Annotated in this window: 52 protein-coding genes and 2 riboswitches (2 of these 54 only partly in view); all 52 genes read right to left on the bottom strand. The window is 28.0% G+C overall.

The genetic code is table 11. The features are described from left to right. Positions 1–620: the 5' portion of a hypothetical protein gene (locus tag D3Z33_RS03705; protein ID WP_160196431.1), read on the bottom strand. It extends 133 nt beyond the left edge of the window; the window shows 620 of its 753 coding nt (coding positions 1–620); its start codon is at positions 618–620; its stop codon lies beyond the left edge, outside the window. 198 nt (positions 621–818) lie between these two features. After that, positions 819–1,316 (bottom strand): hypothetical protein, encoded by a 498-nt coding sequence (locus D3Z33_RS03710; RefSeq protein ID WP_160196432.1) that lies wholly within the window; start codon positions 1,314–1,316, stop codon positions 819–821. Position 1,317: 1 nt separating this feature from the next. Beyond that, positions 1,318–1,716 (bottom strand): DUF4430 domain-containing protein, encoded by a 399-nt coding sequence (locus D3Z33_RS17090; protein WP_160196433.1) that lies wholly within the window; start codon positions 1,714–1,716, stop codon positions 1,318–1,320. Positions 1,717–1,804: 88 nt separating this feature from the next. Beyond that, positions 1,805–1,950: riboswitch (adenosylcobalamin (AdoCbl) riboswitch) on the bottom strand. Positions 1,951–1,991: 41 nt separating this feature from the next. After that, positions 1,992–5,009: an efflux RND transporter permease subunit gene (locus D3Z33_RS03720; RefSeq protein ID WP_160196434.1), complete on the bottom strand. Its 3,018-nt coding sequence runs from the start codon at positions 5,007–5,009 to the stop codon at positions 1,992–1,994. 127 nt (positions 5,010–5,136) lie between these two features. Next, on the bottom strand, positions 5,137–5,814 hold the full coding sequence (locus tag D3Z33_RS03725) for a hypothetical protein (protein ID WP_160196435.1): 678 nt from the start codon (positions 5,812–5,814) through the stop codon (positions 5,137–5,139). Between the two features lie 85 nt (positions 5,815–5,899). Then, a complete protein-coding gene (locus D3Z33_RS03730) occupies positions 5,900–6,439 on the bottom strand; it encodes a BsaA family SipW-dependent biofilm matrix protein (RefSeq protein WP_160196436.1) in 540 nt (179 codons plus the stop codon). Positions 6,440–6,468: 29 nt separating this feature from the next. After that, a riboswitch (cyclic di-GMP riboswitch) is annotated at positions 6,469–6,546 on the bottom strand. Positions 6,547–6,594: 48 nt separating this feature from the next. Continuing rightward, the gene (locus D3Z33_RS03735; RefSeq protein WP_160196437.1) at positions 6,595–7,134 is read right to left on the bottom strand and encodes a signal peptidase I; all 540 of its coding nucleotides are present in this window, start codon (positions 7,132–7,134) and stop codon (positions 6,595–6,597) included. 31 nt (positions 7,135–7,165) lie between these two features. Further along, complete coding sequence (locus D3Z33_RS03740) at positions 7,166–9,550, bottom strand: vWA domain-containing protein (protein ID WP_160196438.1); 2,385 nt, start codon at positions 9,548–9,550, stop codon at positions 7,166–7,168. A 188-nt stretch (positions 9,551–9,738) separates the two neighbouring features. Next, positions 9,739–10,971 carry a BTAD domain-containing putative transcriptional regulator gene (locus D3Z33_RS03745; protein WP_160196439.1) on the bottom strand — a complete coding sequence of 411 codons (1,233 nt, stop codon included), beginning with the start codon at positions 10,969–10,971 and terminating at the stop codon, positions 9,739–9,741. 131 nt (positions 10,972–11,102) lie between these two features. Then, the gene (locus tag D3Z33_RS03750; RefSeq protein ID WP_160196440.1) at positions 11,103–14,681 is read right to left on the bottom strand and encodes an NAD(P)-binding protein; all 3,579 of its coding nucleotides are present in this window, start codon (positions 14,679–14,681) and stop codon (positions 11,103–11,105) included. 21 nt (positions 14,682–14,702) lie between these two features. Then, positions 14,703–16,451, bottom strand: a complete 1,749-nt coding sequence (locus tag D3Z33_RS03755; protein WP_160196441.1) for an NADH-ubiquinone oxidoreductase-F iron-sulfur binding region domain-containing protein — start codon at positions 16,449–16,451, stop codon at positions 14,703–14,705. A 2-nt stretch (positions 16,452–16,453) separates the two neighbouring features. Further along, on the bottom strand, positions 16,454–16,978 hold the full coding sequence (gene nuoE / locus D3Z33_RS03760; RefSeq protein WP_160196442.1) for an NADH-quinone oxidoreductase subunit NuoE: 525 nt from the start codon (positions 16,976–16,978) through the stop codon (positions 16,454–16,456). A gap of 24 nt (positions 16,979–17,002) precedes the next feature. After that, positions 17,003–17,884, bottom strand: coding sequence for an L-serine ammonia-lyase, iron-sulfur-dependent, subunit alpha (gene sdaAA, locus D3Z33_RS03765; RefSeq protein WP_160196443.1), 882 nt, complete (start codon positions 17,882–17,884; stop codon positions 17,003–17,005). A 15-nt stretch (positions 17,885–17,899) separates the two neighbouring features. Continuing rightward, positions 17,900–18,571: an L-serine ammonia-lyase, iron-sulfur-dependent subunit beta gene (sdaAB, locus tag D3Z33_RS03770; RefSeq protein WP_160196444.1), complete on the bottom strand. Its 672-nt coding sequence runs from the start codon at positions 18,569–18,571 to the stop codon at positions 17,900–17,902. Between the two features lie 215 nt (positions 18,572–18,786). Beyond that, positions 18,787–19,272, bottom strand: a complete 486-nt coding sequence (locus D3Z33_RS03775) for a CD3072 family TudS-related putative desulfidase (RefSeq protein WP_160196445.1) — start codon at positions 19,270–19,272, stop codon at positions 18,787–18,789. Next, positions 19,265–19,843 (bottom strand): CD3073 family putative ECF transporter S component, encoded by a 579-nt coding sequence (locus tag D3Z33_RS03780; protein WP_160196446.1) that lies wholly within the window; start codon positions 19,841–19,843, stop codon positions 19,265–19,267. Before D3Z33_RS03780 ends, D3Z33_RS03775 begins: the two co-directional genes overlap by 8 nt. Before the next feature lie 117 nt (positions 19,844–19,960). After that, positions 19,961–20,812 carry an SDR family oxidoreductase gene (locus D3Z33_RS03785; protein WP_160196447.1) on the bottom strand — a complete coding sequence of 284 codons (852 nt, stop codon included), beginning with the start codon at positions 20,810–20,812 and terminating at the stop codon, positions 19,961–19,963. Positions 20,813–21,008: 196 nt separating this feature from the next. After that, positions 21,009–22,094 (bottom strand): GerAB/ArcD/ProY family transporter, encoded by a 1,086-nt coding sequence (locus tag D3Z33_RS03790; RefSeq protein ID WP_160196448.1) that lies wholly within the window; start codon positions 22,092–22,094, stop codon positions 21,009–21,011. A 23-nt stretch (positions 22,095–22,117) separates the two neighbouring features. Next, a complete protein-coding gene (locus D3Z33_RS03795; RefSeq protein WP_160196449.1) occupies positions 22,118–22,339 on the bottom strand; it encodes a hypothetical protein in 222 nt (73 codons plus the stop codon). Continuing rightward, a complete protein-coding gene (locus D3Z33_RS03800) occupies positions 22,329–23,540 on the bottom strand; it encodes a Ger(x)C family spore germination protein (RefSeq protein ID WP_160196450.1) in 1,212 nt (403 codons plus the stop codon). Before D3Z33_RS03800 ends, D3Z33_RS03795 begins: the two co-directional genes overlap by 11 nt. A gap of 16 nt (positions 23,541–23,556) precedes the next feature. Continuing rightward, complete coding sequence (locus D3Z33_RS03805; RefSeq protein WP_160196451.1) at positions 23,557–25,146, bottom strand: spore germination protein; 1,590 nt, start codon at positions 25,144–25,146, stop codon at positions 23,557–23,559. A gap of 113 nt (positions 25,147–25,259) precedes the next feature. Next, the gene (locus D3Z33_RS03810; protein WP_160196452.1) at positions 25,260–25,697 is read right to left on the bottom strand and encodes an MOSC domain-containing protein; all 438 of its coding nucleotides are present in this window, start codon (positions 25,695–25,697) and stop codon (positions 25,260–25,262) included. Beyond that, the gene (moaC, locus tag D3Z33_RS03815) at positions 25,694–26,170 is read right to left on the bottom strand and encodes a cyclic pyranopterin monophosphate synthase MoaC (protein WP_160196453.1); all 477 of its coding nucleotides are present in this window, start codon (positions 26,168–26,170) and stop codon (positions 25,694–25,696) included. The genes D3Z33_RS03810 and moaC overlap by 4 nt, the downstream gene beginning before the upstream one ends. Before the next feature lies 1 nt (position 26,171). Continuing rightward, entirely contained in the window at positions 26,172–27,128 is a 957-nt protein-coding gene (moaA, locus tag D3Z33_RS03820) for a GTP 3',8-cyclase MoaA (RefSeq protein ID WP_160196454.1), read from the bottom strand. Between the two features lie 26 nt (positions 27,129–27,154). Next, complete coding sequence (locus D3Z33_RS03825; protein ID WP_160196455.1) at positions 27,155–28,354, bottom strand: molybdopterin molybdotransferase MoeA; 1,200 nt, start codon at positions 28,352–28,354, stop codon at positions 27,155–27,157. Further along, complete coding sequence (locus D3Z33_RS03830) at positions 28,341–28,985, bottom strand: ATP-binding cassette domain-containing protein (protein WP_160196456.1); 645 nt, start codon at positions 28,983–28,985, stop codon at positions 28,341–28,343. Before D3Z33_RS03830 ends, D3Z33_RS03825 begins: the two co-directional genes overlap by 14 nt. A 1-nt stretch (position 28,986) precedes the next feature. Further along, positions 28,987–29,676 (bottom strand): ABC transporter permease, encoded by a 690-nt coding sequence (locus D3Z33_RS03835; protein WP_160196457.1) that lies wholly within the window; start codon positions 29,674–29,676, stop codon positions 28,987–28,989. Between the two features lie 14 nt (positions 29,677–29,690). Continuing rightward, a complete protein-coding gene (locus tag D3Z33_RS03840; protein WP_160196458.1) occupies positions 29,691–30,530 on the bottom strand; it encodes a substrate-binding domain-containing protein in 840 nt (279 codons plus the stop codon). A 13-nt stretch (positions 30,531–30,543) separates the two neighbouring features. After that, complete coding sequence (locus D3Z33_RS03845; protein ID WP_160196459.1) at positions 30,544–31,032, bottom strand: MogA/MoaB family molybdenum cofactor biosynthesis protein; 489 nt, start codon at positions 31,030–31,032, stop codon at positions 30,544–30,546. 101 nt (positions 31,033–31,133) lie between these two features. Further along, positions 31,134–32,882, bottom strand: coding sequence for a DUF4153 domain-containing protein (locus tag D3Z33_RS03850; RefSeq protein ID WP_160196460.1), 1,749 nt, complete (start codon positions 32,880–32,882; stop codon positions 31,134–31,136). A gap of 74 nt (positions 32,883–32,956) precedes the next feature. Then, positions 32,957–33,853, bottom strand: coding sequence for a vanadium-dependent haloperoxidase (locus tag D3Z33_RS03855; RefSeq protein ID WP_160196461.1), 897 nt, complete (start codon positions 33,851–33,853; stop codon positions 32,957–32,959). Positions 33,854–33,941: 88 nt separating this feature from the next. After that, complete coding sequence (locus D3Z33_RS03860) at positions 33,942–34,808, bottom strand: fumarylacetoacetate hydrolase family protein (RefSeq protein ID WP_160196462.1); 867 nt, start codon at positions 34,806–34,808, stop codon at positions 33,942–33,944. Positions 34,809–34,842: 34 nt separating this feature from the next. After that, a complete protein-coding gene (gene pepF / locus D3Z33_RS03865; protein ID WP_160196463.1) occupies positions 34,843–36,651 on the bottom strand; it encodes an oligoendopeptidase F in 1,809 nt (602 codons plus the stop codon). A gap of 81 nt (positions 36,652–36,732) precedes the next feature. Further along, the gene (locus tag D3Z33_RS03870; protein ID WP_160196464.1) at positions 36,733–37,629 is read right to left on the bottom strand and encodes a metallophosphoesterase; all 897 of its coding nucleotides are present in this window, start codon (positions 37,627–37,629) and stop codon (positions 36,733–36,735) included. Position 37,630: 1 nt separating this feature from the next. Then, positions 37,631–38,587, bottom strand: a complete 957-nt coding sequence (locus D3Z33_RS03875; RefSeq protein WP_243153403.1) for a DUF4474 domain-containing protein — start codon at positions 38,585–38,587, stop codon at positions 37,631–37,633. Positions 38,588–38,683: 96 nt separating this feature from the next. Further along, a complete protein-coding gene (gene galT, locus D3Z33_RS03880) occupies positions 38,684–40,228 on the bottom strand; it encodes a UDP-glucose--hexose-1-phosphate uridylyltransferase (protein WP_160196465.1) in 1,545 nt (514 codons plus the stop codon). A 105-nt stretch (positions 40,229–40,333) separates the two neighbouring features. Beyond that, the gene (locus D3Z33_RS03885) at positions 40,334–41,287 is read right to left on the bottom strand and encodes an AEC family transporter (RefSeq protein WP_160196466.1); all 954 of its coding nucleotides are present in this window, start codon (positions 41,285–41,287) and stop codon (positions 40,334–40,336) included. A gap of 80 nt (positions 41,288–41,367) precedes the next feature. After that, positions 41,368–42,174, bottom strand: a complete 807-nt coding sequence (locus D3Z33_RS03890; protein WP_160196467.1) for an XdhC family protein — start codon at positions 42,172–42,174, stop codon at positions 41,368–41,370. A 3-nt stretch (positions 42,175–42,177) separates the two neighbouring features. After that, positions 42,178–42,759 (bottom strand): molybdenum cofactor cytidylyltransferase, encoded by a 582-nt coding sequence (mocA, locus tag D3Z33_RS03895; protein ID WP_160196468.1) that lies wholly within the window; start codon positions 42,757–42,759, stop codon positions 42,178–42,180. After that, complete coding sequence (gene yqeC, locus D3Z33_RS03900; RefSeq protein WP_160196469.1) at positions 42,756–43,505, bottom strand: selenium cofactor biosynthesis protein YqeC; 750 nt, start codon at positions 43,503–43,505, stop codon at positions 42,756–42,758. The genes mocA and yqeC overlap by 4 nt, the downstream gene beginning before the upstream one ends. Beyond that, positions 43,492–44,298: a selenium-dependent molybdenum cofactor biosynthesis protein YqeB gene (yqeB, locus tag D3Z33_RS03905; protein WP_160196470.1), complete on the bottom strand. Its 807-nt coding sequence runs from the start codon at positions 44,296–44,298 to the stop codon at positions 43,492–43,494. Before yqeB ends, yqeC begins: the two co-directional genes overlap by 14 nt. Before the next feature lie 51 nt (positions 44,299–44,349). After that, the gene (locus D3Z33_RS03910) at positions 44,350–44,685 is read right to left on the bottom strand and encodes a winged helix-turn-helix domain-containing protein (protein WP_160196471.1); all 336 of its coding nucleotides are present in this window, start codon (positions 44,683–44,685) and stop codon (positions 44,350–44,352) included. A gap of 89 nt (positions 44,686–44,774) precedes the next feature. Further along, positions 44,775–46,154: a uracil-xanthine permease family protein gene (locus D3Z33_RS03915; RefSeq protein ID WP_160196472.1), complete on the bottom strand. Its 1,380-nt coding sequence runs from the start codon at positions 46,152–46,154 to the stop codon at positions 44,775–44,777. A 112-nt stretch (positions 46,155–46,266) separates the two neighbouring features. Beyond that, positions 46,267–46,650: a RidA family protein gene (locus D3Z33_RS03920; RefSeq protein WP_160196473.1), complete on the bottom strand. Its 384-nt coding sequence runs from the start codon at positions 46,648–46,650 to the stop codon at positions 46,267–46,269. 13 nt (positions 46,651–46,663) lie between these two features. Continuing rightward, the gene (gene xdh, locus D3Z33_RS03925; RefSeq protein WP_160196511.1) at positions 46,664–49,225 is read right to left on the bottom strand and encodes a selenium-dependent xanthine dehydrogenase; all 2,562 of its coding nucleotides are present in this window, start codon (positions 49,223–49,225) and stop codon (positions 46,664–46,666) included. Positions 49,226–49,256: 31 nt separating this feature from the next. Next, positions 49,257–50,345 (bottom strand): 4Fe-4S binding protein, encoded by a 1,089-nt coding sequence (locus D3Z33_RS03930; protein ID WP_160196474.1) that lies wholly within the window; start codon positions 50,343–50,345, stop codon positions 49,257–49,259. Positions 50,346–50,392: 47 nt separating this feature from the next. Next, a complete protein-coding gene (hydA, locus tag D3Z33_RS03935) occupies positions 50,393–51,772 on the bottom strand; it encodes a dihydropyrimidinase (RefSeq protein WP_160196475.1) in 1,380 nt (459 codons plus the stop codon). An 88-nt stretch (positions 51,773–51,860) separates the two neighbouring features. Further along, positions 51,861–52,844 carry an ornithine carbamoyltransferase gene (locus D3Z33_RS03940; protein ID WP_160196476.1) on the bottom strand — a complete coding sequence of 328 codons (984 nt, stop codon included), beginning with the start codon at positions 52,842–52,844 and terminating at the stop codon, positions 51,861–51,863. Positions 52,845–52,868: 24 nt separating this feature from the next. Then, on the bottom strand, positions 52,869–54,089 hold the full coding sequence (locus D3Z33_RS03945; RefSeq protein WP_160196477.1) for a YgeY family selenium metabolism-linked hydrolase: 1,221 nt from the start codon (positions 54,087–54,089) through the stop codon (positions 52,869–52,871). A 48-nt stretch (positions 54,090–54,137) separates the two neighbouring features. Continuing rightward, positions 54,138–55,358 (bottom strand): diaminopropionate ammonia-lyase, encoded by a 1,221-nt coding sequence (gene dpaL / locus D3Z33_RS03950; RefSeq protein ID WP_160196478.1) that lies wholly within the window; start codon positions 55,356–55,358, stop codon positions 54,138–54,140. Between the two features lie 326 nt (positions 55,359–55,684). Continuing rightward, positions 55,685–57,007 carry a putative aminohydrolase SsnA gene (ssnA, locus tag D3Z33_RS03955; protein WP_160196479.1) on the bottom strand — a complete coding sequence of 441 codons (1,323 nt, stop codon included), beginning with the start codon at positions 57,005–57,007 and terminating at the stop codon, positions 55,685–55,687. A 64-nt stretch (positions 57,008–57,071) separates the two neighbouring features. Next, positions 57,072–57,671: the end of a sigma-54 interaction domain-containing protein gene (locus tag D3Z33_RS03960; protein WP_160196480.1), read on the bottom strand. The gene runs 1,167 nt beyond the window's last position; 600 of the gene's 1,767 nt are visible here — the last part of the coding sequence; its start codon lies off the right edge, out of view — the gene reads right to left on this strand; the stop codon is at positions 57,072–57,074.

Consider the following 57,671-nt stretch of genomic DNA (forward strand, 5'->3'; position numbering starts at 1 on the left):
TCTTTATTATAAATTTCACCAAGTGTATTGCCATTATATTTTCCAAATGTAACTTTTATATTTTGAGCATCCTTTAATGTCATAGTCTCTACTCTTTCTTCTTCTTCAAATTGAGTCATATCTTCCATATCTTGAGTAAATATATCTGAAAGTGAAGCAACTGTCAATGTTGCATCAACAAGTGCTCTTTTCTTAGCCATTTTAAGACAAGTATTTCCTAACATATATATATCTTGTCTACCACCTAGATATTTTCTCTCCCTACTATTAGAATGCCCTAAGCCTTCTGTAACTATCTTTTCATTTTTCTTTAATATAGACTTTACACTAAATGCAAAAAAACCATCCTCATAATTTTGTACTTTATCAATTATTTCATACTCACTAGATATTCCTAATAACATAAGTATTTTTTCAGCACCAGGTTTTAATAGAGAAGGTTTTGATGAACCATAAAATGTTTTTCCATAATCATGCCCTTCAACAAGTGTCTTTTGTATTACTTGTTGAAATCTATATATCTTTTGCATAGAATTTTCAACATTTTCTATATCCATATTTTCTATGATTGATAAAGCGTAATTGTAATTATCTTCTTTTACTTTAAAGTCATCACTCATATTTTCACCACCTTGTTTATTTTAATTTATCCAATATTTTTTTATTTATTACTTATATACTTCAATTTATACTTTATCTTTATTGAGTATATTAGTTATTACTGCTAATTTATAAAAAAGATATTAAATAACAAAAAACCTCTTTCTTATAGAATATATTCCCTATGCAAAAGAGAATAAACTATAAGAAAAAGATTTTTAATTAAATCTAGCACCTTGTTTCTCTATAATATTTTTTATAGGCTTAAATAATATTAGTACTAATATAAAGTTTGAAAAACCATGTATAATATCAAATAATAGCCCTCTTATCCAATAAGTTATTCCATAACCAACTCCATAAAATACAGATTCTGTTAAAGCAAAAAACAAACCGAATGAGAGACCAAATATACCAGCTAAAACTGCATATATATATTCATTTTGGGTTTTATAATTAATAACTGATGTTATTATAACTAATATTGGCCATATCAAATAATAACCTATTAGCCAAGTATTAAAACCCCATACAAATATTTCAGTTGTAGAAAATATTATTGAAACTAAAATAGCTCTTTTAAATCCAAAAACTACAGTATAAATTATAAAAAGTAAAGTAACAATTTCTACATTAGGCACAAAGGACAATGCCATTTTAGATGCAGTTAAAGTGGCACTTAATATAGCTATTAATACAAGATCTCTTACTTTCATATTAATAACTAGTTAACTCAAATTTATATTTATCTCCATCTGTAAGTGGTATTTCAGCTACACCTGTTTCTGCATCTTTACCATTTACTTGAATTTGCCAAAATTCTTGTTCACTTTCTTTTGCTTCATAATCCATCATAGCAGTAACCATTTTTCCAAAATCTGAATCTGTAAGAGTTACACCAATCTCATCTTTATTATTTTCTAATAAATCTAATAAATATTCATCATCAGTGTTATAGGTAAACGTCTTATCTACATCCTCTTTTTCATTTATTACTTGTATCTTTACTTCCTTAGCTCCTTCTACTGATTCTGGAGATAAAAAAGTCTGATATGCAAATACAAGCCCTAATGCTAAAACTAAAGCTATAACAATTATTAAACTTTTTTTACTCACTATAATTCCTCCTTATATTTATGTGTTTAATGTGTCTAAAAAAACCCTTCCACTATCGAAGTGGAAGGGTTAATAAAATCATTTTATATACCACACCACTTCATTTCCACGTGAAGTTTCAAGTGCTTTTATATAATTTAAGGTATTCCGACTTAGTATATATTTATACCATACGGCGGCGGGCCCGTACAGGATTTTAACCTGTTTCCCCTCAAATTATACTTCATATTATTTAACTAATTATATAATACTACAATTTATATAAAAAAGCAATTCTAATTTTCTTTCACAAGACTATTATATGCTATTGGTATTACAATAAGAGTAAGAAGTGTTGAGAATATAAGACCTACCATGAGTCCTACAGCTAGTGGTGTGAAAAATGAACTGCCAGATAAAACTAATGGAATAAGACCTATTACCGTTGTAATACTACTTAATAATATTGGTCTTAACCTTTTTTTCGCTGATTCTATACAAGCCTCTTTTATACTTCTTCCATTCTCTCTCTCTCTATTTATATATTCTATTATTAATATTGCATTATTAACAACAATACCTATAAGACTTGCAGCTCCAAGTCCTACTGTAAATGTAAGAGGTAGTCTAAATATAAACACTCCAAAAACTACTCCTATTACAGATAATGGTACGGTTATAAGTATTATAAGTGGTTGAAGTATGGATCTAAATTGAAGAAGTAATATTAAATATACTCCTACAAGTGCTATAAGTGCGGCTATACCAAGTCCACTTAAATATTTTTTAAAGATTTCTTTTTCTCCTCCAAATGTAACTTTAATATCATCTGTTTTTTTATTATTTATTATTTCTTCAACCTTGTTTTGTTCTACTAAAGTAGATTTATCAGGATCTACTTCAGCTGTTATTTTGATAAATGGCTTTCTATTAAATCTATTTAATTCTTCTAACCTGGTATCCTCTTCTATTTCTACTACATCTTTTAAAAGTAATATTTGTTGACTATTAGGTGATTTAATAGGTGTATTTTGTAATTCATCTATACTATTTGGATTTGCATATAACAAAATACTTTTACTTTCGTCATCTATATTTACTTCACCAATCTGAGTTTTATTCAATGCAAGATTTACTTGTCTTTGTATATCATAACTAGTAAGTCCTAATATTGACATTTCTTCTTTATTTGGAATAATCTCATATTCTTTTATTACAGAGGATTCTTCTAAAGTAATATTATATAAACTCTTCATATCATCCATTTCTTCCCTTATATTACTTGCTACATTTTCTATATCTTTAAATTCATCAGAAGAAAGGGTTATATCAATATCAGGTCCTGGGTTTGTAAGTGCAAGTAGATTAACTGTCACTGTTCCATCTTCTATTTTATCATTTAGCTTATTTTGGAGTTCATATGCAAAATACTTCTTATTTTTATATTCAGCAATTTTTTCTTCATTAAATCTAAACATTACTTGCCCTAAATCAGGAGATTTAAAATAAGGAGGATTTGTTATATAAAATTTAGGTATTGGCCCTCCTATTGATGATGTATATTCCTTTATATCATCTCTATTATTTAATACTTCTTTTACATCTTCTACAATTTGCTGTGTTTGATCTATGTTATTTTCTTCTGCTTTTATATCAATATATGCTATATTATTATCTGCATAAGGAAATACTTCAAGCCTCATATTTACAAGCATAAAACCTACTATGATTATTAATACTAATACAATTAAAAATGTAGTTTTAGTATATTTCATGCTTTTTAAAAGTGTATTTTCTAATAATCCTTTAAAGTGTTTTCGTTCTCTTACTTTTCTATGACTATTCTTAAGAAGTAAACTTGCAAGTACAGGAGTTACTGTTATAGAAACTATATATGATGCAATTAAAGCTATAATAACTACTTGTGGTAAAGATTTTGCAAACTCTCCCGCCTCACCAGGTAGTGTTATAAGTGGTGCAAATGCCATTATAGTAGTAAGCGTTGATGTAAGTACTGGAATACTTGATTCTTTAGTTCCTAAATAAACTGCTTCCATAATAGATACATTTTCATCTAATTTTACTTGTATTGCATCAGTTATAACTATTGAGTTATCTACCAATATACCAAGAGATATAATAAGTGCTGCAATAGATATTTGTTGTATATTGATATTTAAAAATGACATAGATATAATAGTAATCATTATAGAAAGTGGAATAGTAACAGACACTACAAATGCATTTTTATAACCCATACCTATAAAAACTACTATAAGCACTAAAACTATTGCTTGCAGTAAATTTATCATAAAATCATTTACAGAATGTTTAACATCTTCTGGCTGAAATATTATTTTATCTATTTGAATATTTTTATCTAATTTTTTTTCAAATGAAGATATTATATCATTTATTTCCTCTTCTGCTAATAATATATTACTATCTTTATCAAAATAAGATGTAATAAGTATAGATGAATTTCCATTATGCATAAATCTTGTATCATCCGTATATTCATATTTAATTTCAGAAATACTACCTAGAGTTATAGGAGTATTTGTCTGTGGATTTAATCCTAACACTATATTTTTTATATCTTCAATACTATCTTCTTCTTTATTATATGAAATGCTTATATTACCTTCTTTTGTTTTTAAGCTTCCTAATGGTATATCAATGTTTTGAGCTGTTAAAATATCGTTTATATTTTCCAGAGTTAGATTTGCAGATCTTAATTTTTCTAAATCTATATCTATTATTATATTTTCTTCTAATATACCTAATATATTTGTTTCGCTTATTTGCTCTATATCATTTAATTTTGATTTTATATCTGTTGATAGCTTTTCAATATTTTTCATTTCGTTTATTTCATTATCAGAAGTATTGATGCTTAACATTACCCCTGTTGTATTTATAAGATCTGTATCAAGTGAGGGAGATTGAACATCACTTGGTAATTCTATGGTTTCAAGTTCTGAACGAAGTATTTCCCATTGTTTTTCTTTATCTACTTCATAGCTAAGTTGTACTATTACTAACGACACATTATCTCTAGAAACAGATTGTATCTTTTCTACACCATCTATGCCAGTAATAGCATTTTCTATATTTTCTGTAATGTCTTCTTTAACTTCTTCAGTCCTAGCTCCTGGATAAATTGTTGTTATCATACCTACTGGACTAATTGCTTCTGGATTTTCTTGTTTTGGCATTTCAAAATAAGTATATACTCCAAATGCTATTATTGCTAAAATAAGTATTATTACAAATTTTCTTTGAAATAATGCTGACTTTATAAGTTTATTCATATATATCTCCCTCTCATTGAGTTTATATGTAATTATATACCCCTGTTCTATACTATATAATATTATAATTAATCAAATATTAAAAGTAAATTTACATAATAAAAAATAGTCTGATTCTAAATTCAGACTATTTTTTGAATTTCAATATTATTCCTATTAATAAAGAACTTATTCCTACTCCATATAATAAATATGGAACCACTTCTCCTGTTTTTGGCATCTTTGGTATATAAGTAGCTCCATCATCAACTACTTCTTGTTCATCTACTACTTCCTCATTTGGTCCATCAGATTCACCTAATACTCTTTCAGTTTGTGCTGTGAAAATCCATTTTACATCTACTTTTTTGCCTTGAAATTCATTTCCAGTTTCAGGTCCTGGAAGTTTTACAGTAGCATCAAGTTTGTAAACATCTCCTATTTCTAACTTTCCTAAATAAATATTTTCTTTTGCAAAGTTATTCATAGGACCCTCAAACATCAATTCTCCATCATAATTAATTTGAAGAATAAGTTGATTTAATAAATCTACATTATCTACTTCACCAATTCTTTCTGCTCTCATATATAAATTAAAAGGATGTTCATAATTATTTTTTACTGTTATTGAACCTTTTTTAATATCCCCAGGATTTAAAATTTGAAGATCAAAGAATTTTTCTCCAGAAGGTTCTATAACTAATCCTAAGTCTTTTCCTATTACTTCAATATCATCAGCATAGCTATTATTAGATACTATCAATATAGTAAAACTTATAAAAAAAGTAATTATCATTACCAAAATAAATTTATTGTTATTTCTCATATCACCTGCCTCCTTCTTTAAATTTATTGTAAAGGCATATGGAATAATAACATATGCCTTTATTTATTATTATACATATTAATTATTAATATTCTTCTACTCCTGAAGGAAGTGCTGTTAATCCCCAAACATCTTTATATGCATCATTTGATGCTTGAACTGATTCTGCCTTTACATTTAATGTAAATGTTGCACCTTGGTAATCATTACTTGTTTCTTCTCCTAAAAGTTTAACACTATCTAATAATTTACTTGTTTCTTCATTTTCTTCTAAAATATACTTGTAATAATACCATCCATCATGTAATATCCAATCATTATCGTTTATCATTAATTCTATATTATCTATTGACATTTCATTACTCCAAGTAGGTGTTAACTGAACTCTTACATAAGTTTTTTTAGTTCCTTTACTAATTACAGTTACATCTTTATTTGTTTCATCTCCAGGGTTCCAATTAGTTATATTTTCAAATCCATTTTCATTAACTTCTATATCTACCGTTCCAGCTTTAAAAGTATTATCAATTGCTTCTGGTGTGCTTGTAAACCAAGCCATTGTTCCTCCTATTGCAAGTATAGCTATAGCTACTAATGATAAAGTAATTATTAATCTTTTTTTCATTTACAATACCTCCTCAAATTTTTAATTGATTCGGTAACTGGCTGCCATTTAAAAGGCCCTTTAGTTTTGCGTCCTCTAAGTTTACCTAAAGTTTGCCCTTGTCGTTTAGAACTTATTTGACTTAAACTTTTAATAAATTTAAATTGATTCACCTCCTATAAAGACTTCTTATTAACTTGCTTTTTTATATAAATAAAAGTTAAAATTATTAAAAGAATTATTGATATAATAAAATATATATTAGTCTTCAAAAAATTCAATATATATCCTATTATTGGTATGCTAAATATAACTTTTCCAAAAACATCTTCTCCTCTTACAACTAATGGGTCTGGAGTTGTATTTGCATCACCTTTAGTAACGAAATTAAATTCTTCTTTTTTTTGTATATCAACTACTCTATGAGTTACTAGTGATTGTGTTGAACCTTTATAAGTTATTATGTCATTTGTTTTTATATCTTTAGGATTAATTTGTTTTACTATTATTAAACTTCCCACATTTATAGTTGGATTCATGCTTCCACTCTGTACTTCATATATTTTATATCCAAATATAGAGGGCTGTTCTCCTTTAAAACGACTTCTCACTGTAACTATAATCAAAATTACAGTTATAACTAATACCATATAAAGGAATATGTTTTCTATAATTTTAAAAATATTCTTAATTTTATAGTCATTATGTCCCTCCATATTTTCATCCCCTCATATTATAGATATTAAGTTATTGTTCTAGCTGAACTTTAAACTTATTAGGCTTTTCATCATCATCATAAAACCAACTATCATTAATTCTTTTATTAGTTATAGTAACTGTTTGATGAAGATTTTCAGAACTTATAGTAACTATTTGCTGACTATAACCTACTAATTCATAATTCATAGGTACAATTTCATTAATATTGTAATTTCCTGGTTTTAAATTTTCTATAGTTTTCGTTTCTCCTTCTTTTATATATAATGCCCATTGTTTTTCTTCAGGTCCATCTATCCATATAGAAAATTTGGTACTAGGGTCTTCATTAATTACTATCTTTTCTATTGTTATACTTCCCCTTATTACCTTTACCACTATTTCATCCTCTGCTATACATGCACTACATCCTTCTTCACCATATTTATCTTTTAATACTAATTTGTAAGTGGTATCTTCATTAGGACTTACTTGAGGATTAGCATCATATGATACCCATGTTGGATCACTACTACTAGTCCAAATATAAGTATATGGTGGATGACCAGAGTTTATCTGAATATTATCTGCAAGATTAACAGTGTCACCTGTCATTTCTAAATCTGGTCCTAAATCTACTTTTAATGGTTCTATTACATCTACTTTAGGTACAGGAAAATCTTTAGTCTTTTCTTCATCATTTACATCTATATAATTTAATTTTGCCCAATCATTTGTAGGTATATCATTTCCTCCTTCAAATGAACATTTAGCTTTTATTTTATATGTTAAAGTTGTTTTTTCCGTTATTGTTCCGGCATTCCAAGTAATTTCATGAGTATTTTCATCATATGTTGCTTCATTACTTGAAAGACTTCCTTCTACATATACAAAGTTATCATTAATTTTATCTTTTACTACTGCATCTTTTGCAATATAATTTAAATTTTCTGATATTTCATTGTATATTTGTGTCAAATCTGCTGCTGAAAAAGTTTCATAATATCCTGAATCTTGAGCTTGTTGTAATACACTTCTGGCAACTCCTAAACTTTGTGCTGGTACTCCATTTAACAATCCTACTGTAAATACTCTAGCTACATTTTGTGAATTTTGTCCTTCATTTATAGCAGCTTGTGCATGATTATTTATATAAGTAGGTTCACTAGGACCATACCAATTACCAATACTTACTGTAGGTACTCCATCTGTTAAAAATACTATAGCTTTATTTGCTTCTGGTCTAGAATTATTAGCCATAGTAATTCTAGCTGTTCTAAAACCCGCTTCCGCATTTGTTCCTCCATTTGCAACTAATGAATTGATTTCATTAGATATTAAGTTATAATTATTGGTAAAATTAGTATCTAATGTTGCATCATTTATACTACCCCAACCATATATGCTTCCTGAATATGCATACGATACTAATGCTACTCTACTGTTAGGATTTTGTAATACTGTCTGAGAAAAACTTTTAGCCGCATTTTTAGCATAAGTTATAGCTGAACCATCATTCATACTTCCTGATCTATCTATTACAAGTATTACATCTATTGGTTTTTGTGGTATTTCACCATCAATTTCTAATGTAACTAAATATTCTCTACATCCTTCTACACTTTCAGCAGTTTTATCCACTGTTATTGTATCTTCAAATTGAGGATCAGGATTTCGATAAGTAGATAATGCACTAAATATACTACTTTTAGCAATGCTTTCTTTAAATAACTCATCTAAAAATTTTTGATACTCTTTAGGGAATTTTTCAATCTCATGTTCTTCAATAAATGCTGAACTAGAATTCTTTTTCTTTATTATTTCTGGTTTTAATAATTTAACTTCCACTTTTTTATTTTGAGTTATAGATTCATTATTAAATTTAGTGCTTGCTATAAATGTATTTACTTTTACTCTTTTTTCTAATGAAGAAAATTTATTATAAATGGTCTTTATTTCTTTTGTTTCTCCAATTTTTAATAGTTTTATATTTTGATTTAAATTTGTAATACTATCCTTTACTATTACATTTTTCAAATCTACATTTCCTTCATTTTTAACTTGAACTGTATATACTATATTTTCCCATGGCTTATATGAATTTTTATCTGTCTTAATTTCAAGTGATAAATTAGCTTTCAACATTTCTTTTTTTTGTTCCTTTTCTTCTGGTTCTGGTTTTGATTTTGTATTTTCTTCTAGCTTCTCTTCTGGTTTTGATTCTTTAGGATCTTCTTTAGATTTATCTTCTTGAGTTAATGATTCATTTTTTATATTTTCCTTATTTAATGGTTCTAAGTTTGATTCTTTTTGGTTTGATTCTTCCTTTTGAACCTCTTCAGAATCACCATAAACTATAGGTAAAAAACCATTTACAAATACTAAAGATAAAATTAATATATATATAATTAAACCTTTGTTGCGAAAATTCTTCATCTAAACTTTCACCTCCATTATTTATTTTACGTTATTATAAAGATACCCTAGTATAATTTTAGAGTAAGTTCAAATAAGTTTTATATTGATTTTTTATGTATTATATATTAATTTTTTATGCATTACATTTTAATTACAAAATAAAATAACATAAAAAAACTTCAGAATAAAATCTGAAGTTTTTAAATCTATATAATGCTATTTGAAATTTTATTAAATTTAAACTCTAAATTACAATTACCTTTTAAATACTTTCTAAACTGCTTTTGTATTCTATCTTCTATTAAATATAAAAACTCTGATTTTATTTCTGTAATCATTATAATTGCTTGATCTTCATTCCAAAATGTTATTACATCACCTTTTCTTAAACTTTTTAACAAAATAGCTTTCAATACATTTCTTGATTGTTTAAGATTATCTGTTGTTCTTTTTTTATGATTTAAAGTGATTAAACTAATATAAGTGTCTACATTTCCACGTATACTTTTTCTTTTTTCAAGATTATATAAAAACTTGAAATACTCTAAATCACAATACATAGCCCCTTGAACCTCACTATCCTTTAATCTTTTTTCAATAAAATATAAATCTGTTATTATTTTTTCTCCATTTGCTATTTGTAATTTCCTATATAAATCCTTCATTGCAATTGAAGGTTTCATATCATAATCTTTATACATTTTATAGGTAGTATACTCATAATAACTCAAAGCATGCTTAATTTGACCCATTTCCTTTAATGCTTCCATATAATATATATGAAATGTTTCATCAAATGGTTGTATTTCTATAACCTTTTCACATATATCAGCTATTTCTTTAAACATACTATTTTCTTTATATATACTTATTAATTTATTTGCTGAATGAATAAATATTCTATTATATCTATTTCTAATAGGTATTATCCAATCTCCACAGCTACATTCTCCCATATATTCACCAATATATACTTTTAAAGCTTTTTCATAATAATTAGCTACTTTTAGAGAGTTTAAATTCATCATATTAGCTTTTTCGATGCTTAATTCAAATATATCATTGTCTATTTTTAAGTTATCACTTATCTTTAATATGTAATATCCATTTATAAATTCTATATCAAATAATAATTCATTTATATTAATTTGTCTTTTTATTTCTTCTATAAACTTTCTAAGTCTAAATATTTGAGTTCTTAATACATTTTTCAAATCATCAGATTCATTATATTCAAATAAATTTTCTATAATTATTTCTGGGAGCAACTTTTTATTTTTATGAGAGATGAAAAACTTAAATAATTCTAAGATCTTATATTTTCTACCTAAACCTTCAATTATAGATTTATTACCTATACGAATATCAAAATCACCAAAAGTAAATATTTCTATATCATTTTTATAATCATGATTCAGGTTTTCTCCCTTTTCAAACATTTTAATTTCCTCCTAGAATCTATTTTGTTATTTAATTTATTTACCCTAACATTAAACTTATTAACAAATTTTAATATTTAATACATGAAAATAGCACATTTAAATTTAAAAATTTAAATGTGCTTATCTCATTATATTAAATTTTCTTTTTTAAGATATTTAGTAAAGCTCTTTGTTAAATTATTTGTATTTATGTCCTCAATAAAGAATATTCCATTTTCTACATTTTTCAATTCTGCTTTTTTACTTTTAGTATTAAAGCCGTCTATATAAAGTACTCTATTACTCCCTATTGGCCAATATACATCTTTATCATCTGTTTTTGTAAGTCCAAAGTAATTAAAATTTGATTTTTCAATATCAAGTAATATTTCTCTAGCACTTGAATAATCAAAATTCTTACCTAATATATTTGAAAGCTTCATTATTACTTGCCAATTTTCATAGTTTACCAAAGGTTTTATAGCTTTCTTTAAACTTTGAATCTTTCTTTCAGTATTAGTTATTGTACCACTTGTTTCAGCAAATCCAACTGCTGGTAGTACTACATCAGCTCTTTTAGCTGTATCAGTAAGATGTGTATCTTGAACCATTAAAAATTCTAAATTTTCAAGATTCACATTCAACATATCTTCTCCAAATACTAATAATCCTTTTATATTCTTATTTTCAATATTATCTTTTAGATAATCATACCCTTTAGTTATTCCCATATCTTTAAGACCTTGACTATTAGTATTTTGTTTTAATTGAATTATACCATTTCTAGGTCTTGCAATATGTCCAGTAATAGCTGCCATATTTGCAAGTAAAATTGCTGCATCTGATGTAATTGTTTTTTGTTCAAATACTATCATAGCATTTTTTGATTTCCCATAAAAACTAGCTATCTTTTTAGCCTCATTACTCACCTCTATATCAGATAAATTTTCTTTTAAATCATCCAATCCTATATAATTATCTTTATCAGATATTAAATTCTCATCAATAATTGATTTTAATATCTCTTTTAAAAACTTTACATCATTTTTAGTATGAACAGCAATACTAGATAACTTAGTAAGACCAGTTTCATTAGGACTTATAGATAGTAGTTTTGCACCTTGTTCTACTACTTTTTTTATCTTAAATCCTGCTATAGGGTGTTTTTTCATAACATTTGATTCAACTAATAATATAGTATCAACACCTGAAAGTTCATCAAATGTATTTGTAGATGCATCATATCCAAATACTTCCTCAATTCCACCTCTATGACTATTAAATGATCCTATATTGCTAGTATTCAATACTTCTTTACCTAATTTAGATGCTAAATACATATCTTCATTTGTATATCTATCTGAAATAGATATTGCTACTGTATCATTACCATACAATAATCCTAAACTTTGAGTTTTCTTTGCTGTAAAAAGTAATGCTTCTTCCCATGATGCTTCTTCTAATTTCCCTTTTTTTCTAATTAAAGGTTTTGTGATTCTTTTTCCTATATTTTTTAAATCAAATCCAAATCTTCCTTTTGCACAAAGAAGACCATTATCAATAGATGAATCATTTTTAGGTAATGATTTAACTAATAAATCGCCTTTAGTATTTAAATCTAAGTTACATCCTATACTACAATGTGAACATACAGTAGAAGTTGATTTTGTTTTAAGTGGAACTGACTTTTCAATTGAAAGCCTTTCTTGAAGTGCCCCAGTAGGACATACACTTATACACATGCCACAACTCACACAATCTGTTTCTTGTAGTGTCTTACCAAATGCAGGTTGTACTATTGTATCAAATCCTCTATCTATTAATCCTAAAGCATTTGATTTTACTACATCTTCACAAATTCTAACACATAAACCACATAATATACATTTATCTGAATTTCTAATTATAAAGGGATGATTATCATTATTTTGTCTGTTATGCATTTCACCTGATAATCTTTCAGGTTCTACTTTATATTCATTAGAATAATGAAGTAACTTACATTCAAATAAATCACCACACCCACATTCTAAACAACGCATAGCTTCTCTTTTTGCATCTTCCTCTGAATAACCTTTTACTATTTCTTCAAAGTTTCTCTTTCTTATATCTGGTTCTAAAGATTCCATTCTTGGCCTATGCTCTATTTCTCTATCAGAGAATTCTTCTATATTTACTTCTTCTCTTGTAACATAAAAAGGCTTTTTATAACTAATAGTTTTCCCTTCAAGATAGCTATTTATAACTTCTACAGCTTTTTTAGCTTCACCAATAGCTGCTATTGCAATATCTGGTCCTTTATTTGTAGCATCCCCACCTGCAAACACACCTTCTATATTTGTAAGAAATGAATTTTCATCTGCAGAAATAGTACCTCTTTTAGTAAATTCTAAATCTTCAAATCCCTCTATATCTACAGACTGACCAATTGATGCTATTACAGAATCCACTTCTATTATTTCTTCTTCACCTTCTATTGGAATTGGTCGCCTTCTTCCTCTTGAATCTTTTTCTCCAAGTTCCATTTTTTGAAGACGTATTTTTGATGCTTTCCCATTATTCCCAATAATCTCTATAGGACTTACTAAAAATTTAAAATTAACCCCTTCTTCTAATGCTTCTTCTACTTCTACTGCTTCTGCTGGCATTTGTACTTTTGTTCTTCTATATAATGCATATACCTCTTTTGCACCTAATCTAATAGCTGTTCTACAAGCATCCATAGCAGTGTTACCTCCACCAACTACTGCTATTTTATCACCAGTTCTAATAGGTTTATTCAATGCAAATTTATTTAAAAATTCTATTCCCCCAACTACTCCTTCTAAATCTTCTCCTGGACAGTTTAATTTTGTACTATTCCAAGCACCTATTGCAATATATACTGCATCATATTTTTCCCTTAAATGTTCTAACTTTATGTCTCTGCCTACCTTTATATTTGTAAGCATTTCTACCCCCATATTATTTATAAGCTCTATTTCTTTGTTTAATACTTCTTTTGGGAGTCTATATTGAGGTATTCCATATCTAAGCATACCTCCAAGTTTTGGCATAGATTCATATATAGTTGCTTTATGTCCTTCTTTAGCCAAAAAATATGCAGCTGTAAGTCCACTAGGTCCTCCTCCAATTATTGCTACTGATTTTCCTGTAGATGACTTTATTTCTGGCATAAATTGTTCTTTATCATTTAAATCAATATCTCCTACAAAACTCTTCAAAAATGCAATTGAGACTGGATCATCTAGTGTTTCTCTTCTACATGCTGTCTCACATGGATGAGGACACACTCTACCTATACTTGCAGGAAGTGGTAACTTTTCTTTTATAAGTTCTACTGCCTCTTTATACTGTCCATTAGCAATAAGTCCTACATAGCCTTGACAATCTGTATCCCCAGGGCAAGCCAAAGTACAAGGTGCCTTACAATCACCAGTATGATCAGAAAGTAATAATTCAAGAGCTATTTTTCTTGACTCTCTTACTTTTTTTGTATTTGTAGAAATTATCATTCCATCTGATGCTACTGTGGCACAAGACCTTAACAATTTATTCATTCCTTCTAATTCCACCATACATAATCCACATGATCCATATGGTTCAACTCTTTCATCATGACAAAGTGTTGGTATTTCAATATTATTAGATTTAGCTATTTCTAAAATTGTTTGTCCACTATGACCCATTACTTCAATTCCATTTATATTCAGCCTAATTTTATTCATAATTTACGCCCCCTTCACAAACTAACCAATTTTTATAGCACTAAATTTACACATTTCCATACATTTTCCACATTTAATACATTTATCTAAATCTATTATATGAACTAATTTTTTCTCTCCAGATATAGCTTCTACAGGACAATTTCTTTTACAAAGTCCACATCCAATACATTTATTTTCTGAAATACTATATTCAACTAATTCCTTACATGCTTTTGAAGGACATTTTTTATCATGAATGTGAGCTTCATATTCATCACGGAAATATCTTATAGTGCTAAGTACTGGATTTGGTGCAGTTTGTCCTAGTCCACACAGTGAACCTTCTTTTATTTTTGTACCTAATTCTTCTAAAAGTTCTATATCTCCAATTTTCCCTTTCCCTTCACAAATTCTAGTTAATATTTCAAGCATTCTTTTAGTACCTAATCTGCATTGAATACACTTACCACATGATTCTTTTCTAGTAAAATCTAAGAAAAATCTTGCCATATCTACCATACAAGTTGTTTCATCCATTACTACCATTCCACCTGAACCCATTATAGCGCCAATTTTAGATATTGATTCATAGTCAACGGAAGTATCTAAAAGGTGTTTTGGTATACAGCCTCCTGATGGTCCTCCCATTTGTACAGCTTTAAATTCTCTATCTTCTTTTATTCCTCCACCTATTTCATGTATTACATCTCTTAAAGTTATTCCCATAGGAACTTCTACAAGTCCACCTTTTTTTATTTTTCCAGTTAAAGCAAATACTTTTGTACCTTTACTATTTTCAGTCCCAAGGTTTGCAAAGGTTTTCCCTCCGTTTAATATTATATAAGCTACATTTGCCAATGTTTCAACATTATTTATATTAGTTGGTTTATTCCAATATCCCTTTTGTGCTGGAAAAGGTGGTTTTAATCTAGGCATTCCACGTTCACCTTGAAGAGATTCTAAAAGTGCAGTTTCTTCACCACAAACAAAAGCTCCTGCACCAGCTTTTATTCTTAAACTGAATTTAAAATTTTCTCCAAATATATTTTCACCTAAATAACCCTTTTTTTCTGCCTCATTAATTGCATTACTAAGACGCTTTATAGCAAGTGGATACTCTGCTCTTACATATACTATACCTTCATCTGCACCCATGGCATATCCATTTATTATCATACCTTCAATTAATCTATGTGGATCTCCTTCTAATATGCTTCTATCCATAAATGCACCAGGATCTCCTTCATCTGCATTACATACTACATATTTTTTATTTCCAGGGGAATTTTTTGCTGCGTTCCATTTAAACCAAGTAGGAAATCCAGCTCCACCTCTCCCTTTTAAGCCTGATATTTTAATCTCATCAATTACCTCATCAGGACTCATATCCTTTAAAACCTTTTCAAGAGCTTTGTACCCGTCTGTATTTATATATTCATCTATGCTTTCAGGATTTATATTACCACAATTTTTAAGAGCAACACGATTTTGTTTTGATAGTATTTCTATATCTTTTTTATCAATAGTAAATTCATTCACAGAAATGTTATCTGTATATATATTATTAAGTAGTATACTAACTTTATTTTCATCCATATTAACAAATGTAATTTTTTTACCTTCATGTATAACATCTATAATAGGCTCTAAATAACACATTCCTATACAACCAGTAGATGATAATTCTATATCTAAATTATTATTTTTTATCTCGTATGATAATTTATCATATACCTTATTTGCACCAGCAGCTATACCACAACTACCTTGCCCTACTATTATCTTCATTTTTATGCCCCCTTTCTTTTGCTCTTTTCCTTTATACTTCTAATAATTTGTTTTGCTTTTTCAGCAGTTAGATTTCCAAATGTATCATCATTTATCATCATAACTGGAGACAAGCTACAACATCCAAGACAAGCTACATTTATAAGTGTAAAAAGTCCATCATCAGTAGTTTCTCCATCTTTTATATTTAATTCATCAAATATTGATTCTTCTATTGTTTTAGAACCATTTACATGACAAGCTGTTCCCTGACAAAGCATTATCATATTCTCTCCTACAGGATTTAATCTAAACTGTGTATAAAATGTAGCAACCCCATGAATTTTGGCAGGCTTTACACCTGTTTTAAGTGATATATAATTTAATATATCAATAGGAAGATAATTATATTTTTCTTGAACTTCTTGAAGTATGCTAATAAGAGTGCCTTTTCTACCATCATATTTCTTTAAAATTAAATCAATATTATTCTTGTCTTCTTTTGAAATGTCTGTAAAAATAAATTTTTCTTTTTGACAACAACCCATTTTATACATCCCCTTTATATAATTTTAATTATTACCTAGAATATCTTTTGCAATTTTTTTACCAGTAGGAGTAGCAGCAAGTCCTCCCAAAGCAGTTTCTCTTAGAGAAACTGGAAGAGACCTTCCAACATTATACATTGCTTCTACTACTTCATCAAAAGGTATGATACTTTTTATTCCAGCCAGAGCCATATCAGCTGATATAAGTGCATTTGTAGCTCCAATTGCATTCCTCTTAACACATGGACTTTCTACAAGACCTGCTATAGGATCACATACTAATCCTAATATATTTTTTATAGTCATAGATGCAGCTTCTAAAGATTCACTTGGTTCCCCTCCTTCAATTTCAACAAGAGCCGCTGCTGCCATAGCTGCTGCTGATCCTGTTTCTGCTTGACATCCTCCATCTGCTCCTGCTACTGTAGCATTTTTTGTAATAATATATCCTATAGCAGAAGCTGTAAAGAGAGCTTTTATTAACTTATCATCTTCTACCCTGTATTCATCTTTCATCATATATAATACTCCTGGTACTATTCCAGATGATCCAGCTGTAGGAGCTGCCACAATTTGCCCCATAGTAACATTTACTTCTAAAACTGCCATAGCTGCTGCCACTGCTTTCATTGTTCTTTTACCAGAAAGAGTATTTGAATTCATATATCTTTCTCTAAGTTTTTTAGCATCTCCACCAACAAGTCCCCCCATTGATTTCAAACTGCTATTCAAACCTTTTTCTACTGAATTAATCATAGTAATTAAATTTTCTCTCATAATTTCAAAAATTTCATCATATTTTTTTTCAGAATTTTCAACTTCTCTTTCTATCATTACTTCCCAAATTTTTTTATCTTCTTTTTTACATATATTTAAAAGTTCTTTTCCATCTTTAAAATTATACATTTACTTACCTCATTTCTATAAAGAATCTATAACATAAACATCTTCCACATTTCCCGAGGAATCTTTTATAGATTTTATAAGTTTATCTGAAAGTTTATTATCACATTCTAAAACCATAAGTGCATCTTTTCCTTTACTTTGTCTGTATACACTCATAAAGGCTATATTTATATCTTCATCAGCTAATACTTTTGTTATTTTTGTAATTACACCAGGACCATCTATATGTTTAACTATAAGTGTTGGATATTCTCCTACAAACTCTAATTTCATACCATTTATTTCAGTAATTTTTATATTACCACCACCTATAGAAGAACCCATAAGTTCTACTATTTTACCATTGGATTGATATATTAAAAATTTTACTGTATTAGGATGAGCATCTCCTAAATCAGTAGGTATAAAATTATAATTAATTCCTTTTTTATTTGCAATTTCTAAGGAATTTTTTAGATTTTCATCATATTCTGTAAATCCCAATAATCCAGCCATTAATGCTCTATCTGTTCCATGACCTCTATAAGTATTTGCAAAAGATCCATGAAGTAAAAAATCCACCTTTATTATATCTGCCTTTATAAGCTTTGAAGCAATTCTTGCAAGTCTTGCAGCACCTGCTGTATGAGAACTAGATGGTCCTATCATCTTAGGACCTATTACATCAAATGCACTATAATTTTTCATTTACACCATCCTTATTAGTTAATTATCTCTATTAGTATAACATATTAAACTTTATGCAATAAAGTTATTATTTTATTAATTATATTTATTGATTTAATTATATTATAATAGTTACTAAAAGTAACAAAAAACATCCTACTAAAGCTACTATCTGTATCCCCTCATACTATATACATATAAAAAAGTATACCAAAAAATCAGTATACTCTTTTATATCATATTTTTATAAAATTTTTAAAGCTTTGTAATATATTTATATCTTTTCCTTCTTCATAATTTTCTGGTATATCAAATGTTTTAATGTAAATTTGATTATTCTCCATAGATTTATATAATTCTTCCATGAAAATACCCTTATCTTTTATAGAGTCACAAGATGGACTACCTTCTATGCCTAATATTCCAATTATTTCATAGCCATTATTTAAATATTCATCCATTTGTTTAACAATATCATTCACCAAGTTTTTACATAAATTCCTATAATCATATGTATCATATTCTTTCTTAGTCATAGGTGGTCTATTCTCACCTAAAAAAATAAATTCTGGACAAGGAAACTGGATAATTGATATATCATTATCTATTATAATTTTTACTATATCATTAAAAGCTCCCTTTGACCTTTCCCAATCTCGAATAACTGAATTTTGATTTAATATACAATGAGCCGTATATATTATTTGTTTTTTTCTATGCATTTTGATTACTCTTTTGATATGCTCTTAAATTCAAAGGTAAATACTGAATTACAAATACAACTAATATACAACTAGCTATTTTGTCAATAATATTACCCGTAATTCTAGGAATAAATGCAGCTGTAAAAATCTTCTGTCCACTTGCAAGTAGCCATGCAAATATAACATCTGTGCCTCCACCTGTTACTCCTCCATAAACTAAAACTGCAATTGGAGTTCCTATTAAAGGGGCTATAATTGATAATATAATACCTGTCACAATTGCAATTTTAAGATTAAATCTATATTTTTTAGCTATAAGTCCCACAATTAATCCTATAGCTATATTTACAATTGCAAAGGGGATATTTTTAGGGTTTGTTATCATTCCTTGTATTATATTTGTAAGTCCTCCTGTCATTGCACCAGCAAATGGCCCAAGTACAACTGCTACAAAAATTGTACCTATAGTATCTAAAAATAATAAAGGTATTTGTATGAATTGTATTACTGTACCAAAAACAATATTTATTACGATTCCTAATGATGCAATAACCATAGAATTTGTTGAATTAAACACATTACTTTTCATTAAACTCCCTCCTAAATTTTTGATAGTTAAACTAATATCATTATAAATTTAGGATAAATAATAGTAAAATAGAAAATATCTATAATTAGTAGACTTATTATACAATTTATAAATAAATTATATCCATTCGTCACTATAATCTTTTATAAAATCATCTATAGTTCTAGGTTTTCTTTTTAATATGTTTTCTGCTGTATCTGTTACTTTCCTTGCCATTCCAAGTTTAGTAGTTAAATAAAGTACAGTCATTACATTAGCAAATTCCTTTTTAACTCCTCTATTTATCATCTCTTTTCTAAATTGTAATAGGCTAGGATTTGAATATTTTATATCCTTTCCTAAAACATTACTCATTTTATTTGCAACTTCATAATAACTTATGGCTTCACATCCTGTTATTGTATAGGCTCTTTTTCTATGTCCTTTTTCTGTAAGAGTTATACCTATTACTTCACCAATGTCTCTAGTATCAATAAAGCTTACCCTTGCATTTCCACCAGGAATAAAAATATCATTTCTTTCCTTTATATCTTCTTTATGAGTAGTTGATAGATTTTGCATAAAAAAACTTGGTCTTATAAAGGTATATGGTATATTTGATTCTAATATAATTTTTTCTATTTTATGGTGAGGCGGGAAAGGATTTTTTTCTATTCCAAGTAAAGATAGAAATACTATTCTCCTAACAAATTTTTGCTTGCATCTGTTTATAAATGGTTTAAATATCCTGTTTACATCTGTAAGTTGCGGAGGTCGAACTAAAAAGACTTTATCCATTCCTTCTAATGCACGATTAAATGTATCCTTTTTTTCAAAATCTAAATGAACTAAATTAATCCCAGGGAATTTTTCTTTATATTTTTCAACATTTCTTACACCAGCTGTAAAATCAATGTTATTCTTTATAAAATAATCCATTACTGCACTACCTACATTTCCAGATATGCCTGTAAGTAAAATATTTGCCATTATATCATCTCCATTTGCTAATAATATGAATAATTCTTACCCATTTTATATTGTTTTATTATTTCCTATTATATAAACTTCTGTCAAGTATAACTTTATTTATTATAGGAGGGATTTAATATTATTTTGAAAAACAAAGACTTTAATTCTAAATTTATAAAACTTCATTTTAGATACAATGAACAAATAACAAAAACTATTTACCTTTAATTTTTTGTGTAAATAATAATATTAAAGGCAATATTAACCCAAAAGTAAGTGATAAATTTATCCAGTTAGGGTTATCCCATTCAATAGAATATATTGTATCAGGATAAACTATTGTAGATAATATTATCATTATCATAGCTATTGGTAATATCAGTATTTTATAATCATTTAATTTTAAAAACTGAGATACACTAAGTGTAAGTCCATAAAAGTAAATAAATAATTTATAGAATACAGATAAAAACCAAACCATTGCAAATAATATTTCTAACCGTTGTATATATTCACCTACTTTTGCTTTTTTTGACAATATATGTGTAGGATAAAGATGCCTTGATGTAATTTCTGCACCTAGTACAAGAGTACACATATCAATAGCTATTATTAAAACTATTGATGCAATTATTGTAGATATTAAAAAATCCTTTTTAATTCCTTTTACATTATTTACATTTGATGGACAAAACATTAATAATGCTATAAAAGTAAAAGAAGTGGATCCCATAAATGGTAAAATACCCTTAAATACAGGATTAAATCCTTTTTCTAATATTGGATACATATTATTAATATCTATTTGTGGAATTAATAATATATTTGGTATAAAAAAACCTATAAGAATTATTGGTATAATTATTTCTGAAGATCTAGCTACTACTTCTAAACCTAGCTTTGCTGCTATTATTACTACTATCATAAAAAGAGTCTTTAACACATAAGGAGGGGTATCATGCATTATATGTGTACTTAGAAAATTTCCCATAATCCATATTTGAGTAGAACATGCTAATATTAAAAAAAATATAAATAATAATTTAATCAAATTACCTATATATTTACCAAATAAGTATTCAATATATTCTATCAAGTTTTTTTCTCCCATTTTATCTATTAGATTATAATAAATTAAAGCAAGAATTATACTAAGCATACTTCCTAAAAGTGCAGACAACCATGCATCTTGCTTTGCAATACTAGAAAGCATAGATGGAAATAATACAACGGAAGTTGCAACATATTGTAAAAATATAAAATTCCTTAATTGATTGTTATTTATAATAGTTTTAGTCATATATATATATCCTTTCTTAATATTTAATGTAGTATATTATTTATCGGAGAATAAATAATAGAAACTAGATCCAATGGATTTGGTATATTTATATCAAGAACTTTCATAATTCCTAATATCGTTGCAAATAATAATAATATAGAAAATGACCATACTTCTTTTTTAGAATCACTTTCTTTAAGAGACTTAAATTCATATATGACAATTATAATTGAAATCATTATAATACCTATACTATTCTTCATTCTTGTTTACTCCATCATCTATTTTATCTATAAAAGTATCTTTTGTAGTTCCTGTTCCTCTAATTTTTGATTTTACTTTTATATTTATATCTAAATGTGAAAACTCATCTTCCCAATTATCTCTTAACTCTTTAAATTCTTTTGGATGTTTTCTATGTAATTCTAATCCAAATCCAAATATATCACTTTTAAGTTTTTTAGCTTTTTTAATAGATAAATTCATATAACTTTCAACTTGATTTTCTAAATTTTTTTCTAATTCTTTTATATTATCTGTCTTTTTTATGTCTATATTACACCCTACATCAGCAATATTAACTTCTAGATCAATTTTCACAGTAATATTAGGTATCCCCTGTTTAATTTCAGATTTCATTTTAGACTTTGATTTTAATAATTCTACTGCTAAATTATTTTTTTCATTACAAGGGATAGTTATAACAGTATTCTTAAGATTGTCTACTATGGCATTATATCCTCTACTTTCATTTTGAGTTAACCAGCCTACTAATTTATCTCCATTAAATACAGCTATATCTTCTGATCTAATAATATTTTTAGGTTTTACTTCATTTACATTTTCCATACTATTGTTGTCTTGCTTCTGTCCTATTAATGAAACTCCTGTAAGAATAGCATCTTTCCCTGTATTTATTAAATCAGATATAAGTTGATCTAATTGAACAGCTCTCACATTTCCCCAAGATTTCTCAGCCATTTCCAAACTATCATATAATTTTTCAGCAGGTATCTTTTCAATAGCAGTAAGTACATTTAAAACATCTGTTGCCATTGAATCTTTTGTAACAACAATATAAAAATCTGTCCTTAATTCATGATCTCTAGAAAAGAAATCTAATACATCTATAATTCCTTCCTTTGCCAATTCTTCTCCAATCATTAAAATCATTAAATGTCCTAAATAAACCTTTCTTGGAACATCTCTTGTTAATTTTCTTAAAGCTTCAAATACTGTTTTACCTTTTACCCTATATGTTGAAACTTCAGATCTCCCTGTTAATTCTCTCCCTGCTATTTCACTTGGATTTATAATTTGAACTGTAACTAAATATTCATCTTCTACTTTATCTATACCTACAGCTGAGGCAATAGTAATTTCTGAGAGTTCTCTTTTATCCCAACACCCTATTAAAAAATTAGTTAGAATTATTATAATTAGAAATAGTATTCTTTTCTTCATAGTTAAACCCTTTCTATTATGGTTTCTTTGGCTTTGCGTCTGTAGGATTTTGCTGACGTACAGAATTTTTACTTGAAATAAGTTTAGGTCTTTTAAACATTCTCCATAGTGGTGTTCTAATTAATGTATCTTTTTGTCCACTTAGATTAAGTGGTGCTAAAGGATACATATATGGTATTCCAAAAGATCTTAAACTACAAAGGTGAAGTAACATAGTAAGTAAACCAAGTGCAACTCCAAAAAGTCCAAAACTTGCTGCAAGTAACATAAATATAAATCTTAATATTCTAACTGTCATTGCTAAATTATAAGAAGGTGATATAAAACTAGCTAGTGAGGTTATTGATACAACTATTACTTTTGCAGGAGAAACGAGTCCAGCTTGAACTGCTGCTTCACCCAATACTAATGCTCCCACTATAGATATTGCGGTTCCAATTGCTTTAGGCATTCTTACTCCTGCTTCTCTTAATATCTCAAATGTTAACTCCATTATTAAGGCTTCTATTAAAGCGGGAAATGGTATACCTTCTCTCTGAGCAACAATACTTATTAAGAGAGCAGGTGGTATCATTTCTTGATGAAAAGTAGTTACAGCTATGAATAACGAAGGAGTAAGTAATGCTAAAAAAAATGCTACATATCTAAGTATTCTAATTAAACTAGATATATCCGCTCGTTGATAATAATCCTCAGGTGATTGAAAAAATTGTACAAATAATGCAGGAACTAAAAGTACAAAAGGTGTTCCATCTACTAATATTGCTATCCTACCTTCCAATAGCCCTGCTGAAACACTATCAGGCCTTTCAGTATTATATATTGTAGGAAATAATGTATACGGCTCATCCTGAATAAGTTCTTCAATATATCCACTTTCTAAAATGCTATCTATTTTTATTTTATCTATTCTATATCTAACTTCATTTATTATTTTTTCATCTGCTATACCTTTTACATATACAATTGCTATATTTGTATTAGTTTCTTCCCCTATTACTTTTTGTTCGATTCTAAGATTTGTATTTTTAATTCTTCTTCTTATAAGAGAAATATTAGTTCTAAGTGTCTCACAAAATCCATCTCTAGGTCCTCTTATAACATTTTGACTACTAGGTTCTTGAACACCTCTATCTTCAAATCCCTTGGTAGATATCACAAAACAAGTATTAAACCCATCTACTAAAATTACAGAATCTCCAGATAAAATATGTAAAAATAAATCTTTAAATTTATTAGCTTTTTTTATTTCACTATCTAATATAATATTTTCTTCTATATATTTTAATAAATTCTTGTTCTTAACTTCTTCTTTAACCTCTTTACATTCACTATTATTCATAAGAGACTTAAGTACAGATTCATTTATAATCTTTTTATCTGCTAAACCATCTATGTATACAATTGACATTTCTATTCCTAAATTTACTGAAGAGCAAAATTGTTTAATGACTAAATCACTACTCTCTCCAAATTCTTCTTTTATGATATTTATATTTTTATTTAAGTCTTTTTCTATTGTCTCATCTATATATACATTATTTATTTCCAATGATTTTTTTGTTTTCTTATTTTTTTTTCTAAATAAATCACTTAATTTCTTCATTTGATTAACTCCTAATATTAGACATATTCATTATAAGTTTAAACAAATTTCATAAAAAAAATACAATTAATAATATTATTAATTGTATTTAATAAAATATATTCTATTTTAAGCTATATTTCTTCTATAACATCTCCTGGTTTTATTACACCTTCCCTTATTATTTTTGTAAATATACCTTCTGTTGGCATTATGCATTTACCTACTTTTGTTGCTATTTCACATCCTGTATGACACTCTTTTCCTATCTGTGTAACTTCTTGAATTGTACTACCTATTCTAAGTTTTGTACCTATTGATAATTCATGAAGTATTATGCCTTTAGTAGTAATATTTTCTGCAAATTTACCACTGCCTAAACCTTCTACTCCCATTTTTCTCATTTTATCTATACTTTCATATGCCAACAAACTTACTTGTCTATGCCAATCACCTGCATGAGCATCTCCAATTAAACCATGATTTGTTTTAAAAACTCCTTTTTCTATAGGTTTCTTAATTGTGCCTTTTTGTGTACTTATATTAATAGCTAAAACTCTACCCTTTATCATCTTGATTCTCCCCTTACATACTTACCACTTTTACCACCAGTCTTTTCTATGAGTCTTACGTTTGTGATAATCATATCCTTATCTATAGCTTTACACATATCATATATTGTCATTGCAGCAATATTTACAGCCATTAAAGCTTCCATTTCAACTCCAGTTTTACCTGTTGTCTTCACAATAGACTCTATTTCTATTTCCTCTTCATTTATTCTAAAACTAATATCTGCTCCTGTTAAGAATATATTATGACACATTGGAATTATATTACTTGTCTTTTTAGCTCCCATTATACCTGCTATTTGAGAAACTGACAATACATCTCCTTTTTTTATCATACCATTTCTTATGGAATTAATTGTTTCTTTTTTCATCTTTATTGTTCCTCTAGCTATGGCTACTCTTTTAGTATCATTTTTCTCTCCCACTTCTACCATGTGAGCTCTGCCTTTTTCATTAAAATGAGTAAGTTTCATATTAACCCCCTATCTGATTCATATTTTTCAATATATATTTCCCGTCTTCCAAGTGATGTGATTCTGGTTTTTCTGATATAGAATTTAATATAATATTATTTATACTTTCTCCATTTCTAATAGCATGCTTTAAATCTATTTCTCTATTTGAATGGAGACAAAGCTTAAGCTTTCCTTGAGAGGTAAGTCTTATCCTGTTACAATATTCACAAAATTTACAGCTAATAGGATTAATTATCCCTACTCTGCCTTTTCCACCTGGTAATTTATAATATACTGCTGGAGATGACAAATCATATTCTTTTACTTTTTCTAATATCTTTACTCTATTTAAAACTTCGTCACTTGATATAAAATTTTCATTTGCCCAATTTGAAGCTTCACCTATAGGCATAAGCTCTATAAAACGTACATCTATATTCTCTTTACTTGTTAAATATACAAAATTTTCTATTTCATCATCATTAAATCCACCTATTAGTACAGTATTTATCTTTATAGGTGAAAGCCCAACTTCTTTAGCTTTTTTTATGCCTTTAAAAACTTTCTCTAAATCTCCACCCCTAGTTATCATTTGATATTTTTCTTTATTTAAGGTATCTAAAGATATATTAACTCTATTTAAGCCTGAGTTTTTTAAATCTTCTGCATATCTCTCTAAAAGAAGCCCATTTGTTGTCATAGATATATCCCTTAATCCATCTAATTTGGATATATTAGATATTAGTTTTGTTATACCTTTTCTTATAAGTGGTTCACCACCTGTTATTCTAATTTTTTCTATTCCTAGTTCAACAAATTCTTTTGCTATTAATTGTATTTCTTCTAAAGAAAGTAAATCATTATGATTACATTTATATATTCCGTGGGAGGGCATACAATATTTACACCTTAAATTACATCTATCCGTAATTGATATTCTTAAATAATTTATATTTCTACCAAAACTATCTTTCATTTTGTCATCTCCCACTAATTTAACAGTTATAGGAAAAATACATCTCTCTTTTCTCCTTTTTTAAGCCCTTTTTCTTTGCTCTTAATTATAACATATCCATGAGATTTTGATAAAGTATATATCATTCCAGACGTACCTTTTATAGGGATTGCATAGAAATCTCCTTTATTTTCTTCTAAACTTACTAATTGATAAGTTTCTCTACTTGTATGATTTTCAAAATTTTCTTTTATTATTGCCTTCATTTTTCTTACACCATAATCTATATTTAATTTCTCGTTCAAAAAACTTTCTATAAAGACTTTAAATACTATAAGAGAAGAAGTAGGATGTCCAGGAAGACCTATTACAATTTTTTCTCCTACTTTTGATATTATAGTAGGTTTTCCTGGCTTTATTGATACTCCATGAACAAATACTTTACTATTATCAAATGATTCTATAACTTTTAAAGTATAATCTTTTATTCCTACAGAGCTACCTCCTGATATCAATACGATATCAGAAAGCTCTAAAGCTCTTTTAGTTGCTTTTCTTAATAATTCAAAATCATCTTTTACAATTTCACTACTTGATACTTTTCCTCCAATTCTTTCTATTTCAGTAGAAAGTGAGTATTTATTTACATCTCTTATTTTTCCATTTATCGCTTTACAATCTATATCTACTATTTCATCTCCTGTAGATATAATTGAAAATTCAAGTTTTTTATACACTTTTATTTTACTCATACCTATTGATGCAAGTGTTCCAATATCAGATGGAGTTAACTTTCTTCCTTTAGAAAATAAAAGTTCTCCTTTTTTCATTTCATCACCTTTAAAATTAATATTTTCACCAAAAGATATACTCTTATTTAATAACAATACATTGTCTTTCTTATGAACATCTTCAATCATTATAATTCCATCTGATCCTTTTGGAACCATACCACCTGTAGGAACATATATTGCTTGGTTAGTCGTTATTTCTAATTCAGTTTTTTCACCCATATTTACTTGTCCAATTATTTTTCTTTGTTTTATATTAGAACGTTTCACAGCATATCCATCTTTAGTGGAACGGTTAAATTCTGGTATGTCTATATTTGATTTAATATCTTGTGCTAAAATCCTATCTAATCCATCTATTATATTAATCTCTTCTGTTTCAATTGTAAAATCTTCCAATCCTTTTTCAAATTTTAATTTTGCTTGATCTATACTATCAAGTTTAGAAAATATCATCTTCTATCACATCTCCTTTGCTTAAATAGACGAGTTTATTGCACATTCTTTTTGCTTGACTCATATTGTGAGTTATTATTATTACTGTAGAGTTACTACTTTTATTAAAATTCATTATTTCTCTTTCCATTATTTTTATAGAATCAGGATCTATATTTGATGTAGGTTCATCTAACAATAATAACTTAGGATTAAATACTAAAGCTCTTGCTAGAGATACTTTTTGTGATTCTCCTCCTGATAATTTATGTGCTCTTTTATCTTTTAAATCGTCTATTTCAAATTTCCTAATCATATCTTCCACTTTGTTTTTTATATCTACTTTATTAAATCCCCTTATTTTTAAAGGATAAGCTATATTATCATAAACACTTCTTTTAAAAAGGTATGGTTTCTGATTTACCAGTGTAATATTTTTATATAAATAATTATCCAATTTCTTTCCATTATATTCGACTTGTCCTAAAAAATTATTATCAAGACCTGCTATTATATTTATAAGTGTTGATTTTCCTGCACCATTTGGACCTATTATTCCTGTTATTTTTTTCTTTTCTATAGTTAATTTATCTATGTTTAATATCTTTCTTTCTTTATAATATTTTCTTATATCTTTTAAAAATATATCCATTTTATTCTTCCTCACTATAACTATATATAACACTATTTATTCCAAAAGAAATAACAAATAATACAATTCCTAAGGCTATAGCCATAGAGTAGCGTCCCATTGAATTAAACATAGTTATTGATGTAGTTATTACTCTTGTAAAGCCTTTTATATTTCCTCCTACAATCATAACTGCTCCAACTTCTGATATTGCTCTTGAAAAACTAGTAACAACGTTCATAAAAATATCTATTTTAAACTCTCTAATTATTAGAATGACAATTCTAACTTTATTTGCTCCAAGAGTTATGCCTATTTTTTCAATTTGTTTTCTTCTGTTTTTAGATAAATTATAAGTAAGTCCTAATATCAATGGTATAACTAAAAAGGTTTGAGCTATTACCATGGCTATAGGTGTATATAATAAGTCTAAAAATCCAAGGGGACCTCTTCTAGATAATATAAGTGCAACCACCAAGCCTACTATAACTGATGGAATACTCATAAAGGTATAAATAAGTCTTGAAAATAAACGCTTACCTCTAAAATCTTTAATTCCTAAATAAATTCCTATGGGAATTGATATTATAGATGCTATTATAGTGGCTAAAGTAGATACAAAAAGAGATAAAAAAATTATTCTATATATTTCTATATCGAAGCTAATTAATAGATGTAACGCTTGACTAAAACCTTCAATTATATAATCCATATTATCACCAACTTCTATTTTGCATTTGGTGTAAATAAAACCTCACCATATTCCTCTTTACCATATTTACCTATTATTTCTTGTGTATATTTTGATGAAAACCACTTTTGAAATTTTTTAGCACCCTTGCTATTTATCTGTTCATTTTTTTCTGAATTTACTGTAGTTACTGAATATTGATTAAACAATATATCATTTCCTTCTACCAATATATCCAACTCTATTTCATCTTTCATTGAAAGATAAGTTCCTCTATCTGTTAAGGTATAAGCTTGCTTTTCATCTGCCATTTTTAAAGTATCAGCCATCCCTGAACCATTTTGTATGTAAAAATCCCCATTTGGCTTTATGTGTATTTCCTTCCATATTTTTAATTCTTTTTTATGGGTCCCAGAATCATCTCCCCTAGATACAAACTTATATTCATTTTGATTATAAATAGTTTCTAATGCTTTATATATATCATTACTGTAATTTTGCTTTATATTTAACGGATCACTGTTTGGACCTACAAGAATAAAATCATTATACATTACTTCTACTCGTTTCATTCCATGTCCTTCTTTTAAAAATTCCATCTCTGAATCTTTTGCATGAGTTAATAATACATCTGCTTCACCATTTTTGCCCATTTCTAATGCTTTTCCTGTACCTACTGCAATAACTTTAACTTTTATGTTATATTCCTTTTCGAAATAAGGCAAAATATGATCTAATAATCCACTATCACGTGTGCTTGTAGTTGTAGCGAGTATAAGTTCATTTTGTTCTAATTTATTTTCTACATCAGTACAACCTATAATCAAAATAACTGTTAATAATACTACTAATGAAAGCATACTAATTTTTTTCAATTTATTTTTCTCCTTATCTAGCACATTCATTTGTTTTATTTTTAAGTATTTGTAGTCCATGATCTAATACATCTATAATATAGTCAAGGGATTCTCTAACTGCTTTTGGACTACCTGGTAAATTCACTATTAATGTTTCTTTTCTTATTCCAGAGATAGCACGAGATAACATTGCCCTTTTAGTTATACTGAGGCTATGATATCTTATAGCTTCAGATATCCCAGGTGTTAATTTTGTTATAATTTTCCTTGTGGCTTCAGGAGTTACATCACGCTTACTAAAACCAGTCCCACCAGTAGTTAAAATTAAATCTAATTTTAAATCATCACTCATCTTTATCATTTCTCTAGCTAATTCATCTTCATCATCAGGAAGTACTATGTACTTTGATATAATATATCCTTTATGTTCTACTATTTCTTTTATAACTTTTCCACTTAAATCTTCTCGTTTACCTTTTGATCCCTTATCACTTGATGTTATTATTCCAACTTTAAACATAAATTCATCTCCCCATATACTTATAATTATATTGTATTATTTTTGCCGTTATATTTCAATAAAAATAACGAGCAAGTTTGCTCGTCATTTTTTTGTTACATTTATTTTGTTTTTATAAATACAAAAAATTCTACACTTTCTATTTCTATATTTTCATTTGAATTTGTATTATTTCCATTTATATTTTTGAATAATATTTGCACTTTGATATCATTATTCTGATCTGTAAATGTCATATCATTCATATCTAATATATCTTTATTTGAACTATTTTTATGAATTTTTCTTGCTATATCATTTATATTTTTTGTATAGATTTCATCATCATTGTTTTTTATAACAATCTCATCATTACTGTTACTATATCTTACAGAATAGTCCCCATCAAACATCTTTGCACTTTGTGGTTCATAAGTAGTATAGAAAGTAAAATAATCATAATCCTCTATTGATATAATCCTTTCATCTTCTAATATATGGTTAAAGTAATTTCTATTTTGATAAGGATACATATGGTCTTCTTTTAAATCAAAGCCAAACACATCTTCCATCTCACGTAAATCAAAACCATCTGAAAGAAATCTTATATCATCAAGTGAATGATAGTTTAGAAAATATCGTATTATAGAACTAATTTCTCTTTTAGCTTCTTCACTTACATTTTCATTTGGCCTTATAGCCAATGAATCCGATAGTAAATCATTACTTTTAAGTAATTTTTCAAATCTATTATTTTGACTCCATTTTGAAACTGAATAAGCACTTATTGGACCTGTAACAGATATTATAACTATAAGTGTAAGCGATACGGTAAGCCAAATATTCTTTATATCTTTCTTTAGAGAATAGTATACCATAACTCCTGTAACCCAAATCCCTACTGCTATTACAAAATATCTATCTTCTGTTATACCATAAGCATTTATTCTTAAAATTATTGCCCAAAACATAATCCCAATTAAAGGAATAATTGCCTTTGGAAATATTTTTATAAAAGTATTTATCCATCTACTTTGACCTTTAAGTGGGTATATGAAAAATAATACTATAGTCATTATAATTGAATACCACAATACTAAATTACCAATTATATTTTGTGGTAATTGAGATGTAATGATTATTTTTCCAAAATATACATATAAAATAATTGTGTATATAGAAATCAAAGGAAGTACTATATATTCAAGTAAAACCTTTAATACTTTTGGAAAACTTCCAATAGTAATTTCAGCATCTTTCTTTGGAATATCCGCTAAGAAAAATGAAGGTGCAAAAATTCCAGCTACTACAAATGCAATATCAGCAAAAATCTTACCAGGTATGTCTGCATTAAATAATAAATTAATTGTAGTAAGTATTGCTGCAAGCCCTAAATAAAGCACTACTGAATAGACATATGTAACTATAAATCTAGAAAATAACCTTATAACATATAATTCATAATTATGTTTTCTCTTAATATAAGGTATAAAACTAAAGATTATGAAAAAAGCTATCATATATGCTGTATATCTAGTTCCAGAAACATAATCAATTTCTTTTAATAATAAGAAATAATATCCTATTAAAATTATAGGAGTAAATACATGTGCTAAGATTTCAATAGATTTTTTCACATTATCTTTGGTTTCAAAAAATACATATATTGATAAACTAAGTGGTATTCCAAGAGCCAGTATCATTGCTATCCTTGAATATAAATCCCCGTCATCCCTAAATAAAAATTCATTATGATTTATATAAATGAGTACACAAACTGTAAATACTGAATATAATAAAGATATTGGAAATCTCTTTAAGCTTTCTGATATTCTATTAGGTAATTTTTTAAACCCTTCAATGATATTCATAAAATTCACCTCTTTATTTGTACTATATTTCAAGTATATCACAAAAAAGAGACAATAAAAATTGTCTCTAAAATCTATAAATCTTCATTATCCGATTCAACCTCTAAACTATATCTATAATAATCATCTAAAAGAGGTAAATTACAATCACGAGCTCTTGATGGAAACTCAATAACTTGTTCATATGGTGGAGGAACAAGTTCAGCATCTAAATTTTCAGTTATATTTATATCAATTAAAGATTGATTTCCATCATATTGTTTTTGTAATACAGATACGATAATTTCACCTATTTGTCTACCTAATTTTAATCCCTCTGTTAAATCTGCTGGAAAATGAACTCCACCATATAGTCTAGACTTTGAATTTTCTTCTGCTAATTCCTTCAACTTGTCAGATTCAGTAGAGAAGAAATAGCTTAATACAATTTCTACAGCTCCAGCTACCACTGAATGTCCAGAAGGATAAGTTGGAAACTTAGGTGTACATATTTCTGTATATAATTCTTGATCAAGCTGGTTTGGTCTTGGAATATCCCATAAATATTTAAAATACCAAGTAATAACAAAAGCATCATTTATTGCTCCATGAACAGCTGCAAGTACTCTAGATGCTCTTATAGGTCCTAAACCATAAGTGTCTATTAACCTGTCTATTATAGGAGTCCATTGTTTTGTAGCAGGACCATCCCCCCAATATTCCGCTTTTCTTTTTTCAAGTGGTGTAAGATTATCAAGTGTTTCTTTTACAACTAATAATTCTTTATCAAAGTTAAAATTATCAGGAGATAAAATTTCAAACGCAATTTCTTTTCCAGCTAATGTTGTAAACTTGCCTTTATTATTTCTATCAAAATAATAAAGTGGCCATGATCCTGCAAAAGGACTTATTCCTTGAGGAACCCTTTTTTCACCTGCATAAGATAATTCAGACCATTTTCTTTTTAAGTCCTTATTCTTACATTGACTCATACATAATAACCTCCAAAATATGACTTAGTATAATATATGCTAAAGGTTATTATTTTGAGATACTATCTTTTCAACTATCTTAGATATTTTATTTTATTCTATTTTTTAAAACTCCAATTTGCTCTATACTACACTCAACTATATCTCCTGACTTTAAAAACTTTGGAGGATTAAATCCCATGCCTACTCCAGAAGGTGTGCCTGTGGAAATAATATCTCCTGGCTCTAAAGTCATATGAGAAGATAACTCTACTATTATATCTTCTATGGTTTTTATCATATATCTAGTATTTGAGTTTTGTCTTATTTGTCCATTAACTTTAGATAGTATATCTAATTCTATAGGAAACTTAAATTCATCTATAGTTACAATAAATGGTCCAAGTATTGAATAATCATCTAAACTCTTACCTAAAAACCATTGTTTATGATCTTTTTGAATTTTTCTAGAAGTTAAATCATTAAAAATAGAAAATCCAAATATATATTCTTTAATATTTTCTCTTTTAATATTTTTAGCTTTTTTTCCAATAATAACTGCAAGTTCTACTTCATAATCAATTTTAGAATCTAAATCAAATCTTCCATTTATATCTTCTTTTGTAGACTTTATTATATTTGCTCTTTTGCTAAAATAGTTTAATTTAAAATTATTTACATCTATTTCTTGATTGGTTTTACTTATTTCTTTAATATGATCTATATAATTTCTACCAACACAAATTATATCGTGAACTGGTCTTATTATAGGTGAAAGTAATTTGATGTCATCTACATTAATATTAGGTTTACTTTCTTTTATAATTTCGAAATCATCTTTAGTACTATTTTTTATAAAATCTATCATATCTGAAAACTTCTTTGATAGATTAATTTCATTTATATTTAAAACACCCTCATTAGTAAAAATACCAATTTCTTCTTTATTATTATATAGAAATGTAATAATCTTCAAATATTATCCTCCTAATAACATATAAGTTTGCACTTTAATTTCCTTCTATTTGATTTGTAAGTTCAATTATTTCATCAATAACCTTTCCAATATAATCTATTGTTTCATTTAAAGGTTTATCAGTAGTAATATCTACTCCTGCCATTTTTGCAAGTTCTACTGGTGTTTTTGTTCCACCTGCTTTTAATACATTTAACCAATCTTCTACTGCTTTTTCTCCTTCATTTAATATTCTTTTACTAACTTCTGTAGCTACAGTAAGTCCCGCACTATAAGTATATGGATAAAGTCCCATATAATAATGAGGCTGTCTCATCCAAGTTAACTCTGCTCCCTTATTTATCTTTACATCTTCTCCCCAAAACTTTTCTAATGTATTTCTTTTTATTTCGCTTAATTTTTCTGCATATACACTTTCGCCTCTATCAATAATTTTATAAACTTCTCTTTGATAGTGTGCTTCTAATAAATGTGTTACAAAATTATGAAAATAAGTGTTTGTAATCATTGAAGATAAAACCCATCTTTTAAATCTAGGATCATCCTCTTTATTTATCAAATAATTACTTAAAAGCATTTCATTTATAGTTGAAGGTGCCTCTATAAAATAAAGTGAAGGTGATTCATCGAATACATTATTATTTTCTTGAGAAAGTAGGAAGTGACCGCCATGACCTAATTCATGAACCAAAGTAAATACTTCACTCATAAGACCATTCCAAGATAATAATATATATGGATGAACTCCAAAAGGAGTTGCACAAAAACCTCCTGTAGATTTCCCTTTATTTTGAGCAAAATCTACCCATCTTTCATCATATGATTTCATAACCATATTTAAATAGTCTTCTCCCATAACTGATAATGCACCTTTTATATACTCTTTAGACTCTTCTATTGTAACTTCAGGGTCATAATCAGGATCAATAGAAACTTTTAAATCTGCAAAAGTAATTTCATCTAAATTATATATTCTCTTTATTAGTTTAGCATACTTTCTCATATGAGGAGCTAATTTTTCCATAATTATATCTATCTGTCTATCATAAAGCTCTCTATCTACTTTTTGGTCAAAAAGTAAATATTCAAATACAGAATTAAAACCTCTCATGGAACTCATTATTTTTTCTTTTTGTACTTGAGTTTGATATGCAGTAGCTATTGTATTTTTATATTCACCTATTTTATTTGAAAATAAATCAAATGCTTTTCTTCTTAAATCTGTATCTTTATTTCCTTGATAAGAGTTTTCATAAAGTACAAAACTAAGTGGGTATTCAACTCCATTGACCTCAAAGCTTGGAAAGTCCATATCAGCAAGTTTTGCTTGATTATATATATTTTCTGGAGAATCTAAAATTGGTGAAAGACTTGCAAATGATTTTTCAACTTCTGGATTAAGTGTATAAGGTTTACTTCTTTTTATATCTTTTAAATAATTTTTATATTTATCTGTTTTATTTATAGACTCATCTAATATAGTTTCTTTTACTTCTTTTAGTTCACTTTCTATAAATGTAAGTCTACTTAAAATTTCTGAAATCAAGCTATTGTTCTTGTTGAATAAAGTTTGCATATCTGAATCCGTTTGATCAACTGAAACTGCAAGATAAGCATAATTACTTGTTAATATTACATTTTCATATACTTTTTCATATTTTTCAAGACAACTTAATATAGTTGATGAATTATCTAATCTACCTTTATATTCTTTTTCTATTAATCTAGATTCTTTTACCACATTTTCAAGCGTTTTTTCATACTCCCCCTCTGAACTGAAAATATCAGATAAATCCCAAGTAAGTGACTTATCTACTTCACTTCTGTTCTTTAATTTGCTCATTTTATCCCTCTTTCCATCTTTTATATATCTATTTTATCAATATAAATATTATATCATAAATATTTGCAATCGTAAGAATATTCATTTGAGTTTGAAATATTCTTTTAAATTTTCTGGACCAGAAATCACTTCTCTACCAACAAATAGTGTGCCATCAGTTTTTGATTTTACTTCCCACTTAACTAAACTAATAAATCCATTTGAGATCTCTATTGCAGTAATCCCAGTTGGATGTACACAACTACCATCATTGAAATATGGTATATCATCTACTTCTGGGAATATAGGTTTATGGGTATGCCCTGCAATAATCATTTGTTTATTATCTTTAACCCATTTAATTATTCTTTTATCTATTAATTGCCGTTTAGAATAATTTTTAGCAGGACTAGTAGGATCATTTATGCCAAACAACTCTAAATGTTTCCATAATTTACCTACCAGGAATCTTCTCAATTTCCACAGTTTATAATCCAGAAAACTAACTTGATGTCCATGTACTAAAAATATCTTTTCTTTTGTAACCTTATGCTTCAATATCAGACCTTCATGAACTTTTATATTTTCAAAGAGTTTAATATATTCTTGATTAGTTTGACCTAAAAATTGGCATAAGTTTTCTTTTACATATTTTTGTTCTTTTTTTATCATATCATGGTTGCCAAATATAAAATAAAGTCTTCTCCTCTTATAAAATTCAGATAACATACAAAAAGTATCTAAATTAGCATCAATAATATCATCAATATTATTATTTTCCCAAAGTTCATCACCATCTCCAAGTTCAATATAGATATATCCTTTATTTAAATATTTAGATAATGCTGCAAAATAAATATTCTTATTTTTAGAAAAGTTATCAGCATAGCTGCCATCTCCTCTATGACAATCACTCATTATAACTATTTTTGAATGATTATCAAATAATATTTCTTTAGAGGAATTATAAACTTTAGATAAATTTTTTTGACCATACATTTTAGTCTTCCTCTTTACTATCAATATATTTTTGGAGTTCTTTATATATTTCAATTAACTTTTTAGGTCTACCTATATTTAAAACTTCTTTATATAAATCAGGTGACTTTTTATATAATATCTCTAATTTTTCTGGGAAGGTATCATATGCTTCTGTTAATAACTCATATTTATCACATAATTCTTTATTTTTAAATTGTATAATTTTATCTGTTTTTTCATTTCTAGTATAAGGTTGTTCCACATGAGGCTTATCAAATTTTAATCTGATTATATTTCCTCTTTGAACTATTTCAGTATATGAATAATTAGCATTTCTTAATCCTTTTATGAAGCTATTAGTCATATCTCTATTTTTAAATACAATTTTTATATCCATAGTAAGTTCTTCTGGTTCAGAAAACTCTCCAACTCTAAACCCTGTCAACCACCAATGTCTAGATTTTCTTTTAAGAATTGTTCTATTATTCCTTTTCAGAACAAAAGAAATTTCAAGAAAATCTTCATCCTTTACTGCATTATAAAAAGTGCCATTAAAAAAATCAGGTATATCTAAATCTGGACCTGTAGTATAATATATTCCAATTTCAGCCCCAGTACATAAATCATATTGTCCTTTCCAAAATTCTATTAGCCACCTTTTATTATCATATTCAAAATATATTGGCTCACAATCTATTATCATGCCTAGTGGTGCAGCGGCTTCATCATATAATCTACAATATCCCATTTTTCTTTGCCAAGCATCTATATTAGAAAAAAATATATCTTGTCTTTCATCATAAGAATATCCACTTATATCTATAATTTCATCTATCTTTTCTTTATCAAGTGGAGTTTTATATTTTTCAAATAAATTTTTACTATATTCTTTATATTTTTTATAAACTATTATCATTAAGATAATAAATACTAAAAAAAATGATATAAAATAAGAAGAATCTACATTATTTAACATAATATCACCTCGAATATTTTCATATAATATTGTATTCAGAATATAAATATTATGTTAAAAATAGATATGACTACCTATTATAGGTAGTCATATAATTTAATCAATAATATCAAAATTATTATATTTCATAAATCTAATAAAAGCTTTTTTTCCTTCTTGAGTTCTTTTATATACTCCAGCATCTTTTAATACATCCAAGAACTTCATTCCAACTTCTTTTTCTAATATCTCTCTTGCTTCATCTCTATTATTTATAGCACCATATTTATCTACTAACTCAATTATCCAATCCCTATGTTTTTGTATTTGTTCATATTGTTCTAACTTAGATATAAGTTCATTATTTAAAAGAATGTCTTCAATTTTTTCTATTTCTTTTTCAAGTCTTCCTGGAAGTACTGCAAGTCCCATAACTTCAATTAATCCTATATTTTCTTTCTTTATATGATGTAATCTTTGATGAGGATGAAAAATTCCTTTTGGGTATTTTTCATTTATTCTATTATTTCTTAAAACTAAATCTAATTCATACTCATCATTTGAATTTTTTCTTGCTATAGGAGTTATAGTATTATGAGGTTCTCCTTCTGAAAAAGATAATATATCTACACTTTCATCATTATAATTCCTCCAAGAATTTAATATCTTAGATGCTAACTCCACTATATCTTTTTTATATTTTCCAGATAATCTGATAACTGACATTGGCCATTTTACTATACCTATGTTAACGTTTTTAAAGTCATTGGATTTAAACTGTAACTCTATATTAGCTTTTTCCATAGCAAATTTATGATTTCCACCTTGAAAATGCTCATGACTAAGTATAGACCCTCCTACAATGGGCAAATCTGCATTTGAACCTATAAAATAGTGTGGTATCTTTTCTATAAAATCTAATAACCTATTAAAACTTTTTTTTGTAATACTCATAGGCTCATGATTTTCTTTGAATATAATACTATGTTCATTATAATAAACATATGGAGAGTATTGCATATACCAATTTTCATCATTTAACTTTATAGGTATAACCCTATGATTTTGACGTGCTGGATGATTTATTCTACCTTTATATCCTACATTTTCTAAACATAATAAACATTTAGGATATGATCTTTTTGCTTGTAATTTTGCAAGTGCAATATCCTTTGGATCTTTTTCTGGCTTAGATAGATTTATAGTAATTTCTAAATCACCATATTCTGTATTTGTCTTCCAATATAAATTTTTATTTATTCTATCCATTCTTATATAATTAGACGCTTTTGACATTTTATAATAATCTTCAGTAGCTTTTTCTATTCCAGAATTTTTTTCAGTATTCCAAAATTTAGTCGCAATAGCTGATTGTCGTGGAATTAATATTCCCATAATCTTTGCATCTAATAAGTCTCTCATAGATGTTGTATTTCTTTCTATTATTCCTTCTTGATGAGCATAATCCAATATACTTTCTAATATATCTACAGGACTATCTAATATTTCATCTTTAAATTCACCATTATAAGGTTCTTCAATTTTTAATAAATCCATTAAACTATTTCTCATTTGAACCATGTCTAACTTTTCAATCATATCATTTTGATATGCAAAATTTAATAATCTTTCTACTTCATACGATATACCTTTCTTGCTCAAAAAGTTCGCCTCCTATATATATTTCTATATATAGATTATATACTTTAATAACCCTAGTTTACAAGTTATCATTCCTCTCTACTATATCCTACTTTAATTGCTTTTTTAATATAGGTTGTCCCCTACAAAAGTTAAAACAAATAATACAAAGATTATAATACATGCTATTGTATGAATTACAACTACATTATTAGCTATTTCACTATATTCTCTGTTAGCATATTTATCTACAAATATGGATAATGAATAGGGTGGTGGCAATATTAAAAATGTAAAGTATGCATAATCAAATAAAGGATCATTAGTTATAATTTTATTTATTATAACTAATTTAAAGATATATCCCATAATCAGTATAGTTATTATTCTTATAAGGAATAATTTCATACTTTGTTTTATGTATATTTTATTTATTTTAAGTCCAAATCCTATGATAATAAGTATAATAGGAGTTGCAATACTTGATAAATAATTTAATGTAATGTCTACACCTATGAAAAAGGTATTTTCAAAAAATATTTTTTCTATATTCATAATATTTAATAATAATCCTAAAATAATTGAAATTATAAGAGGTGAAGTTAAAAATCCTTTAATTATATGTATGGAAAATCTTTCATTATTAAATTTCATTTTTAATAATGTATAAAATATAAACCATACAAAGAATTCATGTGCTACTCCAAATATTGATATCTTCTCTAAATTTTCAACTCCAAACACAGAGCTAAATAAGGGTATTCCTAAAAGTCCAAAAGTAAATGAAGTAACTATAAATGGTACTAGAGGATGAGCTATATACTTAATTTTATTTAATAAATTACCTATATTATATAATATAATAAGTAATATAAATACTATGAATATAACTAAAAAATACTCCTTTTTAAGAGTCATATCTCTAAAAGTAATAAATAATAATGCAGGTAATGCTATATTTATGACTCCATTTTTTAATTCATCCATTGATTCTTGTTTAACTAAATTTTTTTGTTTTATAATATACCCAAGTGCTATAAGCAAAAATATTGGTATTACTTTTGATATAATTTCTCCCATATTTACATCCATCCTTTAAATATATAGTAATATATACTAACAAGTAGTATATAACAAAATAAGCGAACTAGAAAGTCCGCTTATTTGAAAAAGTTATATTTCATGCTTTTAGCTGTTGATTCATTTTTTACAGCTAGAATTTGACTCATTATAGAGAAAGCAATTTCTTCTGGGGTTTCTCCCCCAAGATCCAACCCTATTGGAGCAAATACTTTTTTTAATCTTTCTCTTTCTATACCTTCTTTAACTAAAGTGTCCATCATGTTTTTACATTTTCTTATACTTCCTATCATACCTATATATTTAGCTCCACTATCATAAACTTCTCTCAAGGCCTTTAAATCATCTTTATGACCTTTACTTACAAGTACGATATATGAATTATCAGATATTGGGTAATTGTTTAATTCTTCTGTTATATCCCCGGTTTTAAGTTCTACGCTATCTGGAAAAATATCACTTTCTATTATTTCTTTTCTAGTTTCAAATACTACTGTTTTAAAATCTAGAAATTCACCTAATTTATATAATCTTTGAGCTATATGACCTCCACCTACTATAAGTAATGTATCTTTTTTATTAAATACTTTTATAAATATTTCAGCTTGTCCTCCACAAGTCATACCTAATTCACCTTTTTCAGTAAGTTCATAATTATATTTTTTACTTTCTCCTGTTTCTAAACATTCTTTAGCACGTTTTAATACATCATATTCAATTTTCCCTCCCCCTATTGTGCCTACAATTGATTCATCTTCTTTTATTACCATCATTGCACCATTTTCTCTAGGGGTTGAACCTTTTGAATCAGTTACTATGGCAAGTGCCACTTTTTTATTCATTTGAATTTCTTTTTTAACTTCTTCAATATATTCAATCTCATACATTTTTTATTCTCCTCTATCTATTATTTTTTTATAATCTTCAATTGTATCTATGTCTATACCTAAATATTTATCGTGAATTTTTATGTAATTTACAATATCAAGGTTGTTTTTTATGACTTCTCTCCCTCCTATATCTCCATTAATCAATAATAACTCTTTTTTCAACAAAGCTGGAAATATAATGGGGTTTCCTCTTTTGCCATTATAAAGAGGAATTATTATCTCTTCTCTCCTTTTCTTAAATTCAGTTATAATCTTATTTATAACTCCTATTGATAAAAAAGGTTGATCTCCTACAAAAAATATGAACCCTTTTGTCCTTTCATCTGCTGATTTTATTCCTAACTTTATAGATTCACTTTGTCCTTTTTTTGCATTATTATTATATATTGAAATAATACCTTGATTTTTAGCAATATCTTTTATTCTCTTATCTCTATAAACTATAATTATATTATCTATTTTAGACCCTTTAACTATTTTTATTGTTCTCTCTATTAAAGTTTGAGAGTTTACCTTTAAAAATAATTTATCACTACCCATTCTCTCTGAAAATCCTGATGCCATTATTATTGCTGTTATCATAGTTCACACCTTCTACAATACTTATTGTAAATGCTTGTTACGAACATATACTTTAAATCTATAGTTTCTTTATTTATACTTCTTGATAATTTACATCCTTTTATTTGAAGTTCTTTGTCATCAGCTTTATTTAGTATAAGTATTTTTTCTGTATTCTCAGGACTATTTTTAAATAATCCATCTTTAGATATTACTAATTTTTTTATTGAATTATTACTTATAATTTCACCTATTTTGGTACCTGTTACAGATGAAAACTCATCTACTCTATGGACATTTTTATTATTTAATAGCATTCCTATAGCATCTATTCCTATAATTCCTATTACCTTTGTAGTTTTACTTGGAATTAATGGTTCATGATAATTAGGGGCTTTTATAGTTTTTCTTTTTGATCCATCTGCTTCTACTATTATTAAATCAAAGATATTTCTTTTAGATATTTCATCTATAAAACTTTTATCTATACCTATTAATTTGTTTTCTGTTGATACATATTCTCCTATGATTGTAATAGTTCCATTTTTTATTTTAGTTATATCTATACTTTCTTTATTTAGTAAAAATATATTATCTATAAAATTTTCTGTTGGATAGTATATTTTAGTAGTTGTGGTTAAAAGTATCTTTAGATTTTTATTTTTACATTCTTTTGCTATTTCATACATAACTGAAGTTTTTCCTCCAGCTCCTACTATAGATATTAAATCTTTCTTTTTTATATTTAATCTATCACTTAATCTCATTATTGTTTTTCCTATATAAATTATACATTATAGCTTCTAATACTCCTCCTGCTACTGCACGTGCTTTATCTGATATTTGGTAACAATATTTTTCTTCGCCTCTTGGATCTACATCCCCTATTTTCATACCTTCATACACATAATAATTATCTCTAATCATACCTCTAATTACTCCTGATATTTTTGTCTCTACTTGACATTCACATATAGTAGCTACTACATCTCCTTTTTCAACTAAAGTTCCTATATCTTTTAATACTTTTATATTTCCATCAGATTTTGCTCTAAGTACTCTTTCCTCTGTAAAACCTCCAATGTTGCCAGGAATTCCCGTATTTGGTTCAGGTGTTCCTTTATAAATTACTTTTCCTAGCATATGACCTCTTTTAGTTTCTACTACTGTTTCCACATCTTCACCTGCTGAAAATCCAGGTCCTACACCTATTACTATATCAGCCATATCTTTATATGTCCCTATATTCTTTTTTGCAAGTATTCCATCTACTATTATTTTAGGTTTAAATTGTTCTATATATTTTCCATCAGGGTCTATCATTACTGGAACTATTCCTTTTTTAATTAAGCTTAAAGATTTATATTTTGAATCTGATAATTTTGCAGTTAAATTTTCTATAGTAATTTCGTCTTCATATACAGCTTCTGAAAAAGAAACTTTCCTTCTAACCATAGATGGATTTTCTTTTTCTAAAAATATAACATCAAAACCACTCATATATAATCTATGTCCTATTCCTGTAGCTATATCTCCCGCACCTCTTATTATTACTAGCATACATTTCACCCTTTCGCTATATTTCTATCTACATAACGACTTTTAAAAAAATTAAATTATATTATTAAAATGTTTTTCAAATAACCTATTCATTTCCATATCTAATTCTTCTATAAAATTTTCATATGAACATATCATTTTTTTTGCATTTTCAGTTAGACTACAACCTCCACCAGACTTTCCACCTATTGTTCTATCTAATAATTTAAATCCCAATTCATCTTCAATCTTTTTTATTATTTTGAAACCTTTACTATAACTCATATTTAAATTTTTACAAGCCATATTTATTGACCCTAATTTATTTATTTGTATAAGTAATTCATAAGGACCTTTACCAAAGGCTTTATTTTCATTTTCTATCCATACTCTATATCCTACCTTCAAAACAATATCCCCCTATTAAATAAAAATACATAGTTATAGTATATCATAAAGCACCATACTATAACTATGTATACAAACTCAAACTACTCTTAGCCTATTTTTTCTTTATCAGCTATTTCTTGTCTTTCTTTCTTTTCTTCATCAATAGTTTTCTTTGGCACTATAATATTTAAGAAAAACACTACTATAGCTGCAATTATAACTGGTGAAGATGTAAATATTTCCGTTACCCATTCTGGAAATTGTTCTAAAGCTCCTGGTACAGTTGTGATTCCCATCCCAAGGGCTATTGCAAGACCAACTATTGAAACATTTCGAGTTGACATTTCATCTTGAGTTATAAGCTTTATACCTGTCATAGTAATCATAGCAAATACTGATATTGTAGCACCACCTAATACTGATTGAGGTATTGTGGTCATAATTGCTCCAATTTTTGGTATGAATCCTGCTAAAAGTATTGTTCCAGCAGCAAGAAGTAATACAAATTTACTTACAACTTTATTCATAGCAACTATACCTACATTTTGGCTATATGTTGCAGTTGGTAATCCTCCAAAAAGCGAACCTAATATACTTGCAGTACCATTTCCTATTATACCACCTGATAATTCACTATCTGTTGGTTCTCTATCAAGTCCTCCTGCAGTTGTAGCTGATAAATCTCCTACTGCCTGAATAGAATTAACTATATACATTATGGACATTGTTATTATTGCTGTAGGATAAAATTTTATTCCAAAATGAAGAGGTCTTGGAATAGCTATCCATCCTGCATCTCCTACTCCAGAAAAACTTATCATCCCAAGTGCTAATGCTAAAATATATCCTGCTATTATTCCCATTAATACTGATGCTAATTTTGTTATTCCTTTTGTGAAATTATTACATATTAATACCACTACTAATGTTACAATAGCTACAGCCCAATTTTTAAGTGAGCCATAATTTGCTGCACCTACTCCACCTGCCATATAATTTATAGCTATTGGATATAGTGATAATCCTATAGTAAGTACTACTGTTCCTGAAACTATAGGAGGGAAAAATTTTCTCAAAGGCTTTATAAATATACCTACTATAATAGCAACTATACCACCTACTAATTGTGCTCCTAATACTCCTGCAATTCCATAGTTATTTGCAATTGATAATACAGTTGGCACATATGCAAAACTAACTCCCATTATAACAGGAAGTCCTGATCCTATTCTAAAATTAGATCTTCCACCTACTGGATAAAGTTGTAATAATGTAGCTATTCCTGCTATAAACATTGCAGCTTGAATTAAAAGAGTTGATTCTCCTGTTGAAAGTCCTACTGCTCCTGCTAAAATTATAGCTGGTGTAATATTTCCTACTAACATTGCTAAAACATGTTGAATCCCAAGTGGTGCTGCTCTTGTAATCGGTGGTCTTCCATATAAATCAAATACTGAATTACTTCTGGTGCTTTTTCCTTCCATCATATTACCCCCTAATATTTTCAGTTTAAATTTTAACAAATCACTATAGTATTAATTATCATTAGTGAGAAGATTAAGCCCAGCTAGATGATTAATCATCTAGCTTAGCAATTTATTATTTTAGTTTAGCTATAGCTTCGATTTCAACTTTAGCATCTTTTGGTATTTTTGCTACTTGAACACATGATCTTGCTGGTGGTTCATCACCAAAATATGTGCCATAAACTTCATTTACTGCTGCAAAATCATCTAAGTCTTTTACAAATATTGTAGTTTTAATTATGTTTTCCATACTACTTCCTGCTTCTTCTAATATTGCCTTTACACTATCAAGTGATCTAGCAGTAGCTTTTTTAATATCATTAATTAATTCACCTGATTCAGGATCCATTGGCAATTGTCCTGAAGTAAATACGAACTCTCCTACTTTTATTGCTTGTGAATATGGTCCTATTGCTCCTGGTGCTTTCTTTGTTGATACTACTGTTCTTTCTACCAAATTAATCTCTCCTTTATTTTTTCTTTTTATTATACGGTGTGTCTTCTAATGGCAATTTCGTTCTAAATTCACCATCATACTTTAAGTATGCTCCTTGTACCGCTGGAGCTGTAGGTATTGAAGCTATTTCACCAATTCCTTTTGCTCCAAATGCAAGAATTTCATTACTCTTTTCTATTATAACAGATTTAATCTCTGGAACAGATGTAGAACGAAATAGTCCTAATTTTCCGAATTTAACTTGAGGTATAGAATCTTTTAATGGATAATCTTCTGTTAATGCATATCCAAGGCTCATTACTACTCCACCTTCAATTTGACCTTCTAAATTCTTAGGATTTATCGCTTTTCCTATATCATGTGCTGCCACTACTTTTTTTAATTTTCCTTCATCATTTAATATAACTAAATGAGCAGCATAGCTATAAGCAACATGACTTACTGGATTATCTTTTTGAGATCCCATAGGATCTGTTATACCTTCATATTCACCATAAAAGTCTTCATCTTCTAATTCCTTAAGTAGTTTTACTTCTAATGATTTTTTTAGTTTTAAAGATGCTCTTCTAACTGCCTCACCTGCAAAAAAAGTTTGACGTGAAGCTGTAGTCATTCCTGAGTTAGGTGTAATAGCTGTATCTGGAGCATCAACAACTACAAGTTCTGGTGAAATATCCACTGTTTCACATAAAATCTGAGTCATTATAGTTCCAAGCCCTTGTCCTATACAAACTGCGCCTACTCTTATGTGTATTTTACCATTTACCACTGATAGTCTACATCTGCCTATATCAGGTACACCAACTCCAAGACCAGTATTTTTTATTCCTGATGCTATGCCTACATAAGTATTATTATCATATTCTTCTTTAAGTGATTCTAAACATTCTACCATTGCTGTAGTTTCATCTGCAATTTGTCCATTCGGTAATATATCACCTGGTTTTATAGCATTTCTATATCTTATTTCCCAAGCAGATAATCCTGCTTTTTGTGCTAAAAGATTAATATTACACTCTGTTGCAAATATTGTCTGAGTTACTCCAAATCCTCTATATGCACCTGCTGGAGGATTGTTAGTATAAACAGCTATTCCTTCTATATCTACATTTTGATAATTATATGGACCTGCTGCGTGAGTACAAGCTCTTTGAAGGACTGGTCCACCTAATGATGCATATGCACCTGTGTCAGCTATTATTCTAGCTTTCATTGCTGTAAGTTTTCCACTTTCATCACATGCTGTAGTAAATTCCATTTCCATTGGATGTCTCTTTGGATGAATTACTAAACTTTCAGCTCTTGTAAGAGTAACTTTCACTGGTTTTTTAGTATCCCAAGCAAGAAGTGCTGCATGATGCTGAACACTCATATCCTCTTTACCTCCAAAACCTCCCCCTACAAGTTTACATATTGCTCTTACTCTTTTAGGTTCAACTCCTAACAACTCTGAACATTCTGACTGAACTGCATATACTCCTTGACAACTAGTATATATAGTTACTCCATCATTTTCTGGAACTGCTAATCCGCTTTCAGGCTCTAAAAAAGCATGTTCAGTAAAAGGTGTAGAATAATGATTTGTAACTACATATTTTGAGTTTTTAATCACTTCATCAACATTACCTTTTTTAAGAAATTGTTTTGATAATATATTACCCTTTTCATGAATTTTTGGAGAATCTTCCTTCATAGCAATCTCAGGTTTAGATAGTGGAACTAATTCTTCATACTCAACTTCTATTAAGTTTAATATTTCATCAAGAGATTCTTTAGTATTAGATGCTACTAATGCAATTCCATCTCCTAAGTATCTTGTTTCTTCTCCTATATCTATAAGAGCAGGCCAATCTTTTTTAAGGTGTCCTATATATCTTTCCCCTGGTATATCTTTTGCTGTGAGCACTGTTTCACAATCCTTATGCTCTAATGCTTTTTCTATATTAATACTTTTAATTAGAGCACGAGGATATTTAGTTCTTAGTGCTTTACCATATATCATTCCTTCTATTTTCATATCATCTACATATTCCCCTGTACCAAGTACTTTTTCATCATTATCTATTCTTTTCATTCTATCTCCAACATTCCCTTTAGACTTTTCGTCTTTTGGAATATTACCTTCTCTAAGTGCTTTTGCTGCAAGTGCTATAGCTTTTTCAATTTTTACATATCCAGTACACCTACATAAATTGCCTACTATAGCTTTTTTAATATCATTTGATGATGGATTAGAGTTTTTATCTATTAAAGCTTTAGCTGATATAACCATACCCGGTATACAGTAACCACATTGAACTGCTCCAGCTTTTCCAAATGCCCAAGTATATATTTCTTTTTCTATATCTGTGAGTCCTTCAACTGTTGTTATTTTTTTACCATCAATTTTAGAAATAGTTAAGATACATGCTTTCATTTTCTTACCATCTACTAATATTGTACATGCACCACATACCCCTTCACCATTACATCCATTTTTTACTGATGTTAAATCCGTATCATCTCTTAGATATTCTAATAATCTCTTATCCTTTTCAACCTCTATTTTTTTTCCATTTAATATAAAGCTATACATATTCATTCACATCCCCTATGAGAGTTTTACTCTATTTATAAGGTATACTTAGAGCATTTGTAGGACATACTGTTACACACAATCCACAACCAAAACATTTATCTACATCTATTTTCCACTCATCTTCAACCTTTATTGCATCATATGGGCAAACCCTTTCACATATTCCACATAATATACATTTATCACCATCAATCGATGGAGGTATAACATGCTCTCTATAATTTCTTTCCTCTATCTTTTTATGTGTTAATCCTTTTATCTCTTCTATATCTTTATAGCCTTTTTCATCTAAAAAATCATTTAATTCTTTAACTATTTTTCCATATATGTCCGGTCCCTTTAATATAGCTTCTGTACAAACTTGAACTGCTGATGCCCCTGCCATAAACATCTCTGCTACTTCTCTTCCATTAGTAACACCACCTACACCAATAATAGGAATATTTACAGATTTTGAAGCATCATATATACATCTAACAGCTAAAGGATGAATTGGAGATCCTGATAACCAACCATATCCTGTTTTACTACCCATTATAGGAAGCCCTGTGTCAGTATCTATAGTCATAACTGGCCCAAAAGAATTAATCATTACAAGTCCATCAGCTCCTGCTTCTTCTAAAGCTTTAGCTATGGTTTGAATATCAGTATGAGGACTCATTTTAACAAATACAGGTACATCTAAAAATCTTTTTGCTGCCTTCATAGCATTTACTATAGGGGTTACATCCGTTCCTACATAATGTGTAGATAGCTCTACTGCATCTGCATAAGGCTTTACCATTGGAGCTAATTTTTCTATTTGCTGTGCAGTATAACCCATACCTATAATAACTGGTAATCCAGTTTCTTTTGCTATTTTATATTCTGTTTCTAACCATTCTTCAACTGAGTGCTCTGACCATAATTCTGTATTTAAAAATCCACTTTTAGTATTTCCCATACAAGGCCTTGGTATATCTGCTGGCTTTACTGAAATAGTTTTTGTGACAATACCACCTGCACCACCATCTGCTGCTTTTTTGCAATAATCACCATTTCTCGCACCTGGACCTGCTGCCGTCATCACTGGATTTGGAAATTCTATACCACAAATATTTACACTTAATTTTGCCATAATATACTACACCTTCCTTTTGAGTGATAGTTTAAAACTATATTAAATTATAAATTTTTGTTTATCTTTTTCCTCTTTATAAATTTTCCTTTGATTGTATTTGATAAAAATTCATTTTCCTTTACAATTGTAATTCCCCTTAATATTACTCTATCAATTTTACATTTAACTTTTAAACCTTCATACATAGAATAATCTGAATTTCCATGTAAATCTTTGATTTTTATTTCTCGTTCACTGTTCGGATTTATTATCACTATGTCGGCATCTGAACCTGGTTGTATTACACCCTTCTTAGGGTATAATCCATATATTCTTGAAGGATTTGTACACATCATTTCTACAAATTTATTTATACTTATCTTCCCTTTACTAACTCCTTCTGAAAATATTACTGAAACCCTTTCTTCTACACCAGGTCCTCCTCCTGGTGCTATAGTAAAATCATTTTTTGCTATCAGTTTTTGACTAAAGCTAAAAGGACAATGATCAGTTCCAATAGTTTGTATATGACCTTGGTTTATTCCCTTCCACAAAAAATCAATATCTTTTTTCGTTCTTAAAGGTGGGGCCATTATATATTTAAGTCCTTCAAAATGATCTTTTTCATATTTCTCTTCAGTAAGAGTCAAATATTGAGTACAAGTTTCTACAAATATATTTTTCTGTCCTCTTTTTCGTGCTTCCTTTACTTCTTGTAAACCTTCTTTAGTGGATAAATGTACAATATACACTGGTGCATCCCCTGCAAGTTTAGCTAAATTAAGTATCCTACCTATTGCCTCTGATTCTGTATTATTTGGTCTAGATTTAGCATGATATATTGGAGCAATTTTACCTTGACTTTTATATTTAGCTCTAAAATAATTTATGACTTGATCATTTTCTGCATGAACTGGTACAATACCACCTAATTGTTTCATTTTTCTAAGAACTCTATATAATTCATCATCACTTAATTTATTATTGTACGCCATATACACCTTAAAACTAATGATTCCATTGTTTACATGGTATTCTAATTCATCTAAAATTTCATCATTTAGATGCTGTACAACACCATGAAAACTATAATCAATCATAGCTTTATCATGAGCTAATTCATGATATTTATTAATCTGATGGCTTAAGTTACAACCTTCAGGTCCAAAACCTAAATGATCAACAATAGTTGTTGTTCCACCACATGCAGCTGCTATTGTTCCTGAGTAAAAATCATCAACTGTAGGATAATTTCCAGCTATCAAATTCATATGAGTATGAACATCTATTGCTCCTGGAATTATATACCGTCCTTCTGCATCTATAATTTCATGTCCTTGTTCTTCTATGTTATTACCTATGCATTCTATTTTTTCGTCTTTTATTAAAATATCAGCTTTATAAGTACTTTGTTCTGAAATTATTAAGCCATTTTTAATTATCATATTGTTACCTCCTACAATGGCTTTTGTATGGAAAAGGTTTTAGAGGTTTAATAAAGAGGAGAAAACTCTCCTCTTTATTAAATTATATTTACTTTCCACCCATTGTTAATGTCATTACCGCTTTAGCTGTATGAAGTCTATTTTCTGCTTCATCATAAATTACTGAATGTGGCCCATCTATAACTGAATCTTCCACTTCATTTACTCTATCTGCTGGTAACGCATGCATGTATATAGAATCTTTATTAGTTAAATCCATCATTTCTTGAGTACATTTCCAGCTCTTATATTGCTCTAACATATCATCTACAACTTCTTCACTTTCATTATTTACCCAACTACCCCAGTTCTTAGGTATAACTACATCAGCATTTCTATATGCTTCTTCCATATCATGAGTTATTCTAAATTTTCCACCATTTTTTTCTGCATTTTCTTTGGCTTGTTCAATAGCCCAATCTGGTAAATCATATCCTTTAGGATAAGCTAAAGTTACATCCATACCATATCTTGGGAATAATAAAGCCTGAGTTAAAGGTACTGAAATAGGCTTCTTATGAGTAGTAGCATATGCCCAAATGATAGATACTTTTACATTTTGAGTTCTTCCTAATTTTTCTTGAATAGTCATTAAGTCAGCTATTCCTTGCATTGGATGATAAAGGTCACATTGAAGATTCATTACTGGAACTGATGCATATTTAGCCATTTCTCTTAAATATTTATTTCCTTGTTTCCAGAAACAATTCCTTGCAGCTATTCCATGACCCATTCTAGATAATATTACTCCAGTATCCTTAGCAACTTCACCATGTGCTATTTGCATTGTTGAAGTATCTAGGAAGTTACCATGTCCACCTAATTGTGCCATTCCTGCTTCCATTGAATTTCTTGTTCTTGTAGATTGTTCAAAGAACATTAAAAATATTGATTTATCTCTCAAATATGGAGTTGACTCTCCCATAGCAAATTTTCTTTTTAAATCAAAAGATACATCTAATAAAGTGTTAATTTCATCCTTTGTCCATTCTTGTAATGTTATAAAGTCCTTACCTCTAAATGTAGTTTGCATTATTATATTCCCCCTAAAATTTTATTATTTATTTACATACTTATTTACATAAGTTATCGGTGTTAAAGCATAAAGTGCTGCACATTTTACTAACTCATTTTTCCAAGTTTTTTCATTTGGCGCATGTGCTTGGTCTTCATGACCTGGTCCAAATCCTATACATGGTATCCCATATCTTCCCATTATAGAAACAGCATTTGTAGAGAAAGTCCACTTATCAACTAATGGTTCTTCTTTAAATAATTCTCTATATCCATCAACTAATGTTTGACAAGCTGGGTGGTCTTCTTCCAATACCCATGATGGGAAATATGATTCTGTAGGATAAACAAGTCCTGTCCATGATGGTCTATCGTATTTATATAACTCCACTTCTGCATTTGCAGCTTTTACTGCAGGTAAATTTTTAATTTCTTGAATTGCACCTTGCCAAGTTTCACCATCTGTAAGTCTTCTATCTATTGAAATAGTACAGCCATCTGCAACCGCACATCTTGATGGTGATGAGAAGAATATTTCAGAAACTGTTAATGTACCTTTTCCCAAAAATTCATCATAATGTAGATTTTCATGCAATGCCTTTAATTCATTTAATATTGGAGCCATTTTAAATATTGCATTTTCTCCTCTTTCTGGAGCAGAGCCATGACAACTCAATCCTTTAGTAGTAACTTTAATTTCCATTCTTCCTCTATGTCCTCTATAAATATTTAAAGAAGTTGGCTCAGTTATAACTACAAATTCTGGCTTAATCTTAGATTCTTCTATAATATATTGCCAGCATAATCCATCACAATCTTCTTCTTGAACTGTACCTGTAACTATTAAAGTATAATCATCTTCAAGACCTAAGTCTTTTATGATTTTACCAGCATATACCATTGAAGCCATTCCGCCTTCTTGGTCAGAAGCTCCTCTTCCACCTACTACCTCATCATCTTCCATTCCTTCAAAAGGGTCAAACTCCCATGCAGATTCATCACCTACACCTACAGTATCAATATGAGCATCCATAGCTATTACATGTTTTCCATGACCAATATAACCTAACACATTACCCATTGGATCTATTTCCACTTTATCAAAACCTACTTTTTCCATTTCTTCTTTAATTGTATGAATTACTTCCTTCTCATTACAAGATTCACTTGGATGACTAATCATTTTTCTTAAAAATGTAGACATATCTTGTTCATACTTTTTTGCTAATTCGAAAATTTCTTTAACTTTAAAATATTTTGACATTTTAAATCCTCCCTTTAAATTAAAATTTATATTAAATTATTTTCTATCTTAGTCAATGTACTTATCAGGATAAACTCCATTCCAAACTATTTCCCTATAGTAATCTGGATCAGTATCTCCTTCTGTACTTACAACTAAAACTCGAGAATTTTCATCTAGTTTTAATTGTTCTTTTAAATCTTTTAAATCTTCATCTTTAAGTATTGAATATACTATACCTGTAGTAACTGCCCCTGACTCACCAGAAACTACTCTGTCATCACCATTTAACGGGTTTCCAAGAACTCTCATTCCATTGGCTGCTATATACTCTGGACATGAAATATATGCATCTGAATAATCATTTAATATCTCCCATCCAATTGGATTTGGTTCTCCACAAGCAAGTCCTGCCATTATAGTATTCATATCACCAGTTACATTAGTAATCTTTTTATTCTTGCCTGATCTATATATGCAGTCAGCTTTATTTGGCTCCACTACAACAGTTATTGGTCTATCTTCTCCATAATAAGCTGCTATAAATCCTTGTACTGCTCCAGCAAGTGAACCTACACCTGCTTGTATAAACACATGTGTTGGTTTTTCTATTTTCATTTCTTCCATTTGTTCCACTGCTTCTAGCATTAATGTAGCATACCCTTGCATTATCCATAGAGGAATATCTTTATAGCCCTCCCAAGCAGTATCTTGAATTATTTCCCAACCATATTTATTAGCCATATCAAGTGATAATCTAACTGCATCATCATAATTCATATCAGTAATACTTGCTTCTGCTCCAGTCGCTTGTATGTTTTTAAGTCTTATTTCAGAGGATCCTTTTGGCATATATACAACGGCATTTTGATTTAACTGTTGTGCCGCCCAAGCAACTCCTCTACCATGATTTCCATCTGTAGCAGTCACAAAAGTAATATCACCTAATTTTTCTTTTGTTTCTTTCTTAGTAAGCATATTAAATGTAACATCTTTCATTGAAACATCTAGTTTTTGTGCTAAAAAATTACCAATTGCATAAGAGCCTCCTAATACTTTAAATGCATTTAATCCAAATCTGTATGATTCATCTTTTACTAATATTTCAGAAACTCCTAGTTTATTTGAAAGATTTTTAAGTCTTGCAAGAGGAGTTTTAGAATATACATCAAAACTTTCATGAAATTTTTTAACATTCTTAGCATTTTCTAAATTAAAGTCTTTTACAGAGACTTTATTTTGATTCTTTCTTGCTTCTTTATTCATTACTATTTTAATAGATTCAACCATTCATGAATCTCCTTTCAGCTTTTATTTTTCTTCACACTTATTTATATAAGCAATTACCATGCCAAACTATTAAAGATAACATTTAATAGTTATAAAATTTTTATAAATAAGACTTTATAAGCTACTTATAGACATTTAATTTTTATGTTTTGTTATAAAATAAACAATAAAGTATAAAAATTAGCTAATTTTTATACTTTATTGTTGTTTTTTTATTATCAATTTGATAAATAGTTATCATTTTGATAATAATTTCCTTTAAGCTTGACTTTTAGCTATGAAAAGGATTTCCTTTTATTTTTATTATCATTTTGATAATTTTATTTTTAAATTCTACTCCACATATTTTTTGCTAAGTTTCTAGATTTTTGTAATATCTCATCTTCATCTGCTACTAATATCTTTCTTTCCTTCATGATTATCTTTCCATTTATAATTGTAGTATCTACGCTTCTTCCCATTATTCCAAATAATATATGTGCATTATAATTATTTTTATTAATAGGAGTATGAGGTGTATAATCAATTACTATAACATCAGCTAATGCTCCTTTTTCCAATATACCTATAGGCTTAGAAATATATTTCTCAGCTATTTTTCTATTGTTTTCAAACAGCATAGTTGGAACTTCACTCCAAGCAACTCTAGGATCACATAAATGATGCTTTGCTAAGAGATTAGCTACTTTCATAGATTCAAACATATCTGCTGTAAATCCATCTGTTCCAAGACCCATGTTTATTCCCATTTCTATCATTTTAATTATAGGTGCTGCTCCTACTGCATTTCCCATATTACTTTCAGGATTATGAACTACATTGCTATTAGTTTCTCTTAGAATTTCTAATTCTCTTTTATTTGTATGAATACCATGGACTGCTATTGTTTTATCACTTAACATATTATAGTCATTATATCTTTCCACTACTCTTTTACCATATTTTTTAAGTGAATCAAATTGATCTTCTATTCCTTCAGCTACATGGACATGAAAACCAGTATCTAACCCTTCTATAGCTTGACTACATTTTTGAAGTGTATCATCTGAAAGAGTCATGGATGCATGAAGTCCAAACATAGCAGTTAGCATATCATCTTTATTTTCTTTAGTATATTTTATAAAATTAATATTTTCCTCTATTGTTTCTTCTAATATTTCTTCACCATCTCTATCTGTAACTTCATAACAAAGATTACTTCTAACATTCAATTCTTTTGCCACTTCTGCTATTGTAAACAAACTATTTTTTACTGCACCTTCACTTGCATGATGATCAAATATTGTTGTTGTTCCATTTCTAATACAATCTATATAAGTAGCATAAGCACTATATTTCACATCTTCAAGTGTTATTGTTTTATCTAGTTTCCACCATAAATTTTCAAGTATTTCTACAAAATTCTTAGACTCTTCTGTATTCATACCACGAGCAAATGAACTGTAAATATGCATATGAGTATTTATCATACCAGGCATTATAATTCTTCTTTTTGCATCCATAAATTCTATATCTGGATATTTACTTTTTATATGTTCTGTACTACCTATGTCATGAATTAAATTATCTTTTATAACTATTGCTCCATCTTCTAAATAAGGATTACTTTTGCTTTGTGTGATCATTCTACCATTACCTATAATAAACAAGAAAAAAACCTCCTATAATATTAATTTTAAATTCTACAATAATTATAAAGCAAAATTCATGCCATTATTTTTGACATTTACTTTCATCAAGTTTCCTATAAAGTGTTGCTATTCCTATTCCTAATTTTTTAGATGCCATTTTCTTTCCTTTTGTATCCCAACCATAAATATCAAGGGCTTTTATGATATAATCTTTTTCTACATCTTTGAGTTTTTTTATAGTTTCTATTTCGTTTCCTATATCTCTATTTTGGATATAATTCATTATATTTTCAGGTATCATCTCTTTTTTTAATATGTTATAATTATCAGCTAGATTTATCATATACTCTAAAGTGTTTTCAAGTTCACGCACATTTCCTGGCCAAGGATATTCAAGTAAAATTTTCTTTGCATCTTCTGCAATTCCTTCAACATCTTTTTCAAATAATAAATTATATTTTTTTATCTTCTGTTCCATTATTATTTCAATATCTTCTATTCTTTCTCTTAATGGTGGTATATTAATAGGTATTACATTTAATCTATAATATAAATCATCTCTAAAGTTATTCTTTTTAATTAATTCTTTTAAGTCCTTATTTGTTGCAGCTATAACCCTTATATCAAGATCTATAGGCTTATTTGAACCTATTCTAGTAACCTTTCTTTCTTGAAGTACTCT

Origin of the sequence: Senegalia massiliensis, assembly GCF_009911265.1 — a bacterium.
Taxonomy (GTDB): Bacteria; Bacillota; Clostridia; order Tissierellales; family SIT17; genus Anaeromonas; species Anaeromonas massiliensis_A.

Bases quoted from the DNA above. Each gene is read 5' to 3' on its own strand.
- xdh (WP_160196511.1), bottom strand. From the start codon at position 49,225: ATGTATAGCTTTATATTAAATGGAAAAAAAATAGAGGTTGAAAAGGAT.
- D3Z33_RS03780 (WP_160196446.1), bottom strand. From the start codon at position 19,843: ATGAAAAGTAATGTGTTTAATTCAACAAATTCTATGGTTATTGCATCA.
- D3Z33_RS03755 (WP_160196441.1), bottom strand. From the start codon at position 16,451: ATGAAGATAATAGTAGGGCAAGGTAGTTGTGGTATAGCTGCTGGTGCA.
- D3Z33_RS03775 (WP_160196445.1), bottom strand. From the start codon at position 19,272: ATGCATAGAAAAAAACAAATAATATATACGGCTCATTGTATATTAAAT.
- D3Z33_RS03915 (WP_160196472.1), bottom strand. From the start codon at position 46,154: ATGATGGAAGGAAAAAGCACCAGAAGTAATTCAGTATTTGATTTATAT.
- pepF (WP_160196463.1), bottom strand. From the start codon at position 36,651: ATGAGCAAATTAAAGAACAGAAGTGAAGTAGATAAGTCACTTACTTGG.
- D3Z33_RS03930 (WP_160196474.1), bottom strand. From the start codon at position 50,345: ATGGCAAAATTAAGTGTAAATATTTGTGGTATAGAATTTCCAAATCCA.
- sdaAB (WP_160196444.1), bottom strand. From the start codon at position 18,571: ATGAAAAATTATAGTGCATTTGATGTAATAGGTCCTAAGATGATAGGA.
- D3Z33_RS03800 (WP_160196450.1), bottom strand. From the start codon at position 23,540: ATGAAGAAAAGAATACTATTTCTAATTATAATAATTCTAACTAATTTT.
- D3Z33_RS03720 (WP_160196434.1), bottom strand. From the start codon at position 5,009: ATGAATAAACTTATAAAGTCAGCATTATTTCAAAGAAAATTTGTAATA.
- D3Z33_RS03745 (WP_160196439.1), bottom strand. From the start codon at position 10,971: ATGTTTGAAAAGGGAGAAAACCTGAATCATGATTATAAAAATGATATA.
- D3Z33_RS03855 (WP_160196461.1), bottom strand. From the start codon at position 33,853: ATGAGTCAATGTAAGAATAAGGACTTAAAAAGAAAATGGTCTGAATTA.
- D3Z33_RS03845 (WP_160196459.1), bottom strand. From the start codon at position 31,032: ATGTTTAAAGTTGGAATAATAACATCAAGTGATAAGGGATCAAAAGGT.
- D3Z33_RS03945 (WP_160196477.1), bottom strand. From the start codon at position 54,089: ATGTCAAAATATTTTAAAGTTAAAGAAATTTTCGAATTAGCAAAAAAG.
- D3Z33_RS03885 (WP_160196466.1), bottom strand. From the start codon at position 41,287: ATGGGAGAAATTATATCAAAAGTAATACCAATATTTTTGCTTATAGCA.
- D3Z33_RS03790 (WP_160196448.1), bottom strand. From the start codon at position 22,094: ATGACTAAAACTATTATAAATAACAATCAATTAAGGAATTTTATATTT.
- D3Z33_RS03785 (WP_160196447.1), bottom strand. From the start codon at position 20,812: ATGGCAAATATTTTACTTACAGGCATATCTGGAAATGTAGGTAGTGCA.
- mocA (WP_160196468.1), bottom strand. From the start codon at position 42,759: ATGATAACAGCAATAATAATGGCATCAGGATTTTCAGAGAGAATGGGT.
- D3Z33_RS03735 (WP_160196437.1), bottom strand. From the start codon at position 7,134: ATGGAGGGACATAATGACTATAAAATTAAGAATATTTTTAAAATTATA.
- D3Z33_RS03750 (WP_160196440.1), bottom strand. From the start codon at position 14,681: ATGAATAAAATTAGGCTGAATATAAATGGAATTGAAGTAATGGGTCAT.
- sdaAA (WP_160196443.1), bottom strand. From the start codon at position 17,884: ATGTATAATTTTAAAGATGGAAAAGAACTTTTAAATATATGTAAAAAA.
- D3Z33_RS03795 (WP_160196449.1), bottom strand. From the start codon at position 22,339: ATGAAGAATAGTATAGGTATTATAATGATTTCAATTATAATTGTCATA.
- D3Z33_RS03710 (WP_160196432.1), bottom strand. From the start codon at position 1,316: ATGAAAGTAAGAGATCTTGTATTAATAGCTATATTAAGTGCCACTTTA.
- D3Z33_RS03825 (WP_160196455.1), bottom strand. From the start codon at position 28,354: ATGATATTTTCTAAACTTGATAGTATAGATCAAGCAAAATTAAAATTT.
- yqeB (WP_160196470.1), bottom strand. From the start codon at position 44,298: ATGCTAGTAATAATAAGAGGTGCGGGAGATATAGCTACAGGAATAGGA.
- moaC (WP_160196453.1), bottom strand. From the start codon at position 26,170: ATGAAACTTACTCATTTTAATGAAAAAGGCAGAGCTCACATGGTAGAA.
- nuoE (WP_160196442.1), bottom strand. From the start codon at position 16,978: ATGGGTTGTTGTCAAAAAGAAAAATTTATTTTTACAGACATTTCAAAA.
- D3Z33_RS03835 (WP_160196457.1), bottom strand. From the start codon at position 29,676: ATGGATTATATAATTGAAGGTTTTAGTCAAGCGTTACATCTATTAATT.
- D3Z33_RS03740 (WP_160196438.1), bottom strand. From the start codon at position 9,550: ATGAAGAATTTTCGCAACAAAGGTTTAATTATATATATATTAATTTTA.
- D3Z33_RS03940 (WP_160196476.1), bottom strand. From the start codon at position 52,844: ATGCAAACTACATTTAGAGGTAAGGACTTTATAACATTACAAGAATGG.
- D3Z33_RS03830 (WP_160196456.1), bottom strand. From the start codon at position 28,985: ATGGATATATTTTTAAAAGATATAAGAAAATATTATAAAGAAAGAAAG.
- yqeC (WP_160196469.1), bottom strand. From the start codon at position 43,505: ATGAGATTAAGTGATAGATTAAATATAAAAAAGAAAGATTTAATATCT.
- D3Z33_RS03850 (WP_160196460.1), bottom strand. From the start codon at position 32,882: ATGAATATCATTGAAGGGTTTAAAAAATTACCTAATAGAATATCAGAA.
- D3Z33_RS03875 (WP_243153403.1), bottom strand. From the start codon at position 38,587: ATGTTAAATAATGTAGATTCTTCTTATTTTATATCATTTTTTTTAGTA.
- D3Z33_RS03870 (WP_160196464.1), bottom strand. From the start codon at position 37,629: ATGTATGGTCAAAAAAATTTATCTAAAGTTTATAATTCCTCTAAAGAA.
- D3Z33_RS03725 (WP_160196435.1), bottom strand. From the start codon at position 5,814: ATGAGAAATAACAATAAATTTATTTTGGTAATGATAATTACTTTTTTT.
- D3Z33_RS03810 (WP_160196452.1), bottom strand. From the start codon at position 25,697: ATGATAAAGGGTAGAGTTTTAGCTATTAATATAAGTACACAAAAAGGC.
- dpaL (WP_160196478.1), bottom strand. From the start codon at position 55,358: ATGGTTGAATCTATTAAAATAGTAATGAATAAAGAAGCAAGAAAGAAT.
- D3Z33_RS03890 (WP_160196467.1), bottom strand. From the start codon at position 42,174: ATGTATGAGATTGAATATATTGAAGAAGTTAAAAAAGAAATTCAAATG.
- hydA (WP_160196475.1), bottom strand. From the start codon at position 51,772: ATGATAATTAAAAATGGCTTAATAATTTCAGAACAAAGTACTTATAAA.
- D3Z33_RS03730 (WP_160196436.1), bottom strand. From the start codon at position 6,439: ATGAAAAAAAGATTAATAATTACTTTATCATTAGTAGCTATAGCTATA.
- D3Z33_RS03805 (WP_160196451.1), bottom strand. From the start codon at position 25,146: ATGAAGAAATTAAGTGATTTATTTAGAAAAAAAAATAAGAAAACAAAA.
- moaA (WP_160196454.1), bottom strand. From the start codon at position 27,128: ATGAAAGATAGTTTTGGTAGAAATATAAATTATTTAAGAATATCAATT.